This window comes from Carnobacterium sp. (assembly GCF_040274945.1).
Taxonomy (GTDB): domain Bacteria; phylum Bacillota; class Bacilli; order Lactobacillales; family Carnobacteriaceae; genus Carnobacterium_B.
The window spans coordinates 288,358-346,028 of the sequence record NZ_JBEMAR010000001.1; the positions used below are offsets into that span (position 1 = coordinate 288,358).

Here is a 57,671-nt window from a genome sequence, read left to right on the forward strand (position 1 = left end):
CGTTTCCCAATTTTATCGTTATGAATAATGTAATAAATCATATGGATATGATGTTCTGCTTTAGAAATATCTTCAATCAATGAATCAAATTTCTTTGCCCCATCGGTAAAGAACTCAACCTTGTTTCCTTTTGTTAAAATGGATTCATCACTTTCTAAAAACAAACTAGCCATTTCCTTGGCATTTTCAGAGGCTTGTTTTTCCGATAATAAATCTTCATCCTCAGCCAGCATTTCTTTCTGGGCTTGCACAAGCTCTGGCATCCCTATATTTTCCTGCGAATTAATATCAAATATTTTATCGCGGGTCAATTTTTTTCCAACAAACAAATAAAAAATAAAACCTATACCTGGTAAAAGAATGAGCACAAGCAACCAAGCCCAAGTAGCTGCAATATCACGTTTTTCGCGAAATACTGTAATAATGGAAAAGAAAGTATTCAAAAAGTAGAGCCCTAAAACTATATAAATAAAAATGTTCATTCAATTATTCCTCTCCACCTTGTTATTGTCTAATCTTACTACTTCCGTTTTCTTTTAGCTACTAGAAACTAGCTGTATAAAAAAATAATTATCAAAGAAAAAAAGAGATTGGAGTAATTATCCAATCTCACAATCTATAGACTTATTTAAGTAAATCAAACCTTAGTTTTTTGGTAAAAATAAAGTTGGCGTCGTTTTGGCCATGATGCACAACACTACACTAGTGGCTATTCCCGTTGCTAATGCACTTCCACCATTCGCAATAAATGAGTACCAAATGGGATTCATACCTTCTGGAGCATAGCTTCCCCAGAAATAATAACCTGCAATAAAGTGCCAAAAGAAACGGGCAATTGTACCAATAAACGTTCCAATTAGAATAAATTGATATTGCTTGAATTGATTCTTTTCTTTAAAAGCAATTTGTAAAGGCTTCCTAACTACACCTGCAAAACCAACAAATGCAAATGCAACAAAATACTCTATAAATCCTTGTAATGGATGCAAAATACTAGCATTTCCTATCAAAAAGTGCAAAATCCCCCAAATAAAACCCGCTGCAGTTGCTGCTACAAATCCACGTCTAAAAGCAAACAAGGTCAATGGTATCATCCCTAAAGAGATGGTAAATCCTGTTCCAATATTTGTTGGAATCAAAGACAATACAATAGCTAAAGCAGCAAATATTGTTCCTTCTATCCAAACTCGTAATCGATCATTTCTCAAAAAAAAACTCCTCCTTATGTGTTGAACAGTGCCACACATCAAAGGAGGAGCTCGAATTATCATTATACATAAATAACATTTCGTCCCCGTCACAATCCCTACGCTCGTACTAACGAACAGGTTCCAAGGGTTAGAATCAATTGATTCAATCTCAGCTTTTTACAGCACCCCTTTGTGATGGTTGTTCATTTAATTTTTATTACATCCATTATTTTACGATGATTGTTAGGAGTTGTCAATGGGCCATCTGACTTTTCTTTTATTTTAAACCTAACTGTTTTCATTTGTCAGTTTTTTTGAATAAATAAATTTATAACCATTTAACTCTTTCACTTTATTTTTAGTATCCTTAAATCCAGATTTTATATACATCATTTGTCCACTAATGTTATCGTGATCAATCAATAAGATAATTTCAGTAATAGAAGGAAAATGTTCATTAACAAAGCTAGGTAATTTTTCTATTGAAGCTTTGCCATATCCTTGTTTTAAATACCGCTTATCAACTGAATGAGCTTTTAACAAAATCGCATGAGGATTTGAAACGTAATTTAGAATAGCATCTCCAGTTTGAAGGATAAAAAATCCCACCATTTTATCCCCGTCTAATACTAAAATCGGATGTTTTTCACTTTCATGTAAACTTTCAGTCATACCATCCATAGGTTTCACTGTATAGGGTGTTTCTTCTATTGTATAGTCTTCTATTATAAGGATATCGCCTACCATTGCTTCTCTTAATTTTAGACCCACCATCTCATCCATAACAAACCTCCCATACTTTTCATTTCAAATCCCCTCAATTTTTAAGGTATGACCTATTTTTCTCCATCCCATTCAGCGTAAAACTCTTCTAAGTATGTTTCCATGTAAGCATGCCTTTTTTCAGCCATTTCTTTTCCAATACTCGTATTCATCTTATTTTTTAATTTTAATAATTTTTCATAAAAATGCATAATTGCTGTATCTTCTCCCGAACGATAATCTTCTATTGTAAGTTGATTTCGTGGCTTTTTCGCTGGATCATGGATTAACCGATTTTTTGAACCCGAGTAGGCCATCGTTCGTGCAATTCCAATTGCCCCTAATGCATCCAATCGATCTGCATCTTGAACAATTTGTCCTTCTATAGAAGATAGTATTACTTTATTTGTTCCACCCTTATAAGACATATGAAGAATAATGTCCATTATCTGTTCGATTTCTTGTTCGCTTAGAGAAAATCTAGAGAGCCATACTCTAACCTTTTTCTCTCCTTCAGCTTCTGTTTTATTTAACTTGCCGTCTGCTACGTCATGTAAGAGAGCTGCCATTTCACAAACAAAAAGATCAATGTTTCCTTTTTCCTTTTTCGCTATACTTTTAGTTAAATTTCGTACACGGTGAATGTGCCACCAATCATGACCGCTAGCATCGTCTTTTAAAAGTTGGTAGACGTACTCTTCTGTCTCATTTATTATCTTTTTTTGCAATTCCGTTAACATCCATCGTCCACCTCTTTTGTACCATTAAAGTACTTAAAATAAGTTTATCAATCCCACTTAGAAACCACAAGTTATATGTCCATCGTAATGTTATTTTTTATTGGATTTTTTTTAAATAAACGATCAAAAAATGACCTAAAAAAAAGTTTTTTCATTTTTTTTATTCATGCTCTAAGGTCTGTTATATAGGCAAAACAAAGGCACTAAAGCTTATTTTTGAAAATGCTTTGGTTTTTCATTTGTTTTCATTCATGTTACACTAATCATTGTGTTCCATTTGAAACTATTTTTTTATGAATAGTTGTCGTTGTTTTTTGTAAAAGGGGTTTTAGATAAAACTACTATGGACAGTGGTTAGCTAGTCAATTTATGTTTGGATCCTCTTTTACATCAATTTTGATTTATTAGTTTGAGATTCATACCTAAAAAGGGAAAGGAGATGTTATTTTGTCAAAAATAACTGTTGAAAATGTATCGAAAGTTTTTGGTAAAAAAACAACACAAGCCTTAGAGATGTTGAAAGAACAAAAATCTAAGCAAGAAATTTTAAAAGAAACGGGGGCCACTGTTGGGGTTAATAATGTTAGTTTCACTGTTGAAGAAGGTGAAATTTTTGTTATTATGGGATTATCTGGTAGTGGAAAATCAACTCTTGTTCGAATGTTTAATCGTTTAATCGATCCTACAAAAGGAGATATCTATATAGATGATGAGAATCTCTCTAAAATGGATAAAAAAGCTTTACGTCAAGTCAGAAGAGAAAAATTAAGTATGGTTTTCCAAAACTTTGGTCTCTTTCCTCACCGGACAATTCTAGAAAATACAGAGTATGGCCTAGAAATCCAAGGTGTTGACAAAGCTGAAAGACAGCAAAAAGCTCAAAAAGCTCTAGATAATGCAGGTTTAGGTGAATACAAAGATCAATACCCTAATCAACTATCTGGCGGAATGCAACAACGTGTAGGATTAGCACGTGCTTTAGCGAATGACCCTGAAATCTTATTAATGGATGAAGCTTTCTCAGCATTAGACCCATTGATTCGTCGTGAAATGCAAGATGAATTAATTGAACTTCAATCTAAAGTGAAAAAGACGATTATTTTTATCACTCATGATCTAAACGAAGCTTTACGAATCGGTGATAAAATTGCCTTGATGAAAGATGGATCAATTGTACAGATTGGTTCTCCTGAAGAAATACTAACTAACCCAGCTAATGATTACGTTGAAAAATTTGTTGAAGACGTTGATCGTTCTAAAGTATTAACAGCTGAAAATATTATGCAACGTCCTGAAACATTGAATATAAAAAATCATGGTCCGCGTTTTGCACTTGAGCAAATGCGTAGTGAAGGAATATCCAGCATCCTAGTAGTAGATAGCCAACGTAACCTTTTAGGTTACATCACGGCAGAAGATGCTTCAGATGCACGTAAGAATAATATTACAACAATTGAAAACATCCTGAAAAAAGACATCCCAACTGTTACTAGAACAACTTCCATGAACGATATCTTTTCAGTTATTCATGATGCAACTACTCCCGTAGCAGTTGTAGATGATGGTAAGTTAGTTGGTATAATTGTCAGAGGCGCTGTAATAGCTGCCCTTGCAGGAGAAAGTGAGGTGCTTGAAAATGTCTAGTATATTAGATATCATTCCAGAATTGCCAGTAGCTGATGCTGTAGAAAACTTTACAAGTTGGGTAACTCAAACTTTTGCGTTTTTGTTTGACCCTATTCAAAAATATTCAGAAATCGTTATGGAATTTGTGACAAATACGTTATTGCTTGTTCCGCCAATTTTGTTTATTTTGATTATTGCTTTGATTGCTTTTATTGCTTCAAAGAAAAAAATCGGATTGGCTACATTTACAATCATTGGCCTTTGGTTTACCTATAATCAAGGTCTTTGGGAAGACTTAATGAACACTCTGACTTTGGTTCTGGTTGCAAGTTTATTATCTGTTATCATTGGGGTTCCATTCGGAATTTTAATGGCTAAAAGTAAAATTGCAAATGCCGTTATTACTCCTGTTCTTGATTTCATGCAAACAATGCCAGCCTTTGTTTACTTGATTCCCGCAGTTGCTTTCTTTGGTATTGGTATGGTCCCAGGGGTATTCGCCTCTTTAATTTTTGCCATTCCACCTACTGTTCGCTTTACTAATCTTGGAATTCGACAAGTTTCACATGAGTTAGTCGAAGCTTCTGAGTCGTTTGGTAGCACAGGTGCTCAAAAATTATTTAAAGTAGAGTTACCTTTAGCTAAATCAACAATTATGGCTGGTATCAACCAAACTGTCATGTTGGCTTTATCTATGGTAGTTATTGCTTCAATGATTGGAGCTCCAGGTCTTGGTAGAGAAGTTCTTTCTTCACTACAACGTGCACAAATCGGAACAGGTTTCGTATCTGGTTTAGGTTTAGTTGTCTTAGCGATTATTATTGATCGCTTGACGCAAAAATTAAATAAAAAATAAAATAACTAATCATTAAAAAATTAGTTTACAAAAAAGGGGAAATTAATTTAATATGAAAAAACTTAATTGGAAACATTTAGGACTTACAGCTGGTTTAGGATTATCATTAGTTGCAGCAGGTTGTTCAACTGAAAAGTCATCAACTGAGGATGAATCAGCAACTGTTGGTAAAGGACAAGAAATTGAATTATCTTATGTTGAATGGGATACTGAAGTTGCTTCTACTAATGTTATTGGTAAAGTATTGGAAGACTTAGGGTATGATGTAAAACTAACACCATTAGATAACGCTGTAATGTGGCAAGCCGTAGCTAGCGGAGACGCTGACGCTATGGTAGCTGCATGGTTACCAGCTACTCATGGTTCTCAATTTGAAGAATATGGCGACCAAATGGTTGATTTAGGACCAAACTTAGAAGGCGCATTAGTTGGTCTTGTCGTTCCTGAATATATGGATGTTGATTCAATTGCGGATCTTAAAGACGAAGCTGCAATGACTATCACTGGTATCGAACCTGGTGCAGGTGTTGTTGCTGCAACTGAAAAAGCTTTAGAAGATTACGGTAACTTGAGTGAGTGGGATCTTGAAACCTCTTCATCTGGTGCCATGACTGTTGCATTGGGTCAAGCAATTCAAAATGAAGAAGATATTGTTATCACTGGTTGGTCTCCTCACTGGATGTTCGCCTCTTATGACTTAAAATATTTAGAAGATCCTGAAAATTCATTTGGCGAATCAGAAACAATCAATACGATGGCTCGTGAAGGTCTTGAAGAAGACATGCCTGAAGCTTATCAAGTATTAGATCAATTTAATTGGACAACTGAAGAAATGGAAAGCATTATGCTAGATATTTCTGAAGGAGAAGATCCTGAAGATGCGGCTGAAACTTGGATTGAAGAAAATCCTGACCGTGTTGCTGAGTGGACTGAAGGCGTAGCAAAATAAGCTAGTCTGAAATCACTTTCGATCAAAGAGCATTCACTTAATGTGAATGCTCTTCTTTTATAACAAAAAAGCTCTTATTTCCTTTTCTAAAGGAAATAAGAGCTTTTTTTTGTTGTGTTTAATTTTTACGGTTGCGCGAACTTGTTTCCATGATGATTGGTAGAATAACCGGACGTCTACGTGTTTGTTCAAAAAGATGTTTATTCAAAGCATCTCTGATTTCTTGCTTCAAACGGCTCCATTCAAATTCTTTACGATTTAAATTTTCTTCTACTACTTCTCTAATAATCTCATTACTTTGATTAATTAGATCTGTATTTTCTTTAACGTATACGAAACCTCTAGTCATGACCTCAGGGCCTGAAATAATTTTACTTTTTCTACGGTTAATGGTAACTACCGCTACAAAAATACCATCTTCAGATAACAATTTACGGTCGCGTAAAACAATGTTTCCAATATCGCCAATTCCGATACCATCAACCATTGTATTCCCTGCTGACACTTGTCCAGCTACATGCATACGCTCATTTTTGTATTCCATGATGTCGCCTTTACCTGGTATAAATATGTTTTTATACGGCATTCCAACTTCATGTGCAAGTTTTGCATGAGCCGAAAGCATACGGTATTCTCCTTGAACTGGAATAAAGTAACTAGGTTTAATCAGATTAATCATTAATTTTAAATCATTTGGAGTGGCATGGCCAGAAGCTTTCAAATTAGCTGAAATTTGTTTTACTGTTCCACCCGCTCGATAAATTAAGTTTTCTGCTTGAGCAACCGTTACTTCCATTGCTGTTGATGGGCTTGTTACGATATAAACTAGATCGCCCTCTTTGATATTTACTTGAGAGTGCTTTCCTTTTGCCATACGTGTTAATGTTTTAATGGGCTCGCCAGTAACACCCGTTTCTAACACAACAATTTCTTGGTCACTGTATTTTTCAATATCTGTTATTGGAACAATCAAATCTTCATTAGGCAATTGAAGCTTATTCAGTTGCATAGCAATTTGAACGATCTCTTCAAGGTTGCTTCCAGTGATGAAAATTTTCTTATGCGATTTGTGAGCAGCATCAAATACTTGTTGGATACGTAAGATATTACTAGCCACGCAGGCAACAATAATACGACCATCAGCATTTTGGAATGTATCCAATACTTCTTCCGCTATTTTTAAATCGCTTATATTTTCAACAGAACTTTCAGCTTCACTTGAATCACTCAATAAAGCTAAAACTTTACTTTTACCAATATCCGCAATACGTGATAAATTGCTTTGATACATTGGTTTTGCACTTTGATCGAACTTGAAATCACCTGTGTAGACAATGCTTCCTTCACTTGTTTTAAGAGCTACTCCAACAGAATCTGGAATAGTATGGGTTGTTCTAAAGAAACTAGCCACAACATCTCCAAACTCAATCTCTGTATTTTCATCGACAATATGATAATCATCAAATGTACTAACTTGACTATCTTTTTCAACAAATAATTTTGCTAAAGCTATTGTTAATTCAGTTCCAAAGACTGGAACATCAAATTTTTGAAGAAAATAAGGTAGTGCTCCAATTGCATCTTCGTGCCCATGAGTTAAAAACACTGCTGTAACACGGTTTCTATTTTCTTCTAAATAACTAAAGTCAGGAATGACTACATCAATTCCTAATAATTCTGTTTCTGGAAACATTAATCCACAGTCTAAAACAAATATGTCTTCATCCACCTCAACAGCATACATGTTTTTTCCATTTTCACGCACACCCCCTAGTGGGATAATTTTTATTGTGCTCATTTCTTCACCTCTTTTACTTTCATTTCGTTTTTTATTTTTTCCAATTTAATTCAGTTAACACATAATCTTCTTCTGCTTTTGTACAAGGTACTAATGGCAATCTCAATCCACCGACGTTAATCCCTAAGTGGTTTAACGCAAATTTAACAGGTGCTGGAGAAGGAACAGAAAATAAACTGTTCATTTTAGGTACTAATTGACGATGAATCTGCGCAGCTTCAGCCATAGATCCTTCTTGCAACAAGTTATACATTTCAGACATCTCATTCCCTAAAACATGACTTGCTACAGAAATAACACCAGTTGCTCCAATACATTTAGCAGGAAAAGAGTTGCCATCTTCACCAGTGTAAACTAAAAAGTCATCTGGTGTTTGTTCAATTTCTTCGCTTAAAGCATCTAAGCCTAGGCATTCTTTCACACCAATAATATTTTCAATCGATGAAAGTTTGATTGTTGTCTTAGGATCAATGGAAACACTAGTCCGTCCGGGGACGTTATAGATGATGATCGGCAGTTTAGTACTTTTCGCTACTGCTTCAAAATGAGCATACAAACCAGCTTGGTTAGGCTTACTGTAGTATGGCGTCACTACAAGTGCTGCATCTATACCTGCAAGGGCTTCAACCTCTTTTGTAAAAGCAATCGTCTCAGCAGTGTTAAATGACCCCGTACCGGCAATGAGTGGTACACGTCCTGCAACTAACTCAACTGTCTTACGGTATAAGTCTAACTTTTCATCATGAGTTAATGTAGGAGATTCTCCAGTCGTGCCCCCCACTACTAATCCTTCTGTCCCATTTTCAAGTAAGAAGTTGATCAACTTTTCTAGTTGTCCATAATCAATTGATCCTTCTGCATCAAATGGAGTAGTCATAGCGGTTATAATACGCGCTTTTTTTAAATCCAATACCATCACCCTCTACTTTAAATTCAACTTATTCTTAATTATTTGTTTTAATTAATTTTAACTTGTGTAAGCTTTCAGCAATTTGAACAGAATTCCAAGCAGCACCTTTGATTAAATTATCCGAAACGATCCACATATGATAACCTTTGTCTAAGTCACGATCTTTCCGTATTCTTCCAACAAATGTTTCTTTCTTGCCTGCTGCTTCCAATGCTGTTGGATAAACTTGATTAGCAGGATCATCTTGAAGTTCAACACCTGGTGCATTTTTCATAAGCTCCTGAATAGAAGCTACACTAGCTCCCTCTTCTTTCACTTCAATATATACGGACTCCGAGTGTCCTGAAATGACTGGAATACGGACGCATGTTGCAGAAACTTTTATATGATCATCGCCCATAATTTTTTTAGTCTCATTAATCATTTTCAACTCTTCAAATGTATAACCGTCTTCAGTAAACAAATCGATTTGTGGCAATGCATTGAAAGCAATTGGAAAATGTTTTTTATCTCCACCTGACGGCAAAATAGCCGCTTCATAAGGCTCACCATTCAACATATGTTGCGCTTGTTCTTTCATTTCTTTAACAGCTGAAACTCCAGCTCCGCTTACCGCTTGATACGTTGAAACAATTACCCGATCTAATCCGTATTGTTTGCGAATCGGTTCTAAAGCAACCATCATTTGAATTGTTGAGCAGTTCGGGTTAGCAATAATTCCTTTATGAGAACGAATTGCTTCCTCATTTACTTCCGGAACGACTAAAGGTACTTCAGCATCCATGCGGTATGCGCTTGTATTATCAATGACAACTGCACCCCTCTTTACCGCTTCGGGAGCAAATTGTTTTGAAATCGATCCACCTGCACTAAATAATGCAATATCAACATTTTCAAAAGAATCTGCCGTTGTTTCTTGGATTTCGATTTCTTTTCCATTAAATAAAGCTTTTTTCCCAGCAGATCGTTTCGAGGCTAAGAGCTTAACTTCGTTGATTGGAAAAGTTGCTTGCTCTAACATTTGAATCATTTTTGTTCCTACAGCTCCCGTTGCTCCTACGACTGCAATAGTATATCCATTCATTTATTATCTCTCCTAATACATATTTCTATTTTTACTATTATCTTATGGCTCCATGTACTCCCATTATACATTTTAGCACAATTCTTGAGTAATTTATACAAATGTAGATTATTCACTCTGTTTTGTTTGATTTATCTAACGAATAAAGCGAAATATATGATACACTTTTTCTGTTCAACTTTATGAAATAAATTATTTTGGAGGGAGCATTTATGAAGCGCAGCTATAAAATTTTAATTGGTTGTTTTATTTTTTTCATTTTGGTTTTATTAGGCAGTTTATTTTTTGTACAGTCTAAAACATATCAACCATTAAGTGAAGCTCTGAATGAAACAGAGCCTACTGATCAATACATGGTTGAAGAATCCTCAGATGCGATTATTTTCAGGCCATTAAACGAGCAACAATCTACTTCTGTCCTCTTTTATCAAGGTGGCCTTGTAGAAGAAAAAAGTTACAGTTCCATTGCGGCAAAGCTCGCTGCAGAAGGATATCCCGTTTACCTTTTTAAGCATGCTTTGAACCTTGCCGTAACAGATGCAGATAAAGCAGAAACCATTATCACTGATGAGGAGATTCAAAACTTTGTTATAGGTGGTCATTCCTTAGGTGGTGTGATGGCTAGTCGATTTGCCAATGAAAGTTATTCAGAATCCTTAAAAGGTGTTTTTTTACTAGCGAGTTACCCAGATGAAAAGGGTCGGTTAGATAAACTGCCTATTTCAGTTCTTTCTCTTATTGGTTCTAATGATGGCGTAGTGGATGAAGAGGCTTATCGACTTGGAAAAAATTATTTACCCGTTACTACCTTATTTTATACTATTGAAGGAGGCAATCATGCCGGTTTTGGCGATTATGGAAACCAAGAGGGTGATCTTCCTGCCACCATTTCACCCGAACAGCAGCAAGAACAAACAGTTGACCAATTAGTAAAATGGTTAAGAGGAATTAATGAAAACGAATAGCAAAAAAGAGCTCAATTTTTTTCAAATTGAGCTCTTTTTACTATCTATTTTTTAGTCTTCTTCAGTTGTTAACAAAACTTTACGAGAAAGGTTAATTCTTCCTTGTTTATCGATTTCGATAACTTTAACGTCCATTACTTCACCTAAAGTCAAAACATCTTCAACTTTAGCAACACGTTCGTTAGCTAATTCAGAAATATGAACTAATCCATCTTTTCCTTTAGCAATTTCAACAAAAGCTCCAAATTTTTCAATTCGTTTTACTTTTCCTGAATAAATTTTACCGACTTCGATATCTTTTGTTAATTCTTCAATAATTTCTTTAGCGCGTCTAATCATAGCTGCGTCTTCAGATGCAATACTGATATTTCCTTCTTGATCGATATCAATTTTAACGCCGGTTTCATCAATAATAGCATTAATTTGGTCACCACCGCGACCAATAACAACTTTGATTTTTTCCGGTTTGATTTGCATCATCTCAATTTTAGGAGCATATGCACTTAATTCTTCATGTGGCTCAGCAATTGTAGAAATTAATTCATCAAGAATTTCCATTCTAGCTTTTTTAGCTTGAGTTAACGCTTCTTCTAAAATTTGTTGTGTGATACCTTCAATTTTAATATCCATTTGAAGAGCTGTGATTCCTTTGCTAGTACCTGCTACTTTAAAGTCCATATCGCCTAAATGATCTTCTAGTCCTTGGATATCTGTTAAGACAGTATAGTTTTCGCCTTCTTTAACAAGTCCCATTGCAATACCAGCTACTGGAGCTTTGATTGGAACACCTGCATCCATTAAAGCTAGAGTACCCGCACAAATACTTGCTTGTGATGAAGAACCATTTGACTCTAAAACTTCAGCAACTAAACGAATCATGTATGGGAAATCTTCTTCGCTAGGGATAACTTGTGCTAATGCACGTTCTCCTAACGCCCCATGTCCAATTTCACGACGGCCTGGTCCACGTGACGGTCCAGTACTTCCAACAGAGTATTGAGGGAAATTGTAGTGATGGATGAATCGTTTGCTGTTTTCAATTCCTAAACCATCAATAATTTGATGTTCGCCTAATGGTGCTAAAGTAGCTATAGACAATGCTTGAGTTTGTCCACGAGTGAATAAACCAGAACCATGTGCTCTTGGCAATAGTCCAATTTCTGAAGCTAAAGAACGAATTTCATCAATTTTACGACCATCTGGTCTAATTTTGTCAACTGTAATCAAACGACGGACTTCATTCTTTTCCATGTCCTCAACAATTTGTTTTACTTCTTTATTGATTCGTTTAGCTTCATCATTGTCTTGATATTTTTCTTCATAAAAAGCCATTGCTTCTTCTTTAACCGCTTCGATGTTTTCTTCACGAGCTAATTTTTCTTCGGTTTGAATTGCAGCAATCATCTTAGTTTGGAAAGTATCGTTAACTTCTTTTTCTAAATCTGCATCGATTTGCAACAATTGAATAGTCATTTTTTCTTTTCCAACAGCCGCTACGATTTCTTCTTGGAAAGCAACTAATTCTTGAATTGCTTTATGACCAAACATTAAAGCACCAAGCATATCTTCTTCTGAAACTTCAGCAGCTCCACTTTCAACCATGTTAATGGCATCTTTAGTTCCTGCAACTGTTAAATGAATGTCTGATAATGCTTCTTGCTCAAGAGTTGGATTAATGATGTATTCTCCGTCTACACGGCCTACATCAACACTTGCAATCGGTCCGTTAAACGGAATATCTGAAATAGCAAGTGATAAAGAAGAACCAAACATTGCTGAAAAAGCTGGCGAACAGTTTTGGTCTACAGACATCACAGTATTTGTAATTTGAACTTCATTACGAAATCCCTCTGCAAACATTGGACGAATCGGACGGTCAATTAATCGAGCTGTTAAAGTAGCCGCTTCACTTGGGCGTGCTTCTCTTTTAATAAAACCACCTGGGATTTTACCGACTGAATACATTTTTTCATCGTAATTTACTGTTAAAGGAAAGAAATCTACGTCTTTCGCTTTTTTGCTAGCTACTGCTGCAGATAGCACTACAGTGTCGTTATAGCGAATCAAAGCTGCACCATTAGCTTGTTTTGCTAATTGCCCTACTTCAATTTCTAATGTACGACCTGCCCATTCTTTAGTAAAAACTTGTTTCTCTGTCATTGTGTGCATTTCTCCTTTTATTAAAGCTTTTATTCGTTTTTTCCAAACAGACTACTAAACAAATGTCAGCATTTAAGCTGCTTAAACACTCACATTTGTATAGTAGGATGGACAACAAAATAAACAGCTTTTTTCTTTTACAAACAAAATGAAGCGAGATTCGTTAGAACCTCGCTTCTAAATAGACTACGAAAAATTAACGACGTAGACCTAATCTTTGAATCAATTCACGGTAACGAGTAAGATCTTTGTTGCGTAGGTACGCAAGCAAGTTACGACGGTGACCAATTTTTTTCATAAGTCCACGGTAAGAATGGTGGTCTTTTTTGTGAACACGTGCGTGTTCGTTTAAATGATTGATTTCAGCTGTTAATACAGCAACTTGTACTTCGGGAGAACCTGTATCTCCTTCGTGGATTGCGTATTCTTTGATGATCTCATTTTTGCGTTCTTTAGAAATTGACATTTCTAAGCACCTCTTTCCTCAATTTTTCCTCTTACTGAGTAGACGTTGGTGATTCGTTTTACCAAGTAAAAGGTATGTGTTTAGTACACAATTAAATTCTACTAGAATCTATAAGAAATTGCAAGTTTTTAATCGGTTTTTCCATTTTTAATAGATTTGTTTCATTCTTCTGTACCATTATTTTAATTTGTACTGTGCCGTTATTTCTAAGATCATGTCTCTTATATTAGCCGCTTTTTCGAAGTTTAATTCTTTTGCTGCCACCTTCATTTCAACTTCCATACCATCAATCAGCTCAAGACGCTGCTCTCTCGTCATCTTAGCAATATTTTCTAAGCCAGATGCTCCCTCATCGTCACCTTCTACTACTGAAGTAATCGAAATCAGATCACGAATATCTTTGATAATTGTTTTAGGCGTAATGCCATGTTTTTCATTGTATTCTTCTTGGGTTTCACGACGTCTCTCAGTCTCTGATATAGCGGCTCTCATAGAGTCTGTGATACGGTCCGCATACATAATAACTTTCCCATTCTCATTACGTGCAGCCCTACCAATCGTCTGTACAAGTGAACGTTCACTTCTTAAGAAGCCTTCTTTATCTGCATCTAAAATAATAACTAATGATACTTCTGGGACATCGATACCTTCACGCAGCAAGTTGATCCCAATCAATACGTCGTATACGCCTAAACGCAGATTTCGAATGATCTCGGTTCGTTCTAATGTTTTTATCTCACTATGCAAGTAGGCAACTTTGATTCCAACCTCTTTCAAGTAATCCGTTAAGTCTTCTGACATCTTTTTAGTTAATGTAGTAATAAATACTCGCTCATTTTTTTCAGTTCGTTCATTTATTTCACCAATCAAATCATCAATTTGACCTTTGATTGGACGCACTTCTATAATTGGATCTAATAATCCTGTAGGACGAATAATTTGTTCAATAACTTCTGGAGCGCGTTCCAGTTCGTAAGGTCCTGGCGTTGCCGAAATATACATAATTTGATTTACATGGTTTTCAAATTCTTCCAGGCGAAGCGGACGGTTATCCAAAGCACTCGGTAATCTGAAACCATACTCAATCAATTGTTCTTTTCTAGCTCTATCGCCATTATACATCCCTCTAATTTGGGACATCGTGATATGAGACTCATCTATAACAATCAGAAAATCATCTGGGAAGAAATCAATTAATGTATACGGTGCTTCACCAGGTTTACGTCCATCCATGTGTCTAGAGTAATTTTCAATTCCTGAACAATACCCCATTTCCAATAACATTTCCAAATCATAGTTTGTTCGCTGTTCTAGTCGTTGAGCTTCAATTAATTTATCTTCAGCTCGTAAAACTTTTAATCGTTCTTCTAATTCCTCTTGGATATTTTTTATAGCTGATCTTGTTTGTTCATCGTTTGCTACAAAGTGAGTGGCCGGAAAAATAGGGACATGTTGGACATCGGCCTTAATTTCACCTGTTAAAACATCTACTTCTCTAATACGATCAATTTCATCTCCAAAGAACTCTACACGTATTGCTTCACTGTCACGTGATGCTAAGAAAATTTCCACGACATCTCCTCTAACACGAAAGCGTCCGCGTTGAAAGTCAATATCGTTACGTTCAAACTGCATGTCGACTAGACGACGTAACATCTCATCACGATTCATTTCAGCACCTACGCGTAAAGACAGAACGTGATCTCGATAGTCCTCAGGGTTAACTAGTCCATAGATACATGAAACTGAAGCTACTACAATGACATCTCTTCGTTCTAACAACGCACTCGTTGCGGAATGACGCAGTTTATCTATCTCATCGTTAACGCTTGATTCTTTTTCAATAAAGGTATCACTTGAAGGAACATATGCTTCTGGTTGATAGTAGTCATAATAGCTGACAAAATACTCTACAGCGTTATCAGGAAAAAATTCTTTAAACTCTCCATATAATTGACCTGCTAAAGTTTTATTGTGTGCAATAACTAAAGTTGGCTTATTTACTTCCTTAATGACATTTGAGACCGTAAATGTTTTTCCGGTTCCTGTGGCACCTAATAAGGTTTGTTCTTTCTCTCCAGCTTCGATACCTTTAATTAATTTTTTTATGGCATCCGGCTGATCACCACTAGGCTGGTATTTAGAAACCAGTTCAAATTGGTCTTTTGGCATTTCAAGTACCTCCTCGCACTTCTATTCAGTATAAAAAGAAGCCTGTCTAATTCAAGACACACAGTTTCAATTCTATTTTATTATTCTAGCACTGAACGTGTGTTCTTACAACTAATTTGATAAAACTTCACTAGTATTCAAAAAATAAAAAAGCCTCAAGTCTTGAATACTCAAGACTTGAGGCTTTTTTACTTACACTTTATAACAATGACCTCTTATTTAGCTAATTTAGCAGTTAAACGAGATTTGTCACGGTTAGCTTTATTTTTATGAATCAATCCTTTAGATGCAGCCATGTCAATTGCTTTGATTGCTTCTTTAAGTAATTGTTCAGAATTTTCGTTACCTGCTTCAATAGATTGAACATATTTTTTAATAGCAGTACGCATTGAACTTTTTTGAACGTTGTTTTGTACAGCTGATTTTTCAGAAGTACGGACACGTTTGATTGCAGCTTCGATGTTTGGCATTTGATTCACCCCACTTTCAATTATTTACAACTTAAAATAGTCTATTCTAGTTGTTTCAACAAATTCAATTATACATAAAGACAAGCTTCAATGCAATAAAAATGTGTAAAGTTTTTTTACTTGATAGCTGGATTATCTTAAACGCTTGTAATGATCTCTATTCGCTATCTTTTTTTGTGCATACTGCAGAACGAATAATTCAAATTGCATTTCTTTATCGCCTTTTCCTGTCTTCAGTCGATACTCAGCATCAATCAATCCATTATACGCTTCGATCAATGAATGCTCCTCAATTTTTCTCATTTGTTGAATAGCTAATTTCACTCGATAGGGGTGCGTTTTTAATTGCTTAGCAATGTCTCCTTGCTGATACCCTTTTTTTTCTAAAATTTTGACTTGGATAAGCAATCTAAATTGAGATGTCATAATCGCATTTATTTTAATAGGGTCCTCTTTTTGCAGTAATAAATCTTGGTATAAATTAAGCGCTTGTCCTACGTCTTTTTTCAAAACGTATTCATTTAACGCAAAAATATTTTGTTCTAACGACTTAGCTACTAATTCTTGAACTGCATCTAGTGTAATAAATTTAGTATCTTGAGCATAAATAAAGAGTTTCGGCAATTCTCCCATCGCTACTGATAATTTCGCATCTGTTAATTGGATAAATAATTCAAACGCTTCTGGTGAATAACGGTAATCTTCATTTGCAATAGTATCCTTGATGTATTTTCGCATATCTTTTTCTGATAATGCATTTACTTCTATTATGGTAGCTGTTTTTTTAAGTAACTTAGTTATTTTTTTCCGTTCATCTAATTTTTCATAAGGGGCAAAGAATACAAGTGTCGTTGATTCAGAAGGATGAGTTAAATAACTTTCTAACCATTTCACATCATGTTCTACCTTTAACTTTGTTTTATCTCCCGTTAAAAAGACCGGTCTGTCTACAAAAACGAGACGGCGATCGCCAAAAAATGGAATTGATTCTGCATCCTCTAAGGCTGTTCCGATCGAAACTTCTTCCATATCGTAAGCACCGTAGTTTAATTCCAGTTCTTCTGCACTAAGCAATGAATCCAACAGTGTTTTTCTAGCTACGCTTGCTAAATAGGACTCTGTTCCTAATACAATATAAACATGGGCAATCGTGCCGTTTTTTATTTTTGCTAATTCTGATACAAAATTCACTCTGTTCCACCACTTTCTTGTATTGCCTTAATGGTACAAAGCATTAAATTATTTTGCAAGCCTATTTTAAATTTATTTTAAGATCGTTTGAAAGTCTTTTTTTACCCCTATGTGTAAATAATCGGCATACGTATACCTAAAACTTCCTTGTAAATCTGTTCGGTAAACCGTTGCATTTACTGAATCCAAGCGTTCTAGCACATCCTCATTTGGGTGATTGTAGCGATTGTTTAACCCACAAGATATCAAAGCTTTTTTCGGTTTTATTTTTTGAATAAAACGTTCACTAGTTGACGTTTGGCTTCCATGATGTGCTACCTTTAGAATATCCACTTTTAGATTAGGGTAAAGAGCTGTTACCTCTGCTTCCCCCGTCTCTTCGATGTCACCTGTGAAAAGCCAATTAAACTGACCAATTTTCCCATACAATACAAGAGAATCATTGTTTTCACCTTCACCATTGTCTAAGGGCCACAAAACAGCTAAAGAGGGTCCAAAAAGTTGCTCTCGTGATTGTTTAGCGCTGACTACACGTAAAGCTACACCACTTTTTTCTAATGCTTGAGCTGCATCAAAGAATGATTGTTTTTCAGTTGTCCCTATTGGGAAAACAAGTTCTTTAATTTCAATACCTTGAGCTAGTTCGATTAATTCACCCATGTGGTCTTCATCGCCATGAGTAATCAACACTTGGTCTAATTTGGTTACTCCTAAAGATTTAATCACCGGAATCAACACACGGTTTGACACTGTTGACTGATTTTTTCTTATTTGCCATTCTTCTTTTTCAAATGCTAATGCTCCGCCTGTATCTATTAGATAGACACCTTTTCCAAAAGGCTCTTTAATTAAAGTCGCATCTCCCTGGCCTACATCTAGCATCAACACTTCTCCAAATGGACTGTACTTTTGATACTGAATAAAGACTATAAAAACAGTTACCAACAAAATAAGAACTCGTTTCCGTTTCTTTCGCTGTTCTAATGCGATCAAAAAGATAACAATGACAATGATCGTTACAACAAATAACATCAAAGGAACTTTTCCAGTAACAATCGTACCATATGGAAAAAGTCTGATTTTTAATACCAGCCATTCTATCATACCCAACAATTGTTCCGCTAAGTGTATAAGAAACTGGAAAAACAGTGTTCCTGAAAAAAAATAGGAACTAAAAAACAATAAAATCATCAAGGGCATAATAAACCACGTAAATAATGGAACAAAGAGCAAATTAGCAAACATTCCAATCCACGAAAACTCAAAAAAATGGAAACTGAGAATCGGTATAGAAATAAGGGTTAAAATAAAAGAAATGGCTAAACTATTGATAATGCTATACTTTGATTGATTGAACAACGAGGTTGAAAATAAAATCAAGGCTAAACTAAGCAGATAGCTCAATTGAAAACCGATAGAAAATAATTGATAAGGATCTATCCAAAGCCCGATAATCAGTGTCCATGACCACGAGTCTAATCCAGAAATGGGTCTACGAATCTGTGAACCCGTCTGACTGATCAGACTCATCACGACAGCTCTAAAAATACTGGTTCCCCAACCGGTCAAACTTCCGTAAATAGGAAGAAAAATAACTAAAAGGATATACGTGTGCTCACGTGTCACCCCCATTCGCCATAGGATATAAGTCAGCCCAGCTATCAAAAATTGGATGTGTAAGCCTGAAATACTCAATAAATGGATAATTCCAATTTCTTTGTATCCATTCATTACTTGATCGTCAATAGAACTATTATGTGCGAACAATAGAGTTTTAATGTAACTTGACACAGTAACGGATGTTTTACTTTCAATGTGAATCAAGATAGTTTGTCTGATATTTTTCAAGTTAAATAGATTCAAAAAATTTTGTTTCTCAGTTCCAGAGTGTGCTTTAATTGATTTTGCATCTAGTATCCAATGAATTTTGTTATGAGACAAATAACGTTGATAATCAAATTGATTTAAATTTCTATTTTTTTCAGGTTTGGTCAGAGATCCTATCACTACAAAATTTGCTATTTTTTGTTGCTTTTCCCAATACTCTTTTTCTTCTTTAGTAGATAATCGATAAAAAACAACAATTTTCTCAGAACGCTTTAGCGTTTCTCCAGCTTGATTAACTGTACCGTAAAATTGCACTTGATCGCCATCAATTTTTAGTTGATTGGGATCCATTTCAATCAAAAAATTCTGAGCGTCCATTGAAAGACGCGTTTGATTGTTGTACTTTTCTACTCCTACAAAAAAAGCTGTTACACTCATGAACAAACAAGAATAAATGAGCCATTTCTTTCTGCGTGCAAACAGCAATCGGATCAACCACATCAAGAATATAAAAATACTCAACCGGTTAGGGTTTAAAATAACAATAGCGCACAATAAACAAGAAATAGCTGAAAAAAGAACATATCCCTTCACTTATTGGAGTGGCATGTGTCCATTAAGTTGGCTTAAACTAGTTTGAGCATTCGTATTGAAATCTAGTTGTTGGAAAAAATCTTTTGGAAGGACAACTTTTTGACATTGAACGTGGGCTTGTTCAATCAATTTTAAAGCGTACTCATTGTTATGGTAATCTTCTAAGTAATTTATTTTTATGATACCAGCTTGAATAATCATTTTCGTACATTGTAAGCATGGGAAATGAGTAACATAAATTTCTGCACCTTCAGTTTGCGCTCCAAATTTTGCACACTGAAGAATCGCATTCATCTCAGCATGAATCGTACGTAAACAATGACCGTCAACAATATAGCAACCGTCATCTATACAATGCGCATCCCCACTTACCGATCCGTTGTAACCTCCTGCGATAATCCTCTTTTCCCTTACAATTGTAGCTCCAACAGTTAATCGAGCACAGGTACTTCTTAAAGACAGCAACAAACTCTGAGACATAAAATATTGATCCCATGGTATACGTTCAGTCATATTAATCCTCCTACTCATTTGTTTGTTTAAGTTGTTGATGAACTTAAGCATTTTCTCAAGTATACAAAAGCCCACAAAGACTTTCAATACTTCATTTTTACTCACCATCGCCCACAGTAATGTTCGCTCGTAACGCCTCAAAAGTTTTTTCACCAATGCCGGACACATTTTTCAGGTCTTCAATTTTTTGAAATGAACCATTCTCTTGTCTATAGCTCATGATTTGCTCTGCTTTTTTCTCCCCTATTCCAGATAATTGTTGGAGTTCAATTGAGTCTGCGAGATTGATATTTATCTTTTCAGACGTTGCTGTTTCACTATTTTCTTTTGGAACTGTGATAACAGCTTCTTCTATTGGAACGGCTGAAGTTTCTAGTTCTGCAGTTTTTTCTTCAACCGCTCCAATTTCTGGAATAAAAATCACCATTTGGTCTGTTAACTTTAAGGATAAGTTTACAGGATTCTGATTTGCCTTATCACTAAAACCACCAGCTAGTTCAATAGCATCAATTAACCTCATTTCACTTGTCACTTCATACACACCAGGCAGGTACACAGCACCCTTAACATCTACATAAATTATTTCTGATTGACTTTCTGATTGTTGTTCAGCCTGATTTGATGTTACAGAATACTGGCTCTCACTTTCCAAGTAACTCATCGTATCTGAGGTTTCTTCCACATCATCTGTGCTGCTCAAAAACATCAGAATAATTCCAACTACACTGAGTACTAGGCAACTGAGCATACCTATCTCAATAAATAAACGATTTTTTATTAGCCAGTCTTTGCTAGTTTTCAACATCCCCTAACACTCCTTTTGAGTCCTTCTAAGAAGTAATATGCGTAAAAAAACACCTATTTCTTTTAACCAGTCGCTTTAATTTATTTTATTTAAAATTTGTAGTATGGTTAAGTTAACGTAATTTTTAAAATTACTAAATTAAGGAGTGATGAAAATGACTATAGGAAAACAGATTGTTTTATATTTAGCTTATGGAATAATGATTGCCGTAAACGCTTTAGCTAATATCCTTCCCATTAATGGTTATCAAACAGGAGAAATTTCTGATATGTATGATGTGTTTTTTACTCCTGCTGGTTTTATTTTTAGTATTTGGGGAGTCATCTATTTTGCATTGTTATTATGGCTGTTAAGTTTTAGTTTAAAAAAACAAACGTTAAGTTCCGCCCAATTCTGGGGATTTTTACTAACTTGTTTGTTTAATACATTATGGATTTTAGTTTGGCATTTTCTCTTGGACGGAATTGCTTTTATTGTTATTTTTTTACTGCTTCTATCCCTTATTTTTTTATATCGAACTCAAGAAAAAGCTACTCATTCTAAACTTTACCTCATTCCTATATCACTTTACTTAGGATGGATCATTGTTGCTACCATTACAAATTTCAGTTATTGGTTAGTTGCTAGTATCGGTATCGAGGCAAATCTCCAAACAATAGTCACTTATGTACTCTTATCGCTAGCGACTCTTTTAGGACTAGGGATTGCTTATTTCTTAAAAGATTGGGCTATTATCTTAGTTTTTATATGGGCAATGTATGGGATATTTACTAAGAACTTACCAGACCATCGCTCAATTGCTATTGTTACCGTCGGATTAATGATTGTCCTTATAATTGGAAGTATCGCTTCATTCTTCATTAATCGAAAAACAGCCCAAAAAAATCCTTATCACTTTTAAAGTTAGTCCAAAAAAGCCGAAGACATAATTGTCTTCGGCTTTTTTTATGGATTTTTTGATTAAATCAAATGGTTTATAGTTTTTTTAAATAATCAATGGCATCTTGAAATGTTTTTACTGGTACAATTTTCATATCGGTATCAATTTCTTTTGCTGCCTCGAGTGCTTCTTGATAATTAGACTTCATTTCAGGATAATTTTTTTGTATGACTGGATCGATCGTATCATCTGGAGCAAAAAAGATTGTCGCTCCTTCTTCACTGGCTGCAACAACTTTTTTATCAATTCCGCCAATACGACCAATTGTGCCATCTGGTTGCATCGTTCCAGTACCAGCAATTTCATTTCCTTTTCGCAAATCCTCATCCATCAACTGCGTATAAATCTGTAAAGCAAACATAAAACCAGCAGATGGCCCTCCAATTTCTCCGGCATCAATAGATACTGGGATATCTGTTTCAATTGACGTATTATCGACTAAAGATATTCCTAGACCAGCTTTTTTAGTTTCTTCCATTTCCATTAACTTTCCAGAAATCGTTTGTTGTTCGCCATTCCGTTCATATGTTACTTCAATGACTTGACCAACTTTTTGTTTTTGAACGTATTCAATAAATTCAGCTGAACTATCAAAAGACTGTCCATCAAGTGAAAGTATGGTATCTCCAATCTCTAACTTGCCTTCAAAATCGGACCCTTCCAAAATGGACATGATATAAACGCCATTATACGTCAACTGATACTCTTCTCCAGCAGCCTCATAAGCTTGTTCGATTGCTGAATTGATTGAACTAGTCATATAATAATTCTGTAGGTTAGTGTATTCTGCATCAGAAGTATTTGTACCAAACAGTTCTTCGGTGGTGAGACCTTCATGAAAAGGCAAATATTTCATGAAATACGTAAAAGGAGTCGCTCTTCTAATCGCAACGGTCGTTAACATAAAATGACCATCTTCTGGGTCTTTTTTGTTGTCAACTTCTACCAATTCGTTCAATTGCACTGCCGAACCCGGTCCTTCTATATAATAAGGAATAGGGACAAAGACTCCTGCAAGAATAATTACGATCAGTGCAACAAGCAAACCCTTGCGACTCTTTTTTTCTTTAGCATTCATTCCAATCATCCTCTGCATACCTAAATTTACTAACGAATTGAATTGATTTATTCTATTTTAGCATACTTTTTTTTGATAGCTTTATTAACTCCATCTGGAACGAGACTGGAAACATCGCCACCAAACATCGCCACTTCTTTAATTAAGCTTGAGCTTAAAAATCGGTACTTTTCATTTGACATTAAAAATACAGTTTCAATATCTTTATGCTGAATTTTATTCATTGTTGCAATCGTAGATTCATACTCAAAATCGGCATTATTCCGTAATCCTCTTACCAATGTGACTGCTCCAATTTTTTTTGCAAGTTCTACCGTCAATCCGCCACTATGTTCCGTGACCCTTACATTTTCAATATGTTCGACAGACTTTTTAATAAAGGTCATTTTTTCTTCTAGAGAAAATAAAGCATTTTTTGACGTATTAGTCGCTACAGCGATGACAACTTGATCAAATAATTTTGAGGTTCTTTCAACTGTATCGAGATGGCCATTAGTAAATGGATCGAAACTTCCAGGAAATAAAGCAATTTTAGTCATTTCCCTGCCCCATTTCCTTAGTGTATTCATACATTACAATTTGGCTTGCCCCATAAAATTCTTTTCTAAAGACTTTAGCTGCACCAATATTTTCATTTAATTGAGTCCGCTTGTCCAACTCACAGATAATAATGGCTTCATCATTCAATAAATCAGAATCGACTATTTTTTCAATTTGTTTTTCAATCTCTTGTTTAGCATAAGGAGGATCTAAAAATAAGAGGTCAAATTTTTTCTTCCCTCTTAATAAGTCGATTGCTCGATTGGCGTCATTCCGATAAATTTCAAATTTATCTAATTCCTTTGTTACGCTAATATTTTCTTTTATCGTTTTGATGGCTAAAGGATCTCGATCAATTAGTACGGCACTATCCATACCGCGAGAAACTGCTTCAATAGCTAGTCCCCCACTTCCAGCAAATAAATCTAAACAATTTCCACCGTCAAAATAAGGTCCTATGATATTGAAGATGGATTCTTTTACTTTATCTGTTGTGGGTCTTGTATTGTTACCTGGGACAGCTTTTAATTTTCTGCCTCCATATTCTCCTGTAATGATACGCATACATACAACTTCCTTTCAGTTTATCTTCCCGATTAAGAAACCTTTTCACACTATAAAATGCTAAATAAGCCGATGAACTTATGGTATCGACTTATCTAGCATTTTAATTAGATTACAGTCTCGTTAGACTCGTTTTCTTTTATTTGTTCTTCAGCAACATCTTTTTTTTCTTTTCCGAAAAAATCTTTAAAATCTAAATTAATAAACGGTCTATAGGATAACTCTACTTTTCGAACGAAATGTAAATCAGCTAACTTTTTTTGCGTCATTTCTACATCAGATTGATTGATATACATCACAACGTATTTCATTCTTCTAGAAGCATAGTGAATCAACCCAAAACGTTTAAGTGTTTTAAAATGTCTTAAACTATAAACCCAAACAATGATTCCTTGTCTCTCATTTGTAGTTAATTCCATATCGCCCCTCCTTAATTTAGTAATTTCAATCGTATAGCTTCTTTTTTTTAAAAATGTCTTATTTAATGAAGGATCAGTAACATATCATTTGCACGATAAGCTAGTCCTATTTCTGTCATACCAGCATCCATCAAAAAAATTCGTTCAATTTCAAGACTAAACCAGTTGGTTGCAAGCCATGCCACGTCCGTTTCTTGAATCGAATACAACACACGTACTTCATTTAACTCTAACTCTGTTTCTTGCAAAGTAAGTTCTATTTGCTCACTTGTTAGTGTTTGATAGGTTTGATTTGTCTGCTCATCAATAGAGTTAGAGTTGTCATCTATAATAAACGTTTCAATTGAAGAATTCTGATTCTTTATTGCTTTGTCTGAGTTTTCTGTTTCTGAAAAATTACTTTCTTTATTAGCTTGACGATCCGCAATAATTTGTTCTTCTTGATTGATAAAAATAGTTTCAGCTACTTCAGTTAAAGCATCACTCGGAGTTAGCGCAGACTGTTCATATCGTTGACGTAAAATATTTAATATCTCATACACTTGTTTTTGATTGGCTTCGTTAATGGTATCCTGTTTTATTTCATCTAGCTCAAAAGAGGGTATTAAGTGTTTTTTCGAACCATCATCATAGACTCCCAAACGAATCAGTGATGGTGAGTCTAGATAACGAACAGCAATAATTTGATTTGTCGAACGATCCATCATTAATACAGCAAATGTTTGGTTGTCAAAAGCAATTAAAGGGCGATAGTTTAAATCACTTTCTGTTAATTCTAAAGTAACTTGTTCCCCTTGATTCTCTACAGAATAAGTTGGATAAAAACCCGCTAATTGAAATACTTCAGTAATGGACATACCAATTTTAAATGGAGCTACATCTAATTCTGATCCAAATACAAATAAATCTGTGATTACACCATCTTTCACAGTTAACTGTGCATAATCTGTTTCATCCTCTCCAAATATCCAACGTTCTTCTTCATAAACAGTCGGATCGATTCGCTTTGGATCGCCAAATTTTTCGGTAAAGTTTGCAACGTTTTGACCGACATAACTGCCTAAACCAGTAATTGGAAGCTGTTCAGGTTCTAAATCTGTTGTTTGATAATCAAAAGATCCAGATTGAATAGTTTCACTTTCTTCTTTTGGCGTGATGATGTCTGCTGGATTTCTTGAAATGACTTCTGGCAACCAATAAGTAGCTAGAAGCATAATAAAAATCAGCGGCAAAGATCTTAAAAATGTCTTCACTCATTTAGCCTCCTCAATTTGGTAGCTAAATCATTTTAACTGAACCTTAGTGCTAGTTATCATCATTAAAATGAGCATTACTTTGTTCGTCAATCTATTCGGTTCTAGTTAGCTTTCACTTCAATCAGTAAATCTCCTGTTTCAATGATATCCTCATCTGCAACATAGATTTGATCAATTACCCCTTCGACATTGGCTTTGATCGTCGTTTCCATTTTCATTGCTTCTGTGATAATAATAGGCTGACCTTGAACTACACGTTCGCCCTTTTGTACCAATACTTCCAGTACGGATCCCGGCATTGTAGCCCCAATATGTTCTTTATTTGTAGGTTCTGCTTTTTTTCGTATAGCTTTTGTACTTGTGATACTGTAATCTTTTACAACTACTTCTCTTCCTTGACCGTTTAGATCAAAGTATAAAATGCGCATTCCTTCAGAATTGGGTTCACCTATTTGATTTAATTTTATAATCAACGTTTTCCCTTTTTCAATCTGAACTTCAATAGATTCTCCAGTTCGCATACCATGGAAGAATGTCATCGTATCTAAAAGAGTTACCTCTCCAAAAGTTTCTAGATTATTACGGTAATCTAAAAATACTTGAGGGTACATAATGTAACTAAGGACATCTTCTTGAGTAGGCTCTGCTTGAATTTTTTCAGCTAGCTCTTTTTTGACTTCGTTAAAATCAACTGGTGCTGCTAAGCTACCTGGGCGAACGGTAATCGGTTCTTTGCCTTTTAATACAATACGTTGAAGTTTTTCAGGGAAACCACCAGTCGGTTGTCCTAAATCACCCATAAAGAAACTGATAACAGACTCAGGAAAATCGATAGCCATTCCTTTTTCATATACGTCCTCTTCAGATAGTTTATTTTGTACCATAAATAAAGCCATATCTCCAACTACTTTTGATGAAGGGGTAACTTTAACAATGTCTCCAAACATTCGGTTGACTGTTGCATACATTCCTTTGACTTCATCCCATTGCTCAGCTAATCCAATTGCTTTAGCTTGTTGTTGCAAATTGGTGTATTGTCCACCTGGCATCTCATGTTGATACACTTCGGTAGAAGGTGCACTGATCCCTACTTCAAAGTCACTATATTGTGCACGGATATCTTCCCAATAATGATTGATTTGTTGCACGTTCTCAATATTAATTTCAGGTGCTCTATCTTCATTTAACAAGGCATAATACAAACTATTCATGCTTGGTTGACTGGTTGCTCCACTCATTGCGCTCATAGCCACATCCACAATGTCCACACCAGCTTTTACAGCTGCAGCATAGGTAAAGATACCATTACCGCTCGTATCGTGTGTATGCAAGTGAATTGGGACATCTACTGTTTCCTTCAATTCACTAATTAAACGATAAGCAGCTTGCGGCATCAATATTCCTGACATGTCTTTAACAGCAATAATGTGCGCACCTTGGTTTTCTAATTCTTTAGCCATATCTTTATAGTAGTCGACTGTATATTTATCTCTCTTAGGATCATTAATATCTCCAGTATAACAAATCGTTGCTTCTGCAATTTTACCAGCATCACGTACACTTTGAATACTCTTTTCCATTTGTTGGATCCAGTTCAGACTATCAAAAATACGGAACACATCGATACCATTTTTAGCTGCTTGCTGGATAAACGCTTCAATAACATTATCCGGATAATTTTGATACCCTACAGCATTGGATCCTCTAAATAGCATTTGGAATAGAGTATCTGGCATTTTTTTACGTAATTTCTCTAATCGTTCCCAAGGGTCTTCATTTAAAAAGCGATAAGCTACGTCAAATGTAGCTCCTCCCCACATTTCAGAAGAAAATAACTGTGGAATACCTTTTTGAGTTTCCTCAGCAATATTTAAGAAGTCTTGCGTTCTCACGCGAGTAGCTAATAAACTTTGGTGTGCATCTCTAAAGGTGGTATCTGTCAGCAACACTTCGTTTTTATTTTTGATCCATTCTACTACGGCATCGGCACCACTATTGTCTAGAACATTTTTAGCACTTACATAGTCATTATCTAATGTTATCAACTTTGCAGGCTTTCTTGCAGGTTCAAAGAATTTTTTCTCTCTTTGTTCAATACCAGGAAATCCATTGACTGTAATGTTTCCGATGTAATGCATCGTTTTATTTCCACGGTCTCTAACTTTTGAAAATTTAAACAATTCAGGTGTCGTATCAATGAACGTTGTTTTAGCTTCACCAGATAGAAAAACTGGATGCGAAATAACGTTTTGCATAAAGGGAATATTCGTTTTTACTCCACGTATACGGAACTCTTTTAACGAGCGAGCCATTTTTTGTACCGCCAACTCAAACGTTGTGGCATGGACACAAGCTTTAACCAACAATGAATCAAAGAAAGGTGTAACTACACTCCCTTGAAATCCATTTCCTGCATCTAGACGAATACCAAATCCACCTGGAGAACGGTAAGTATTGATTTTACCTGTATCAGGTAAGAAATTATTCATTGGATCTTCAGTAGTGATACGGCATTGAATGGCAGCACCAATCAATGGAATATCTTTTTGTTTTGGAATCTGAATATCTTTGTGCAGATCTTTCCCTTGAGCAATTAGAATTTGAGATTGAACGATATCTATACCCGTAATCATTTCAGTTATGGTGTGTTCAACTTGTACACGAGGATTTACTTCGATAAAGTAATAATTCTCGCCTTCTAATAAGAATTCAACTGTTCCAGCATTTACATAACCAACATGTTCCATTAGTTGAACAGCTGATTGACACATTTCCATTCTTAATTTTTCTGAGATGGATACACAAGGAGCGACCTCAACTACTTTTTGATGGCGCCGTTGAACAGAACAATCTCTTTCATATAAATGAACGATATTTCCATGAGTATCCCCTAAGATTTGTACTTCGATATGTTTTGGATCTTGAATATAACGCTCAACATAGATCTCGTCACTACCAAATGCTGCTCTAGCTTCACTTTGTGCCCGTTCAAAACTATCTTTTACATCTGCTTCACTGTTGGCTACACGCATTCCACGTCCGCCTCCACCAAGAGCAGCTTTAATAATTATTGGATAGCCATATAGGTTTCCGAATTCTTTTACGCCTTCTAGATCTGCAACTGGACCATCTGATCCTGGAATAGACTGAATACCCGCAGCAATTGCAGCTTCTTTTGCTTTTATTTTATCTCCAAAAATATCTAAATGGTGTAGTTTAGGACCAATAAAAATGATTCCTTCTTCTTCACAACGTCTAGCAAAATCAATATTTTCAGATAAAAAACCGTATCCTGGATGAATAGCATCTGCTTCAGAATCTTTAGCGATACGAATCAAGTCTTCAATATCTAAATAAGCATCAATAGGTTTTTTTCCTTTTCCTACTAAATAAGCTTCATCAGCTTTAAAACGATGAACAGACCCCTCATCTTCTTGTGCGTAAACAGCTACCGTTTCAATAGCTAACTCTGTTAAAGCTCTAAAAATACGAATGGCTATTTCACCGCGATTTGCTACTAATACTTTTTTCATCATGTCACTCCTAATCTTTGTAATTTTTCTTTCTAATAGTCAGGATGCAACTTATCTTAAAAAAAGACAGTACTGTAAACAAGTTGTTTACTACATCCAGTAAACACATTTAACTTTTACTATTTTTCTCTAATACTTGCTGATTGCGCTTTTTATCTGTTGCACTAACATTTAATACCAAACCAATAGAAATCGTTAAAACAATCGTGCTGGAACCTCCATAACTGATAAATGGAAAGGTTACTCCTGTGATAGGCATTAATCCAATAACCCCACCTAGATTAACAAGCCCTTGGACTAATAACATTGTTGCGATACCGATGCAAATAAGTGATCCAAATGAATCTTTTGCTCGAATACCGACTAAATAAATACGTAAAATCAACAAACTAAATAGTGCAACAATAACCAATATGCCAATCAATCCCATTTCTTCACCAATAATAGACATGATGAAGTCTGTATAAGGTTCCGGCAAATAACCAGTTTTTTGAATACTTTCCCCAATACCTACTCCAAAAATGCCGCCACGTCGTAGAGCATAATAGGAATTCACTAATTGAAGCCCGGCACTTTCAGAAACGGCAAAGGGATCCCAAAAAGCTAAGAATCGGTCGTATTGATATTTCTCTAAAAAAGGTAGGCTCATACCAAATACACGTACAAGTGCAAGGATACCTCCTATTAAAGCAACTCCTACTGCTCCAACAGCCGCTGATAATTTTGTTGAAACCCCACTTGCTAAGATCATAATAGTTCCTGTAACAAGTAAAATGGCCGCACCACCGACATCGGGTTGCAAAAGAATCAACACTAAATAAAAACCAAAGAGTGTTAGTGGTGGAGTGACCGTTTCCTTAAAATTATGCACGAGTTGATTTTGTTTTTTTGAAAAAATATAAGCGAAATACCAAATGACTACTATTTTTGCAAACTCTGCAGGTTGAAACCCGAAACCTAAAATGAATATCCAACCTTTTGCTCCATTGGTAATTTTACCAAAAAAGAATAAGTAAACAAGCAAGATTGCAACAAACCCACTTGCACCTACCAAAAAGCGTTTATTTTTTAATAGTTTATATTTGAATAAAAAAACTATCATACTCGTAATTAAGCCCAAAATGACAAAGGCGGCTTGTCTGGTAAAATAAAATTGAGAATTATTATACTGACTAATAGCAACATAGCTACTAGCACTATAAACCATTAAGATCCCTATTATGGATAAAACTAAATAAGGGATAAAGATATAGTAATCAAGATATTTAAATTTTCTCATGTTTACGGCTAAAAGAAGCCTTTAGCCTCCCTATTCTATAATTTTAATACTGTACTGATTAGATTTCAATCCAGTCTTAATCCATCGTTCATTAGTTGCAATTTACGCAACACTATTATTATAGCAACAAACTATCCATCCAACAATAACAAAGGGCACTAATTTGGCTTAATTCCTCTATTAATAAATAGTAACTATAAAAAAAGACAGTTCCCGAAAATGATAAACCATTTTCGGAAACTGTCTTTTAATTTTTAGTTTTGTGATGCTTTATTTTTCTTAGCTGATTTTTCACGTTCGTTTTTATTCAAGACTTGTTTACGTAAACGAACACTTTCCGGAGTAATTTCACAGTACTCATCATCACCCAAGAACTCTAATGATTCTTCAAGTGTTAAATGACGAGGTGCTTTGATTACGTTAGTTTGGTCTTTATTCGCAGAACGTACGTTAGTTTTTTGTTTAGCTTTCGTGATATTTACAGTAATGTCATTTTCACGAGAGTTTTCCCCAACGATCATTCCTTCATAAATTTCGGTAGTTGGTTCAATAAAGATCGTTCCACGATCTTCTACACCCATGATACCGTAAGTTGTTGCTTTACCCGTTTCAGTTGAAACTAAAGCACCATTACGACGTCCACCAATTTTAGTTTTTAGACGAGGCAAGTATTGATCAAATGTGTGGTTCATAATTCCGTATCCACGAGTCATTGAAAGGAATTCAGTAGAATATCCGATTAATCCACGAGCTGGAGCTAAGAAAGTCAATTTAACTTGACCATTTCCATTATTGACCATATCTGTCATTTCACCTTTACGAGCACTTAAAGATTCAATGATTGAACCCATGTACTCTTCTGGTGTGTCAATTTGAACTAATTCAAACGGTTCACATTGAACACCATTAAAATCTTTCAAAATAACTTCTGGACGAGAAACTTGTAATTCATAACCTTCACGACGCATGTTTTCAATAAGAATTGACAAATGCAGTTCTCCACGACCTGAAACAATCCATGCATCTGGAGAATCAGTAGGATCAATTCGTAATGAAACGTCTGTATGCAATTCAGACATTAAACGTTCTTCAATTTTACGTGAAGTAACCCATTTACCTTCGCGACCTGCGAAAGGAGAGTTGTTAACTAAGAATGTCATTTGTAATGTTGGTTCGTCAATATGAAGAATTGGCAATGGATCAACATGATTAACTGGTGTTACTGTTTCTCCAACGAAAATGTCTTCCATACCTGAAACAGCAATTAAATCTCCAGCTTTAGCTTCTTGGATTTCTAAACGTTCTAGACCAAAGAATCCAAAAAGTTTTGTTACACGGAAATTTTTAGTTGAACCATCTAATTTACTTAGGGTTACAGAATCTCCAACTTTAATTGTTCCACGGAATACACGTCCGATACCAATACGACCAACATAATCGTTGTAATCCAATAATGATACTTGGAATTGTAATGGTTCTTCAGAGTTGTCAATTGGAGCAGGGATTTTTTCAAGAATTGTATCGAAAATATGAGCCATTGTTGGTTCTTGATCATTTTTGTCATCTGATAAACTAGACGTACCGTTCATAGCAGAAGCATAAATAACTGGGAAGTCCAATTGATCGTCATCAGCACCTAATTCAATAAACAATTCAAGTACTTCGTCAACTACTTCTGCAGGACGAGCTGAGTCTTTATCAATTTTATTTACTACAACAATAGGAACAACTTTTTGTTCCAAAGCTTTTTTCAATACAAAACGAGTTTGTGGCATTGTTCCTTCGTAAGAATCGACAACTAAAACTACACCATCAACCATTTTCATAATACGTTCAACTTCACCACCGAAGTCAGCATGGCCTGGTGTGTCCATGATGTTGATGTGAGTATCTTTGTATTTTACGGCTGTATTTTTTGCTAAGATTGTAATTCCACGTTCTTGTTCTAATGCATTTGAATCCATTGCACGTTCCGCCAATTGGCTACGCGCGCCTAATGTGTCTGATTGCTTTAATAATTCATCAACTAAGGTTGTTTTACCGTGGTCGACATGGGCAATTATGGCAACATTTCTAAGATTTTCTCTATTTTTCATTAATGTATTCCTCCAAGATTCTTCTTGTTATTTCAATGCTACTGAATCGCTATCTACGAATAAAAAAATTGTTCAATACATTTTTCGCACTTGAACTATTCATAAGTTTTTTGCAATTCTTTAATGAAAACGCATTGAAAACTTATGAAGACAACTATCAACTTATCCATTCTAACACTTATATAAGGAATTGAAAAGAAAAAAGATAGGTTATTTTTAACTTTTTCGTTGTAAGCGATTTATTTATTAGACGATTCACAGATATCTTTTTAATTGAACAGTCAATGATTACTTATTAAAGGAAAGTGAACATTTTTTTGATCCTCAAACTTTGTTTTCGGCACTCAACAAACTAATAATTTCTTCGTGAGCTAGAGGTGTGGCCACAAGAGAAGCATTTTTTTTCAACAAATCAATACTATCTCCATTTAACTTAGTATAGATTAGCCCCACTTCTTCAGCAATCACTTTCCCAGCTGCTATGTCCCATGGTGCAAGCGATGCGGCAAGGTACCCTATCAGCCTTCCAGAAACAACATGAGCAGTCTCAATACCTGCTGATCCAATTAAACGAACGCCAGAACTTGCTCTACCAACTATTCTTGCCAAACCTTCTTCGTTAGACATTAAGGCACTACTTATAGCCACTAGACCTTCTTTTAATGGTTTATTATCAACTACAGGGATAAGGGTTTGATTGCAATAGGCGCCACTACCCTTTTGAGCAGAATACAGTTTATCTTGCATGACATCATAGATATAACCCATTTGACCCTTTCCATCTTCATAAATAGCTACCATAATCGCAAAGTCAGACTGTTGTTTAATAAAATTTAACGTTCCATCGATTGGATCTATAATCCATACCACACCATCTAAATTCTGAATGTCATCTCCAAAACCTTCTTCTCCCAAAATACGCTCTCCAGGAAAAAACTGCTGAATTTTTTCGATAAACAGTTTCTCTATAGCTTTATCCATATTGGTTACTAAATCATTACGATTCGTTTTTTGCTGGATATCTAATTCATCATTAAATGAAGTTTTTATTGTCTTAGCAGCATCATAAATCCATTCTTTGATTAACTGGTCTCTTTTCACAAGCTGATCCAAAAAAATTCACTTCCTTTCAAGAAATAATTTAAACTAATTTATCAAAAAAGACAACTAAAATACAACGAGTTTATTTCTCTGTTAAGTGAATGTTTTTTTTAGTAGATGACTGTGCTTCTTTTACTACACGATAAAGAGAATAATTTGAAATATCTTCAAATTTTTTACCCCATCTTTTTTCCTCACCAATAGCAGGAATAACCTTTTTAAATTTTTTGTATTTCAGTAAAAACTCTTCACGGTCGATTCCTTTTTCATAGGCCAACTCTACCATACGCCATACATTCACTACATCTTCCATTTGTTCTTTAGTCCAATCGTAATCAATTGGGTAACTGTAACTCTTTTCCATTAGTTTGACCTCCATAATTATCCTTGCTCAACCCAATCCAGTTGGATTCTTATTTCATTAGCACTGATTAATAAACTTTTTTGTTCTGTTTCAGAAAAATTCAATCCAGCAATTTGTCTTATACCATTTTCTCCTAATATTACAGGTATAGATAACGGTATATCTTTCAATTCACCAATGTCCATAAGGTGAACAAGTGGCACAATGGCTTTTTTATTTGTTAAAATATATTGGACCAGTTCAATTAAAGCTGTTGCAGTTGTTAATGTCAATTCTTTATTTTCGTTCATTCGATTCCGTTTAGCTATCTTTTCTTCTATTATACTCATATCATCTTGGTTAAAATTAGTATTTGGATCCATTGTTAAGCCTAACAGTGAATTTCCTCCCATACTTGAACGACTCCATGCAACTGTTTTTTGCAAAGGGCTGCTTCCTCCGATAATATACCCTTTAACTTCATTAAAAGAAACATCTAGCGCTTCACTTAATAATTTTTGGAAATAAACGGTATCAACGTATGTTCCTAATCCTACAATTTTATTTTTTGGTAAGCCAGAAAATTTCCAAACTAAGTATGTAAACAAATCATCTAATTTATTCGCAACAACAATTAATCCACTAAAACCTGAAGCCATTGCTTGATTAATCATTTTACGTACCAATAAAATATTTCTTCTAAGGTATTCTGAATCTGGTTCGTTCTCTAGTCGGTTCTCTTTTGCGGTTAAAATTAAAACATCAGCATCTGCATAATCTTTTTCATTGCCCATTTTTATTTTACTCATAGGAAATAACTCGGAAGCATACTGCAAATCATTCGTTTTATCTTCTTGAGGAATTGGATGTGGATACAGATAAACTTCTTTTAAATTTAATGTTGTCATGCTTAAAAAACAAAAATGATAGGCGATATCGTCTGATCCAACAACTATAATCTTTTTATCACTTTTCATTTGAACTCCCCCAACTTTATAAGTGTGATTCCCTTTATTTATTATTATAATAAACCCATTCCTAACAAGCTTAGTATACCAAACTAACCAGTTAAAGTGGGTATAATGAACTTTTAACTAATTAAAAAGTTAAAAAGAGCTTCTCATTCTTTTGGAATGAGAAGCCCTTTTTCAGTATGAACACGTCTTAATTGGTTCAATTAGGACGACTACAAAAATAGTAGATTTTTTAATAATTACGCGTGAATCGGTAAACCTAAAGCTAATTCAGCAGCATCCATAGATACTTCAGCTAAAGATGGGTGAGCATGAATAGTTGAAGCAATATCTTCTGCAACCATTCCTGATTCAACTGCTAAAGCAAGCTCCGCAATTACATCACTAGCACTAACACCAGCAATTTGAGCTCCTACAATAACACCTTCATCTTTAGTTGTAACTAGGCGAACAAAACCTTCAGTAGCATTTAAAGACAATGCACGTCCGTTACCAGCTAATGGGAATTTAGAAGTTTTCACATCTAATCCTTTTTCTTTAGCTTCTGCAGCTGTATAACCAACCACCGCTAGTTCAGGATCTGTAAAGGCAACAGCAGGCATAGCTCTGTAATCAATAGCTACTTTTTTACCAGAAATTGCTTCTGCAGCAATTTTTGCTTCATAACTAGCTTTGTGAGCTAAAGCTGCTCCTGGAGTGATATCTCCGATTGCATAAATGTTTTTCACGTTTGTGCGACCTTGAGCGTCAACTTTAACAAGTCCACGTTCATTCATTTCAACACCAGTTGATTCTAAACCTAGTTCATCTGTGTTTGGACGACGACCAACTGTTACCATTACATAATCAGCTTCAATTGTTTTTTCTTCGCCTTTCACTTCATAAGTGACAGATACGCCATTTTCAGTTTCAACTGCTTCTTTAGCCATAGCATTGTTTTCAATTGTAACATTTTTCTTTTTAAAGTTATCCGTTACTAATTTAACCATGTCTTTTTCGAATGTTGGTAAAATAGAGGGTGCAAATTCAAGAATGGTTACTTCAGCTCCTAAGTTTGCGTAAGCTCCAGCTAATTCACTACCAATATATCCGCCACCAACTACAACAAGTTTTTTAGGAACTTCTGGTAAAGCCAATCCACCAGTTGAGTCGATTACACGTTTGCCGAATTTGAAACCTTTGATTTCAATTGGACGGCTACCAGTTGCAACGATTGCATTCTTAAATGAATACGTTTGTGCAGCTACTTCAGTCATTACACGTAAAGTATGTTCATCATTGAAGTAAGCTTCGCCACGAAGAATCTCTACTTTATTTTTTTTCAATAAACCTTCAACACCTTTAGTTAAAGATGCTACAACTTTATTGTTTTTCCACTCTTGAGTTTTAGCAAAATCTAGAACCACGTTTTCAGCAGAAACTCCAAAAACAGATGAATCTAAGGCATCTTGATAGTGATGTCCAGCACTGATTAGTGCTTTAGAAGGAATACACCCAACGTTAAGACAAACCCCACCAATGTACTCTTTTTCTACGATGGCAACTTTTTGTCCCATTTGAGCAGCACGAATGGCTGCTACATATCCTCCTGGACCAGAACCGATGACAACTGTATCTAACTCTATTGCGAAATCTCCTACTACCATTTAACCTTCACCTTACCCTTCCATTAACAATAATTCTGGATCAGCAAGCAACGTTTTTAATTCGTTCATTGCTTTTTGTGCAGTTGCTCCATCAATGATACGGTGGTCAAAACTTAATGACAATTGCATAACTGGTGCTACAACAATTTCATCATCTGCATTAACAATTGCTTTTTTAGCGATACGGCCTACACCTAAAATAGCAACTTCAGGGTAGTTGATTACTGGAGTGAACCAGCCTCCACCGATTGAACCGATGTTACTGATTGAAATTGAACCATTACTCATTTCGTTAGCTGCTAATTTACCTTCTGTAGCTTTACCAGAAAGTTCAGTAATTTCGCTTGCGATAGAGAAAATACTCTTAGCATCAGCATCTTTAACAACTGGTACAAACAATCCGCGGTCAGTATCTGTAGCAATACCGATATTGAAGTAATGTTTGTAAACAATTTCGTTTGTTGAATCATCAATTGATGCATTCAATGCTGGATATTTACGTAATACTGAAACGATAGCTTTAACTACGTAAGGTAAGAATGTTAATTTAACACCTTTACTTGCTGCGATATCTTTAAAGTGTTTACGATGAGCCATCAACTTAGTTGAATCCACTTCATCAAACAATGTAACATGTGGAGCAGTCGCTTTGCTGTTTACCATTGCTTTAGCGATAGCTTTACGCATTGGAGTCATTGCTTCACGAGTTTCAAGTTCAGCTTGGTTAGATTTGAATGCTTTAGCTGGAGCAGATTCTTTCTTAGCCGCTGGAGCTTTAGCTTCAGTTGCTTTTTCAGCAGGTGCTGCAGCAACAGGTGCTTCTCCACCATTTTTCTTGAAGTTTTCAATATCTTCTTTAGTTGTACGACCATTTTTACCAGTAGCAGCAACTAAAGTGATGTCAACATCGTTTTCACGAGCAAATTGACGTACAGATGGCATAGCTAGAACATTTTTATTTGAAGCTGATGCTTCTGTGGAAGTTGAAGTTACAGTTGGTGCAGCTTGAGCTTCTTTAGCAGCTGGTGCTGCTGAACCTTCAGGGTTATGCTCTGGAGAGTCAATTTCGATCAATACTTGACCTACCATTGCTACAGTTCCTTCTTCAACTAAAATCTTTTTGATTGTTCCAGAAACTGGAGTTGCAATCTCTTCTACAGATTTATCGTTTTGGATTTCTGCAACAGAATCTTCTTCATTAACTGTATCGCCTTCAGCTACTAACCATTTTACGATTTCACCTTCAGCCATTCCTTCTCCAACGTCTGGCATTTTGAATTGGAAGAATGAAGTTCCTGATGAAGCTGGTGCTGCTGCAGGTTCTGGAGCAGATGCGGCTGGTGCTTCTGGTGAAGTAGCTGGAACAGATCCCTCTTCTTCGTCATCTTCATGTCCTGGAGCATCGATTTCAATAATAACTTGTCCAACTGTTGCTACTGTTCCTTCTTCAACCATAATTTTTTTAACGGTTCCAGAAACAGGAGTTGCAATTTCTTCTACAGATTTGTCGTTTTGGATTTCTACGATTGAATCTTCTTCTTCAATTGTATCGCCTTCAGCTACTAACCATTTTACGATTTCGCCTTCAGCCATTCCTTCTCCAACATCTGGTAATTTAAATTTAAATGACATTTTATTTTTCTTCCCTTCTATATTTAGCTATTCTTTTAGAAATATCAGTTTAGTTTTTAATACTAGAACAAACAAATGCAATAGACTTGATAAGCTTTATCGCATTTGTTATTTCACATATGAATAGATTAGAAATTGTACGTTTCTTTAACCTTATCAGCAATATCAGTTGCATTTGGTAACCATGCATTTTCAGCTAAACCAAATGGGAAAACTGTATCTGGTGCTGCTACACGTCCGATTGGAGCTTGTAGTGAAAGGATAGCACGTTCAGAAATTTCAGACATAACCATTGCGCCAACGCCTGCTTGACGTTGTGCTTCTTGAACTACTACAACGCGTCCAGTTTTTTCAACTGAAGCTACGATTGTTTCGATATCTAATGGAGAAATAGTTCTTAAGTCAACGATTTCTACAGAGATCCCTTCTTTTTCTAGTTCATCAGCAGCTTTGATTGCTTCACGCACCATAGCTCCGTAAGTGATAACAGAAACATCTTTACCTTCACGAGTGATGGCAGCTTTTCCTAGAGGAACAGTGTAAATTTCTTCAGGAACTTCATCACGGAATGAACGGTATAATTTCATGTGTTCCATGAATACTACTGGGTCATTGTCACGTAACGCAGAGATCAATAAACCTTTTGCATCGTATGGGTTTGATGGAACAACTACTTTGATACCTGGAGATTGAGTAAGCAAACCTTCAAGGTTATCTGAGTGCATTTCTGGAGTATGAACTCCACCACCAAATGGTGTACGAATAGTAATAGGCATGTTACGAGTGCTACTCATACGGTAACGAGTACGTGCAGCTTGTCCTACGATTGAATCTAATACTTCAAATAAGAAACCAATAAATTGGATTTCTGGAACAGGACGGAAACCTTGAAAAGCAAGTCCAATAGCTAATCCACCAATACCTGATTCAGCAAGTGGTGTATCTGAAACACGTTCTTCGCCGTATTTTTCTTGAAGACCAGCAGTTGCACGGAAAACTCCGCCGTTTTTACCTACATCTTCACCGAAAATCAAAATATCTTGATCGCGTTCCATTTCTTGGTCAAGCGCTTCAGTGATCGCTTGAATCATTGTTTTTTGTGCCATGTTTATTTACTCTCCTTTGCTTCGAAAGTTGCAATTTGTTCAGCGATAACTTGAGTTGGTGTTTCATACATATTTTTCAAGAAATCAGAAACTTTTTGTTTTGGTGCTTGGTCAGCTTCTTTAACAGATGCTTTAATTTCCTCTTTAGTTTTTTCAATTAATTCATTTTCTTTTTCTTCAGACCATAAACCTTTTTCAGTTAAGAAATTACGGAAACGAATCAATGGATCACGCTGTTCCCAGTAATCAAAACTGTCTTTGTCACGGTAACGAGTTGGGTCATCTCCTGATGTTGAGTGAGGACCAAAACGTGAAGTGATTGTTTCAATTAAAACTGGACCATTTCCAGCTACAGCCCATTCTCTTGCTTGTTTAGTAACAGCGTAAACTGCTAATGGATCCATACCATCTACTTGAACTCCTGGGATTCCAGCTGCTACAGCTTTTTGAGCTAAAGTAGTTGCTGCAGTTTGTTTATGACGAGGAGTTGAGATTGCGTATCCGTTGTTTTGAACAAAGAATACTACAGGAGCTTTATATGCACCAGCAAAGTTCAATCCTTCATAAAAATCTCCTTGAGATGAACCGCCATCACCTGTATAAGTGAATGCAACATTTTGTTTGCCACGTTTTTTAAGACCGATACCAGCACCCATAGCTTGGATGATTTGAGCACCAATAATAATTTGTGGTGGTACAGCATGTAAATCTTCAGGATATTCGTTTCCTACTGAATGTCCACGAGACCATAAGAATGCTTTTGATATTGGCAATCCATGTTGGATCAGTTGAGGAATATCACGGTATCCTGGGTATAATTCATCTTCTTTTTCAAATGCAAAATGACTTGCTAATTGAGAAGCCTCTTGTCCAGCTGTAGGAGCGTAGAAACCTAGGCGTCCTTGACGAGCTAAAGCCATTGAACGTTCGTGTAAGATTCTAGACCAAACCATTTTTTCCATTAATTCAACAAGTTGGTCGTCAGACAAATCAGGCATAATATCTTTATTTACGACTTTACCGTCCTTATCTAAGATTTGTACCATTGGGAAAGCAGCATCAATTGTGCTTAACAATGCTTCAAAATCTACTGGTTGTTTCTTGTTAACCATGTATAACCCATTCCTCTCTCGTTTACAATATTGTTTTTCAAAATTCTGTTTTATACTGTTAAAGAAACTGTATTACTCAGAACTTTTTACAATTTAAATTTAACACGCTTTCAACTTAGATGCAAGTAAACTAACTATTAAACCATATGAATTCTATCTATTCACCTTACTTTAATCTAGTTTTCCAGCCATACTGGAATCCTTATTGTGAAATTTTTCACTATAAAAAATGTTTATTCGTTGTTATATAGCACAATAGCTTTAAATTAAACTCTGAAAAAAGCGGATACTTACCTCTTTAAAACTGTTATATAATTTTTATAGAACTGTATTACTTTTTACAAAAACATCTTCATTTTTTTGGATACATCTTTTTTCACAAAAAGATTTTCTTTTGATTAGGATTCAGTAATTGTTCACTTTTTCGCCTTTTTTTTATTTTTCAACTGTTATTTTTCGTAAATTTTAACTATAAACACAAATAAAAACACTATTGTTTTTATTTGCGCTAAAAAAAACCCGTTTTTTAACGGATTTTCTTTTAGTTCTATTTAAATAATTCCTTGACTTAACATTGCTTTTGCAACTTTTGTAAAACCAGCAATATTCGCTCCAGCTACAAAATCTCCATCTAAATTATAAGACTTAGCTGTATCTTTTATTTCTTTATAGATGTTTTTCATGATTTTTTTCAATTCATCATCTACTTCTTCAAAACTCCAATTTAGTCTTTGACTATTTTGGCTCATTTCTAATGCTGAAACTGCTACCCCACCAGCATTAGCTGCTTTAGCTGGACCATACACGATTCCAGCTTTTTGAAACTCTTTAACAGCCTCTAAATTACATGGCATGTTGGCTCCTTCAGCAACAGCACCAACTCCTTGGCTAATCATTTTTTGGGCTGTTGGTCCATCAATCTCATTTTGTGTTGCACATGGAAGTGCGACCGTATATCTTTCATCTAGGTCCCAAATATTGCCGTTTTCATAGGTTGCGTTAGGACGTTCCGTTAGATATTCAGAAATTCTTTCTCTTTTTTCTTCTTTGATTTTTTTAACAAGTGCTAAATCAATTCCTTCTGGATCAAAAATATAACCATCTGAATCCGAACAAGCAATAACCGTTCCGCCAAATTCTTGAACTTTTTCAATTGCATAGATGGCTACATTTCCACTTCCAGAAACAACGACCTTTTGATTTTTGAAAGATTTTCCGATATCGTCTAACATTTCTTTAGTAAAGTAAACTAACCCGTAGCCTGTAGCTTCTGTTCGTGCTAAACTACCACCTAAGAAAATCGGTTTTCCAGTTAAAATTCCTGCTTGGAAACCATTCAACTTTTTATATTGTCCAAATAAAAATCCAATTTCACGTGCACCCACACCGATATCACCAGCTGGTACATCGATATCCGGTCCTATATGACGTTGCAGTTCTGACATAAAACTTTGACAAAAACGCATAACTTCATTGTCAGATTTCCCTTTTGGATCAAAGTCACTACCGCCTTTACCTCCACCAATAGGCAATCCAGTTAGACTATTTTTGAAAATTTGCTCAAATCCTAAAAACTTCACAATACTTTGTGTAACAGATGGATGGAAACGTAGTCCTCCTTTATAAGGTCCTATAGCAGAATTGTATTGCACTCTGTATCCACGGTTTACATTTACTGCCCCTTGATCATCAACCCAAGGAACTCTAAATTGTAGAATTCTTTCTGGTTCCACTAAGCGTTCTAATATATTTTTTTCAATTAATTCTGGATGAGCTGCGAAGACTGGTTCGATAGTACCAAAAAATTCTTTGACTGCTTGCAAATATTCCGGTTGATCCGGATCCCGTTCCGAAACTTTAGTATAAACTTCGTTAACATAACTTTTTGCATCTATCATATTCTAATCTCCTCTAACTTTTGATTTGAAAACATTTTTTCTTTTCATGTTCACCATTATCCCATAATCTATTTATGAAAAAAAGTTTTTTTTCAATTTTTTATACATCGTGCAAAATGTTGAGTTTACTGATAAAATAAATAAGATGAAATTGATAAGGATTTTCCCTATGTGGAAAATGACTATTATGAAACATATATTAGGAGTGAACGTTTATGATTACAATGGAAGACATTATTAGAGAAGGCCATCCTACCTTAAGAATGGTTGCTAAAGAATTAACATTGCCCATTAGTGAAGAAGAAAAGCAACTAGGCAAAGATATGCTCCAATTTCTAAAAAACAGCCAAGACCCTGAAATTGCTGAAAAATACAACTTGCGTGCTGGAGTAGGACTTGCAGCACCTCAATTAGACATTTCAAAACGTTTGGTTGCTGTGCACATCCCTGGAATTGAAGAAGGAATTGACGAGCCAATCATTAGTGCTGTTATGGTCAATCCAAAGATCATCAGTCATTCAGTTCAAAGCGCTTGTTTAACTGAAGGTGAAGGTTGCTTATCTGTGGATCGTGAAGTACCAGGTTACGTACCTCGTCACAGCCGTATTACATTAACGTACTTTGACTTAGAAGGAGAACTTCACAAAACGCGTTTAAAAAATTATCCAGCGATTGTTATTCAACATGAAATTGATCATATCAATGGCATCATGTTTTATGATCACATCAATAAAGAACACCCTTTTAAAATCGATGACGATGTAAAGGTTATTTCTTAATACTAAAAAAACAGACGCCAGAACCTGTCCCCCTCCTACAGTAATTTACTTTAGGGGGGATTTTTGTGCGTTCGAATAGTAAACAGACAGTTACAGAACTAGAACAATCTATTCAACTGTATCTCAATGAAAGGATTAGAAAAAGACATTGAGAGAGAGATTAAGTTTTATAATACCAAGAGAGTAACGTTAAGAATGGGTATATCCATTCCAACATAAAAAGCCATGTATGATAAAAATCATACATGGCTTTTTATTTACCTGTCTACTTGACAGGGGCAGTTCAATTTAGGTCTCAAGCTTCCTTTTTAACTACCTTATAGGTCTTTTCCATTGGATTCAATGACTTTTTTGTACCAGTCAAAGGAATCTTTCTTACTGCGTTCCATCGTCCCATTACCTTCGTTATCACGGTCGACATAGATCATACCATAACGTTTTTTCATTTCTCCAGTAGTGAACGAAACGATATCAATGATGCCCCAAGGTGTATACCCCATCAATTCAACACCATCGTGATCTATCGCGATGCCCATTTGTTTAATGTGTTCACGCAAATAAGAGATACGAGCTTCATCATGGATGCTGCCGTCTTCTTCAACAGTATCAATCGCACCAAACCCATTTTCCACAATGAACAGTGGTATTTGATAACGATCCCAGAAACGATTCAACGTGTAACGCAAACCTACAGGATCAATCGTCCAACCCCAGTCACTAGCTTTTAGATAAGGATTGTCTACTTGATAAGGAATCTTTCCATGCACGTTAGCAGCTTCATCATCGATGTTTTTATCTTTATGATCAACCACATTAGACATATAGTAACTAAACCCTAGATAGTCCACTTTACCTTGTGCTAATATTTCAGCGTCACCTTCTTGAATGGGAATATTCAAGCCATCGCGTTCAAATTCTTTCAGCGTATAGTTTGGATAATACCCACGTACTTGTACATCTGGGAAGAAATAACGCAAATGCATCGATTCTTCAGCCAACATAGCATCTTCTGGATGAGCCGTTAATGGATAGATTGGTACATGAGATACCATCGCCCCAATTTGGAAATCAGAATTGATTTTGCGACCGATTTTCACTGATAGAGCACTTGCTAACAACACATGGTGCGCTGCAGTATACATCACTTCTTTAGCGTTTTCGCCTTCTTCAACTTGTACACCCACGTTTGTCCATAAGAAAATCGGGTTAGTATAGTCCATCATATTGTTAATTTCGTTAAACGTCATCCAGTATTTCACTTTATTTTTGTAACGCTCGAAAACTACTTCGGCAAATTTAACAAAGAAATCGACTACTTTACGGTTTCTAAATCCACCATAAGTTTGTGCTAAGTGAAGCGGCATTTCAAAGTGAGTTAGCGTAATGACCGGCTCAATACCATTTTTCAATAATTCATCAAATAAATCATCGTAAAATTGAAGTCCAGCTTCATTTGGTTCAGCTTCGTCACCTTTCGGGAAAATACGTGTCCAGTTGATAGATGTACGTAAACTGTTCAATCCCATTTCAGCGAACAATGCCACATCTTCTTTATAACGATTGTAAAAATCAATGGCTTCGTGATTCGGATAGAATTTACCCTCTTCAACCGTTTTGGTGATTTCGCGTGGCTTACCAGCTGCACCAGCTGTCATTACATCAGCGACGCTCGGTCCTTTACCACCTTGGTCCCAGCCACCTTCGAATTGGTGGGCGGCTAAAGCTCCGCCCCATAAGAAATCTTTTGGAAATTTAGACATTTGAACATCCTCCTATTTTTAATGGTTACTATTGTGCCTGTTGCTTCTTTTGATCGAGAGACCAATACATCTGCGTAGTCATCATTATTCGTTACAATGACTATTGTAATAGTCGGCAGATTAGTTGTTGCCTACAACATCCGTTTCTGTTGTACTCGATGGTACATCAGCTGCTTCTTCTACAGCGTCATCCCCATAACCAAAGATTTGAACTAATACAATTGGCAATACAAGAGCGATAACCGTTCCAGTTAACACTCCCCAGAAAGAAGATGGATGATCAGCACTGTACGTGTTGATGATGGTTAGAGGCCCCGGTAATCCTGTATACACAAACGAGAAAGAATTAAAGAAACTAGTTACCAACGAAGCAACTGCTCCCGTAACAATTCCAATAATAAATGGTTTCTTGAAACGCAAGTTAACCCCATAAATTGCTGGCTCAGTAATTCCGAATAAACCTGTAATGGCTGCAGATAAACTGACACTGCGGACTTCTTTTTTCTTTGTTTTTAAGAAAACGGCTAAAGCTGCTCCTACTTGAGAGATAACCGCAATCGTTTGATACACTTGGAAAGTGTCCATTCCATATTGTTCATGGTTAGCTAGAATGACTGGTGTAATTCCCCAGTGGACTCCCAGCAATACAAACAACTGCCATGCTCCCCCTATAATGATACCAGCTAAGGCTGGGAAAGAAACCGCTAAGGCTGTATAACCTGCTGCAACTACATTTGCTCCGGCTGCAGACAACGGTCCAATGACAATAATGGTTAACGGAACCGCAATCAAAATACTAAATAATGGTGTAAACAAGCGCGTTACGGCCTCTGGTAAAATGCGTTCTAAGATACGTTCCAAATACGATAATAACCATACCAGCAAAATAGCTGGGATAACCGTTGAAGTATAAACGGTTTCACTTAATGGCATACCGAAGAAAGAAATGGCTTCTCCTGCACCTGCGCGTTGCGCCAATTCCGAAAATCCTGGCGCTACCAAGGCAGCGTTTGCAAAAATTGCCGTATACGTATTTGTTTTAAAATGTTTAGACGCTGTTACCGCAATAAAAATTGGTAAGAATGTAAATGGTGACCAAGATACCACATCAAATACTTGATAAGTACCTGTTTCTACAATGCTTGGCCAAATCTGAGACAAAATGATCAAAGCCCCTTGAATCGTTCCGGCAGCTGCCAATACATAAACAAATGGCGCAAATACAGCTGACATCGTCGCGATGATTCGGCTAAAGATATTGCCTTTCTTCGTATCTTCTGTTGCTTCTTTCTTCTCTCCTCCAGTTAGTTCACTAAATTCATTGTAAACTTTATCTACTGTGTTTCCAATAACAATTTGGAATTGTCCACCTTTACGAACTACGTCAATAACCCCTGGCAGTTTTTTCACAGACTGGACCATCTCGTCGTCTTCTTCTTTCAGTACCAACCTTAAGCGTGTGGCACAGTGAGTCGAATTGGATATGTTTTTTTCTCCACCAATCTCTTCCAATATCCGCTTAGCTAAATCGCGGTTTTTATTTTCTTTCATGTTCATCCTCCTTTTCACTTAAAAAGTGTATGGGTATAATTTTATTTCTATAACCATATCATAAATTATACCCATACACTTTGTCAATACCCTTACAATTTAAAATATGCTATAATTCTAAATAAAGGAGCCAAAGTGATGAACAAATACCATGAAGTCGCCAACAAAATCAATACCTACATTCAAGAAAATAATTTAACACGTGGCCATAAATTGCCTACTCTCACTGAGTTAGAAGGTACATATGAAGTCAGTAAAAACACGATTATTAAAGCGCTGGAAGTTTTAGAAACAAATGGTGTGATTTACCAAGTAAGAGGCAGCGGTACATATGTACGTGGTCGTCACCGCAAAGGATTTGTGAATTTAACGGATGTTCAAGGATTCCATAGCATTTTTAGAGAATTCAATTTGTCTTCTGAAGTAATTGAATTAAAAGAAATCGAAGCACCTTCAAATGTCGCAGAAATACTTGAACTCACAGACCAAGAAACGATCTATTACATTAAACGCGTCCGCTACATCGAATCACGTCCCTTTTGTGTGGAAGAATCCTATTACCTCAAGACGGTCGTGCCTTATTTGAATGAAGAAATTGCCAGTCAATCTATTTTCAACTATTTAACTGAGGACCTAAAAATAAACATTCGTTTTTCAGATTTATTTATGCGTATCGGAAAATTAAATCAAGAAGAAGCAGCATATTTACAGTTGGAAACACACGATCCTTCTTTAACGATCGAAAGCATCTATTATTTAAACAGTGGTCGTCCATTCAATTATTCCAATATCAAATACCATTACGAAGAAGCTCAATTCTTTGTGCAAGGGAATAATTTTTAAATTAGATTTGAACTATCAATATAAACAAATACTTTTCTAAAGGAGACAGACTAAATGTCAGAAGAACTCACTCAAGAAATGCTCGATGAACTATATGGCCACATCATCGTTTTGCATAAACCTGTCTTTTCTTTTACGAAATGCCTAACGACTTATTCAAAAGAAGATATGATCGCAATAGCTACTGACCTTCGTTATAAAGTGCGCCGCAGTAAAACAAAAACCGTTATTGCCGAAGATTTCTTCAAAGAACTATCTCTTAAAAGCCAGCATCAATTATCTTTTCAACCTAAAGAAGCCATTCAACTCCTACAAGAACTGATGAATGGTCCGAAAGAAATTAATCTCATACCTTTCTCCCGCAAAAATCCGGACTTATTTGATTTACTTTATTTTCGTTGGGTATTCTTATTTTATTACGAAGATACTTATACCCTAGTACTGCCACACGAGACCAAAGAGATGTTGCAAAACTTTATTGACGATCCTGATTTCAAAGAAGAACATAAAAGGAAAAATCTACTCCATGGATACGTAGAGGCGTTTATGAACCTGTACGGCACTTTTGAAACGGACTTTTTCTTAAAAGTATGGAATCAACACAACCAACAATACCCATTAGAACTTAATGGATTATTGTTTGAATTAATTGGGTTAGCTTGGTTTAATGAACAACTAAGGTTTACAGATAATCTAGAATACATTTTTGATAATTCTGCTATGGATGAAAATGAAGTACCCTTTTTCATGTCGAGTTCTTCACACCACGATTATTACCAACCAACTAAAGCTGATATTGACTATTTTGCTCACCATGAATTTGACGAGCGAACTGCTCAATACAAAAAAATGAGTCGATTTTTCGCTAAGAAGTTGAATTCAGAAAAACTTGTAGCTGTCATGGATATGATTATGATTTATATTAAACTGGATTTAGCCACGCAGGGTCTAGTTGAAGAACTAGACAGTCAATTTGGCATTGTTTTTGATGGTGTGAAAGACGTAGAAGAATTCAGCTATCTATATTCAAACTTAAACAACCATTCGCGCAAATGGTCCAATCGAGGCCATACGCCAAAAGAACTAACTAAAAATCATAGTACATTGTCCTCTGTTCCTAATAATGTTATTCCTTTTACGAATAAGAACACTGGAAAGCAAGAACCTATCCAAGTAAAAAAAATTGGCCGAAATGAGCCTTGTCCTTGTGGTAGCGGAAAGAAATACAAACATTGTCATGGGAAGTAACTATTAAGAAAAAAGCCAACAAGCAATTTTCTGCTTGTTGGCTTTTTACATACTAATGCTATTCAAAGTCAGTGTATTTATTATTATTCCCCTTACTTTTACTTACCGGGTATTTATCATTGTTTTTTTTTAATTTTTCATCAATGATCGAATCAATATTTAAATTGAGGTTATCTGCCAACATATGAGAATAAATTAATACATCTGCTAACTCTTCCTTGATCCGTTCTAAGTTAAATTCTTTTACTTCTTCGGCTGATTTCCATTGAAATAATTCAAGTAATTCTGAAGCTTCTAGTGAAATAGAGATAGCTAAATCTTTTTCATTATGAAATTGACGCCAATCTCTATCATCTCTGAACTTATTCACCTTTTCCATACTACTTTTCTCATTATCCATCGCTTTTTTACCCCTTTGCTGCATTTATTAGCGCTTTTTGAAGTTCCTCATCTACCGCGTAAATATATAAACCATTTACTCCTCTTGTTAAAAGCACATTTAATTCGTTTTTTAACAACATATCAGAGAACTGTTCTTTTTTTCCGTTCTTTAATGTTCTTTGGCGAGTAGCTTTTTTGTTTTGACTGAAACTTCTATCGAATACGATTTCTCCATTTCTATATTTTACAGAAGGACCTATAATCACACCTGCATAATTTAGGTCAAATCCTTGAATAGTAAATGTAGAACCCACTTCATAAATAGTTTGTTCTTGTTCTGCCCAAGAAAGGTTTCTATTCTTTCTCTTTTGCTCCTTCATTTGAGGCAGTTGTAGATTCCAAGGTAGAGACCAATCCCCTATCTTAACTCTCCAATAATCATCTTTTTCTGGTTTTCTCTTATCAACGTACTCCCAATCAAATGTTGCAGTAATTCGGGAAATACCTGAATTTTCATCTTTTGCTTTTTCTCTAATAGCTTCATATAACTCTTTAGGATGATTAAAGATTTTCAAATCATATCCTTTAATATCCTTGAGAATAGGATTGATTTTTCTATCATCAATCATCGACCTTATCCAATTAATAGTGCTCTGACTCGCGTTAATCCTCATTTGATTTTCTAAATGAATAAAATTTCCTTTTAAATTCGCCTCATGTTCTAAAGTAAGCAGTTCCTCTTCTTCCCAATATTGTTCAGTAGTGAGAACTTGATTGATATCAAATACCGCTACCACTACTTTTGCTCTCTCCATTAAATCATACAGCTGGTTCTTTCCTCTATAAGATTGCTTACCTTGTGTCCATAACAAATGAGCCTCATCTACAATAACAACATCTGCTTTTTCCTTTGGAGTATGATTATTGATAAACGTAGTTGGTTTACTGACTAAATTAGGCACTTTCTTAGACGTAATACCTAATTTATTTGCAATTTGTTGATAAACTTTCAACTGTTGCTCATGATTTACCAACAAATAACTATTTGCTTCTTGTAAAACAATATTCTCTGACTCTTCTTGAGCTAGCTGTTTTAATTCGTAAAAAAGACTGCTCATTAAAACTGTTTTGCCTGAACCAGCTTCTCCTGTTACTAAAATCAATTCTCCTGACTGGTTTCTCGTTAAAGCCTCCATAATTTTTAAGATAACTTTATCCTTAGCTTGGATTTGTTCATCACTTAGTTTATGAAATGGCGAAGCTTTAAATAGAGCAGAGTCTTTGATTATTTTTTCAACAGGGAAAAGAGTTTTATTCTTTTTTCTTAATTTTCTCCAAATCTTAGAAAAAATCTCATCTAATTTATCTACCGTATAATACTCTTTTTGTTGATTGGTTCTTCGATTATACACGGATTGAACCGAATCGATACTAGACATATACATCATTAATTTATTTTCAATATCTAATGTCAATGATTTATTAAAATAATTATGGCCTATTATGTACATTTTTGAATCATCCGACTTTGCGAGGCTTTCCCAATCTTCCCGTTTTTTGGGATCTTCAATAAGATGTTGTTTGGTTCTTTGTCTTATATCAGAAGTTTCTCCGATATAAACTGAAAATTCGCGACTCTTTTTCTCATCATGAACGATGTAAACCGTGGGATAATCCAATAGGTATTTTGCATTAGGTCCTTCTTCTTGAAGAATTCCACCTTCTAAACTTTTCACTGCTTCGTAGCTATAATCTGTTTCATAGATGACTGGATTAGAGATTTTACTCATTTCTTCACATTCCTCTCAAAGCACAAACTTATTACTACAATAACTTTTCTCAGTTTATTCTAATTCTATGCTCGCATTTAAATTAATATCACTTTAAAATAAATGGTACCTAAACGTTAGTTGTCATACTACTCCTCTTCAAGTGTAATTTAACAAACAAAATTAATTATCAAACATTAGTTTTGGGTTATATTATTACCATTAAAAGATGAGGGTACTTTTATGTCAATACTAGAATTAAAAATAACCATTAATTTTTTCAGCTAATTCAAAAAGAGCTTCAAAAAGACTTTCTTTACTAGGTAATTAAACTCAATTTCTTGGTCTGAATAAAAAAACTTACTTTATTGCCTTATATACTAGGTTTAAACCCCAATAATCCATCAACAAAAGATGCCATCTCTTGCCGTTCAGTTTTATCTAATTCTTTCCTAGCGGCACACTGAACAGTACCCAATTTTCACTAGACATAAAATCATCATCATAGAGATCTTCACCAAAACTATTAGGAACTTTTTTAGAATTACCAGTTAATAACACATGTGCAAGGTCGTTGTAGTTCTTCGAAAATCTATAGAATTAATTCTTTGAAGTTAGAATTAATCTTTTAAAAATCCATTTTCGCAATTTCCTTTCAAGTATGTTGTTACTATTTTACTACAATAATACTAAGAATATATGATTATTTATTTTTTTCTATAAATACTGTATTAATCACACCCTATCTCTACATTGAATCCAATTCTCAAAGATCTCATCTGAATAGTGTTTGATAATAAAGAAATCACTATCTACTCCTGCAATTTTAAAACTACACTTTTGATACAAGACTAATTGACCTAAACTAAAATTCCCTGTCCCTACTTCGATTGTTTTACAACCTCTTTGCACAGCTTGCTTAACAGCACCCTGTACTAACTTCTTTATAAAATCGGGCCTTTATTTTTAGTGTTGATAGATTATTCAAAATACTCACCAAATATTTCTGGAGGAATAGGGTTGCTTGTAGTCCTGTATAGGATTCAATGAGAATTATAAACGGTTAACGCTTCAGCGATTACGGTTTATTTGAAGCTTGAAAGTCTGTAAGACTACAGGCTTACAGGCGGTCCCACGGCTCCACAAGCAAACCCGTCCATTCCAGAAGAAATTTTATTTTGAAGCATCCACACCATTTGTCATACAACCATAAAATCTGCCTAAAAAAAAGGTAAGTCACTATAACATAGCGACTTACCTTTTTATTAAACTATAAGTTATCTATCAGAAAATTATTTAGATACTTTAGATTCAAGACCTTCAGCTTTTAAGAATTCACTAAATGGTACTAATTCTTCAGCTTCATATTTTTCTCTGTAAGCTTTAATTTCTTCAGCACTATACAATGTAGGGTCTAATTTCAATGTTTCCACCGGAATTGGACGTTCTTTTGTAATTTTAGCATCGATTACTACTGTTTTACCTTCTTTAGAAGCTTTAACAGCATCAGCCATTACTTGATCCATATCTTCAATACGGCTTACTGTGAAACCAACTGCACCTTGTGCGTCTGCAATTTTTGCGTAGTCTACATCAGTAAATTCAGTACCAAAAGTATTTTTGTTTGTATCTTCATATTTGTTCTTGATGAATCCATATTCAGTGTTTGTGAATACTACGTTGATAACAGGCATGTTGTAACGTACATTAGTAACAACATCTGGGTAGTTCATTGAAAACGCACCATCACCCATTAAGTTAAATGCTTGACGATCAGGATATACGTTCTTAGCAGCAATACCACCAGGAAGCGCAATACCCATAGAAGCAAACAATGGAGAAGTTCTCCACATATTCTTAGGAGTCATGTGTAAGTGACGGATAGATGTTTGAGTTGAGTTCCCAACATCAATTGAATAAATTGCATCTTCGTCAGCGTGATTGTTGATAGCATTGTATACTTGATAAAGTTGTAATGGACCATTTTCTTTTGTTTCCAACTTAGTCATGTAGTCACGCCAGTTTTGAATGTTTTTCAAGTTAGCATTCCACCAAGCTGATTCTTCAACAGGTGCTACTTTTTCAAGCAATGAATGAACTGCTTCACCAGCATCTCCAAGAATAGCAACATCTGCATTATGGCGTTTACCAAGCATTGTTGGGTTGTTGTCGATTTGGATGAAGTTTTCAACATTTGCGAAAGTATTTTCTACTTCAGCAAATGGGAAGTTTGAACCAACGAAAAGAACTGTATCTGCTTCTTTAACAGCTTCGTTAGCTGGTTTCCAACCAACACGGTATGTTGAACCAGTTAATCCTTCAAAGTTGTAATCGAAAGTTTCAAAGTTTTTACCAGTTGTAATAACTGGAGCTTTAAGTTTACGAGATAATTCTTGAACCGCTGGACCATGTCCCATAGTTCCGATACCTGCATAAATAACAGCGCGTTTAGAATTGTTTAATACTTCAACAGCTGCGTCAATATCCGCTTCGTTGATTGCAGAAGAAACGTAATCACGGAAGCTGTGGCCTGAAGAGTAGAATGCATCGTTATCGATTTCATGGTAACCGAAATCACCAGGTACTTCTAATACAGCTACTCCACGTTTAGAGATAGCAGTACGAATTGCGTCGTCTATCAATTTTGGTAATTGTTCAGCGTAAGCAACACGACGGTTGTATACTGCGATATGATCAAACATTGGATTTTGGTTTAATTCTTGGAACGCATCCATGTTAAGTTCTCTTTGAGGACGAGATCCTAAGATAGCTAAAACTGGTGTATTATCCATCGCTGCATCATAAAGACCATTGATTAAGTGAGAAGCACCAGGGCCACCTGATCCAACACAAACACCCAATTTCCCACCGAATTTCCATTGCATTACAGCTGCCATTGCTCCAACTTCTTCATGTTTTACTTGAAGGAATTTGATGTCTGTTTCTTGTTGATCACCTAAAGCTTCCATTAAAGGGGCTAAAGTTCCTGAAGGGATTCCATAAATTGTATCTATTCCCCATCCTGCCATCACTTTTAGTGAAGCTGTACTAATGTTAGTTTTGCCTTCTGTCATTTTGATAATCCTCCTAGATAAATTTCACAATATTAAATGCAAATCCAATTCTATCACGTTTAAATTAAGAATCAAGGTTTATTTCCCATTAAATTCCATTTCTGTGAAAAAATGTACAGATTTTTTAACCTAATCTAACTAACAACTCAAAAAACCACCATTTATTCTACATATTTACAAATAAAAATAATAAATCGCTCAATTTTCGTAGATAGAAATTAGTACCTGATCTGTAGAACGAAAAAAATATAGATATGAAAATATCCAAGGTGGGGACGGGGTATTAAGATAATAAGCTAGTAATCTATTTATTGGGGGTGGCTTTTTTATTTTGATTTATTTTTAGATTTTTTACTATCCATACCTGCACCAACTGCAACACCAAGAGCAATACCTATAGCGATTCCTACCGCCAAATTATCAAATACTAGTCCTAAAGCAGCGCCAAACGCAAGACCCAAAGACATGCCTAAAGCAAGATAAGTCATTTCATCCGTCTTTTTTTCATCATTTTTCTGTTTACTGTCTTTGTTATTTAAGTCTGCCATAAGAAAATCCCTCCTTATATTTTTATTTTAGCATATAAGGTAGGAGAGTCTATTAATCTAGGTTTAAAATATAACTTTTTATGTGGGATAGAAAAGAGATAGGCATAACAAAACCCTATCTCCTAATTGAGGTAGGGTTTATTTTTTATCCAATGTTAGGATTTACCGGTCCCGTCGATTCTTCAAACCGATTTAAAGTTAATTTAATTTGCTCTAATTCACCTTCAGAAGATGCTGAAGATTCCTCAATTACATCTAATTTTTCTGCAATATAATCAAGCTTATCGTAAATCTTCTCTAATATTTCTACAGTTTTATCATCCATGCTCAACACTCCTTCATAATTTTACCTACATTGTAATCCTTATCTTCAGATAAATATATAAAGTTGTTTTAAAACATACACTTTTTGTGTAGCAGTTTTCTGCCTTTATAAATCCACAACTGCCAATATTTAGTAGGTTGTCTATTAAATTTGGATGACTAGATGACCATGAAAAGGACTTTAATTCAAGAAATCCTTAAGAACTAAGAGAACCAATAACAAACGTGGAATGAGTCGTGAAATGAAAAAAAAAGCCGTTAAAACGTCTTTTTAAAAATTATGTAATGGAGTCTACGGGAATTGAACCCGTATTAACTGGCTGCCAGCCAGTCGTAATCCCATTATACCAAGACCCCAGAGTAGAATGCTTCAGCCAATAATCTACTGATTCATCCCCTCAATGTAAATAAACCGGAATTTATTTATTGATTATATCAAACCCAGTTCTTTCAATGCAATAGAAATTCCATCTTCATTACAACTTTTTGTTACTTTATCGGCTCTCAACTTTACACTTTCTAAAGCATTTCCCATAGCTACTCCAGTTCCAACTTTTTCAATCATTTCTAAATCATTTAAGCCGTCACCAAATGCAATGATGTCTTCTACACCATATCCATTTTCTAAAGCTACTCTCAAAACTGTATTCGCTTTTGATCCGTCATGCGGTAATACATCTACTCCAGAATCATGCCATCTGACAAAGCGGAATTTTGAAAACTGACCACTTTCATAAAATTGTTTTTCGTCCTCGCGGTAAAAGAGCAAACATTGAACTAAAGAGTTGTTTAAGTAAAAATCTCGATCGTATTTAGGAACGCCATAACCTACAGATTTCATAGCTGTTGTAATTTTAACATCAGCTTCCTCATTCCTTCTTCTCAGCTTAGCTGGTGTTTCATAAATGATTTGATGGTTATTCGAATCTGCTACTTGAATAAGTTTTTCTAGTTGAGCCTGATCCAACGGGTTTTCGTAAACTTGTTCGTTATGTAAGTATCCTGCTGCTCCATTACAAACAACATAATGGCTAATTTCTAATTCATCGATGATATTTTGAGCCATAAATAAATTTCGTCCAGTAGCAATAGCTACTTCATGACCGTTATTTTTTAGTTCTTTAATCGCTAATTTGGTGCTCTCTGGGATGTTTTTTTGATCATTGACTAATGTTCCATCGATATCAAAAAAAATCATTTTCTTTTGCATGTTTAAGTACTTCCTTTCTATTGCTGCCTATAAGACAATTGTACCCTTTTATCTTCCAGACTACTAGGCCGAAAAAAAAATCATGAAAGTCCATTCATACTGGACTTCCATGATTTTTCCACTTGGCTGTTACTCTTCTTCACTAAACTGGCTATTGTATAGATTTGCATAAAAAGCTCCTTTTTCAAGCAGTTCTTCATGCGTTCCTTGTTCAATGATTTCACCTTGATCCATGACTAAAATCAAATCAGAGTCTCGGATCGTAGATAAACGATGGGCAATGACAAAGCTTGTTCTGCCTTCCATAACTTTTTTCATCGCTTTTTGAATCAAACTTTCTAAACGTGTATCTACTGAGCTAGTCGCTTCATCTAGAATCAATATTTTCGGATTGGAAATCACTGCACGCGCAATGGTCAACAGCTGTTTTTGTCCTAATGAAACATTTGAGGTCTCTTTGTTCAATTTCATATTGTATCCATCAGGCAATGTCCGTATAAAATGATCAACGTTCGCTGTCTTGGCTGCTTCCACCACTTCTTCATCAGTTGCATCTAGTTTACCAAAGCGAATATTTTCAGCAATCGTTCCACTATAGACCCAAGCATCTTGTAAAACCATTCCAAATAACGAACGAACATCTTGTCTGGACATTGATTTTGTATCGATACCATCAATTTTGATGGCCCCTTTATCAACATCATAGAAACGCATCAATAAATTGATCAATGTCGTTTTTCCTGCTCCTGTAGGTCCAACAACGGCTACCGTTTGCCCTTTTTTCACCGACACATTTAAATCAGTGATCAATGGTTTTTCTTTGTCATAACCAAAAGCAACATGTTCAAAATCTACATTACCTTCTATGGTAGCCGGTAATACGTAATCTGGTTCATTCATGATTTCTTCTGGTTCATCTAAAATTTCAAACACACGATTAACCGCTGCTGCTGCACTCTGTATAACACCAGATAGTTGTGTGATTTGAGAAATAGGCTGGTTAACTTGCCAAATGTATTGAGTAAAGGCTTGTAAGTTTCCTAAAGACAAGTTCCCCATAATAACCAAGTACCCACCGCCGACTGCAATACCAAAATAAGCCAGATTGGATACAAATCCTACTAAAGGACTCATTATCCCAGAGATAAAAGCAGCTTTGAAACCATAGTTATTCAACGTTGCATTGATTCCTTTAAATTCTTCTAATTTGTCTTTTTCTTTTCCATAAAGTTTAATCTCAGTAAATCCACTAAAACTTTCTTGCACGTGTCCATTCATCGCTCCTAGTGATTCTTGCTGCCCTTTAAAATAAGGTTGCGATTTTTTGATAATGGCTTTTGAAATAATAAAAGAAAGTGGAATGGTTACCATAATCACTATCGCTAATGGAACAGAGATATACAACATCATTGTTATAGCAAACACAATTCCCATAAATGAATTAACCATTTGAATCAGACTTTGTTGCATCGCATTACTGATGGAATCAACATCGTTTGTGACACGACTCAATATATTCCCTTGTTGATTTCGGTCAAAGTAAGAGACAGGAAGTCGATTGATCTTTAGTTCAATTTCATTTCTTAAAT

45 protein-coding genes, 1 tRNA gene, 2 pseudogenes and 1 riboswitch (2 of these 49 only partly in view) are annotated in these 57,671 nt (G+C 35.4%); of the genes and pseudogenes, 7 read left to right on the plus strand and 41 right to left on the minus strand.

Features of this window, described 5'->3' with window-relative positions:
* From cls to ABS916_RS01395, 4 genes are all read right to left on the minus strand, one after another.
* Positions 1–482 carry the start of a cardiolipin synthase gene (gene cls / locus ABS916_RS01380; protein ID WP_350450203.1) on the minus strand. 970 nt of this gene lie to the left of the window's left edge, so 482 of the gene's 1,452 nt are visible here — the first part of the coding sequence; the start codon lies at positions 480–482; its stop codon lies beyond the left edge, outside the window.
* Positions 483–644: 162 nt separating this feature from the next.
* On the minus strand, positions 645–1,208 hold the full coding sequence (gene thiT, locus ABS916_RS01385) for an energy-coupled thiamine transporter ThiT (protein ID WP_350450204.1): 564 nt from the start codon (positions 1,206–1,208) through the stop codon (positions 645–647).
* 78 nt (positions 1,209–1,286) lie between these two features.
* A riboswitch (TPP riboswitch) is annotated at positions 1,287–1,390 on the minus strand.
* Between the two features lie 88 nt (positions 1,391–1,478).
* The gene (locus ABS916_RS01390; protein WP_350450205.1) at positions 1,479–1,973 is read right to left on the minus strand and encodes a GNAT family N-acetyltransferase; all 495 of its coding nucleotides are present in this window, start codon (positions 1,971–1,973) and stop codon (positions 1,479–1,481) included.
* A 53-nt stretch (positions 1,974–2,026) separates the two neighbouring features.
* Positions 2,027–2,692, minus strand: coding sequence for an HD domain-containing protein (locus ABS916_RS01395; RefSeq protein ID WP_350450206.1), 666 nt, complete (start codon positions 2,690–2,692; stop codon positions 2,027–2,029).
* A 447-nt stretch (positions 2,693–3,139) separates the two neighbouring features.
* On the opposite strand from ABS916_RS01395, the gene ABS916_RS01400 reads away from it, so the two are divergent.
* Positions 3,140–4,336, plus strand: a complete 1,197-nt coding sequence (locus ABS916_RS01400) for a quaternary amine ABC transporter ATP-binding protein (RefSeq protein WP_013710584.1) — start codon at positions 3,140–3,142, stop codon at positions 4,334–4,336.
* A pseudogene (locus ABS916_RS01405) lies at positions 4,329–6,123 on the plus strand (ABC transporter permease/substrate binding protein). Before ABS916_RS01400 ends, ABS916_RS01405 begins: the two are co-directional and overlap by 8 nt.
* Before the next feature lie 118 nt (positions 6,124–6,241).
* Here the strand turns inward: ABS916_RS01405 and ABS916_RS01410 are convergent.
* Genes ABS916_RS01410 through ABS916_RS01420 form a run of 3 tightly spaced genes read right to left on the minus strand, consistent with a single transcriptional unit; the run spans position 6,242 to position 9,915 of the window.
* Positions 6,242–7,921: a ribonuclease J gene (locus ABS916_RS01410; RefSeq protein ID WP_350450207.1), complete on the minus strand. Its 1,680-nt coding sequence runs from the start codon at positions 7,919–7,921 to the stop codon at positions 6,242–6,244.
* 31 nt (positions 7,922–7,952) lie between these two features.
* Positions 7,953–8,831, minus strand: a complete 879-nt coding sequence (gene dapA, locus ABS916_RS01415) for a 4-hydroxy-tetrahydrodipicolinate synthase (RefSeq protein ID WP_350450208.1) — start codon at positions 8,829–8,831, stop codon at positions 7,953–7,955.
* A gap of 34 nt (positions 8,832–8,865) precedes the next feature.
* Positions 8,866–9,915: an aspartate-semialdehyde dehydrogenase gene (locus ABS916_RS01420; RefSeq protein ID WP_350450209.1), complete on the minus strand. Its 1,050-nt coding sequence runs from the start codon at positions 9,913–9,915 to the stop codon at positions 8,866–8,868.
* A 212-nt stretch (positions 9,916–10,127) separates the two neighbouring features.
* Here ABS916_RS01420 and ABS916_RS01425 point away from each other — a divergent pair, with 212 nt between their 5' ends.
* Positions 10,128–10,880: an alpha/beta hydrolase gene (locus ABS916_RS01425; protein ID WP_350450210.1), complete on the plus strand. Its 753-nt coding sequence runs from the start codon at positions 10,128–10,130 to the stop codon at positions 10,878–10,880.
* Positions 10,881–10,931: 51 nt separating this feature from the next.
* On the opposite strand, the gene pnp is transcribed toward ABS916_RS01425, so the two are convergent.
* The 8 genes from pnp to ABS916_RS01465 form a co-directional block, all read right to left on the minus strand.
* Positions 10,932–13,040, minus strand: a complete 2,109-nt coding sequence (pnp, locus tag ABS916_RS01430; protein ID WP_350450211.1) for a polyribonucleotide nucleotidyltransferase — start codon at positions 13,038–13,040, stop codon at positions 10,932–10,934.
* 196 nt (positions 13,041–13,236) lie between these two features.
* Positions 13,237–13,506 (minus strand): 30S ribosomal protein S15, encoded by a 270-nt coding sequence (gene rpsO / locus ABS916_RS01435; RefSeq protein ID WP_350450212.1) that lies wholly within the window; start codon positions 13,504–13,506, stop codon positions 13,237–13,239.
* A gap of 177 nt (positions 13,507–13,683) precedes the next feature.
* Complete coding sequence (gene uvrB / locus ABS916_RS01440) at positions 13,684–15,678, minus strand: excinuclease ABC subunit UvrB (RefSeq protein ID WP_350450213.1); 1,995 nt, start codon at positions 15,676–15,678, stop codon at positions 13,684–13,686.
* Positions 15,679–15,893: 215 nt separating this feature from the next.
* Complete coding sequence (gene rpsT, locus ABS916_RS01445) at positions 15,894–16,148, minus strand: 30S ribosomal protein S20 (protein WP_350450214.1); 255 nt, start codon at positions 16,146–16,148, stop codon at positions 15,894–15,896.
* Between the two features lie 132 nt (positions 16,149–16,280).
* Positions 16,281–17,339: a DNA polymerase III subunit delta gene (gene holA, locus ABS916_RS01450; protein WP_350450215.1), complete on the minus strand. Its 1,059-nt coding sequence runs from the start codon at positions 17,337–17,339 to the stop codon at positions 16,281–16,283.
* Between the two features lie 72 nt (positions 17,340–17,411).
* Positions 17,412–19,721, minus strand: coding sequence for a DNA internalization-related competence protein ComEC/Rec2 (locus ABS916_RS01455; RefSeq protein ID WP_350450216.1), 2,310 nt, complete (start codon positions 19,719–19,721; stop codon positions 17,412–17,414).
* A 39-nt stretch (positions 19,722–19,760) separates the two neighbouring features.
* Positions 19,761–20,291, minus strand: a complete 531-nt coding sequence (locus ABS916_RS01460) for a ComE operon protein 2 (RefSeq protein ID WP_502880568.1) — start codon at positions 20,289–20,291, stop codon at positions 19,761–19,763.
* A 79-nt stretch (positions 20,292–20,370) separates the two neighbouring features.
* The gene (locus ABS916_RS01465) at positions 20,371–21,078 is read right to left on the minus strand and encodes a helix-hairpin-helix domain-containing protein (RefSeq protein ID WP_350450218.1); all 708 of its coding nucleotides are present in this window, start codon (positions 21,076–21,078) and stop codon (positions 20,371–20,373) included.
* A 154-nt stretch (positions 21,079–21,232) separates the two neighbouring features.
* On the opposite strand from ABS916_RS01465, the gene ABS916_RS01470 reads away from it, so the two are divergent.
* Positions 21,233–21,979 (plus strand): TspO-related membrane protein, encoded by a 747-nt coding sequence (locus tag ABS916_RS01470; protein WP_350450219.1) that lies wholly within the window; start codon positions 21,233–21,235, stop codon positions 21,977–21,979.
* 73 nt (positions 21,980–22,052) lie between these two features.
* Here the strand turns inward: ABS916_RS01470 and ABS916_RS01475 are convergent, their stop codons facing one another.
* The 16 genes from ABS916_RS01475 to gdhA form a co-directional block, all read right to left on the minus strand.
* Positions 22,053–23,096, minus strand: a complete 1,044-nt coding sequence (locus tag ABS916_RS01475) for a SepM family pheromone-processing serine protease (RefSeq protein WP_502880569.1) — start codon at positions 23,094–23,096, stop codon at positions 22,053–22,055.
* 47 nt (positions 23,097–23,143) lie between these two features.
* Positions 23,144–23,635: a pantetheine-phosphate adenylyltransferase gene (gene coaD / locus ABS916_RS01480; RefSeq protein WP_350450220.1), complete on the minus strand. Its 492-nt coding sequence runs from the start codon at positions 23,633–23,635 to the stop codon at positions 23,144–23,146.
* Positions 23,628–24,200 (minus strand): 16S rRNA (guanine(966)-N(2))-methyltransferase RsmD, encoded by a 573-nt coding sequence (rsmD, locus tag ABS916_RS01485; RefSeq protein ID WP_350450221.1) that lies wholly within the window; start codon positions 24,198–24,200, stop codon positions 23,628–23,630. Before rsmD ends, coaD begins: the two co-directional genes overlap by 8 nt.
* Before the next feature lie 107 nt (positions 24,201–24,307).
* Positions 24,308–24,619 (minus strand): YlbG family protein, encoded by a 312-nt coding sequence (locus ABS916_RS01490; RefSeq protein ID WP_350450222.1) that lies wholly within the window; start codon positions 24,617–24,619, stop codon positions 24,308–24,310.
* Between the two features lie 62 nt (positions 24,620–24,681).
* Positions 24,682–25,872, minus strand: coding sequence for a CAP-associated domain-containing protein (locus ABS916_RS01495; RefSeq protein WP_350450223.1), 1,191 nt, complete (start codon positions 25,870–25,872; stop codon positions 24,682–24,684).
* 104 nt (positions 25,873–25,976) lie between these two features.
* Positions 25,977–29,408, minus strand: a complete 3,432-nt coding sequence (locus ABS916_RS01500; RefSeq protein ID WP_350450224.1) for a pyruvate carboxylase — start codon at positions 29,406–29,408, stop codon at positions 25,977–25,979.
* A 109-nt stretch (positions 29,409–29,517) separates the two neighbouring features.
* Positions 29,518–30,687 (minus strand): FtsW/RodA/SpoVE family cell cycle protein, encoded by a 1,170-nt coding sequence (locus ABS916_RS01505; RefSeq protein ID WP_350450225.1) that lies wholly within the window; start codon positions 30,685–30,687, stop codon positions 29,518–29,520.
* 254 nt (positions 30,688–30,941) lie between these two features.
* Complete coding sequence (gene typA / locus ABS916_RS01510; RefSeq protein WP_350450226.1) at positions 30,942–32,783, minus strand: translational GTPase TypA; 1,842 nt, start codon at positions 32,781–32,783, stop codon at positions 30,942–30,944.
* A 324-nt stretch (positions 32,784–33,107) separates the two neighbouring features.
* A complete protein-coding gene (locus ABS916_RS01515; RefSeq protein ID WP_350450227.1) occupies positions 33,108–33,896 on the minus strand; it encodes an inositol monophosphatase family protein in 789 nt (262 codons plus the stop codon).
* Positions 33,897–33,966: 70 nt separating this feature from the next.
* Complete coding sequence (locus ABS916_RS01520; RefSeq protein WP_350450228.1) at positions 33,967–34,248, minus strand: UPF0223 family protein; 282 nt, start codon at positions 34,246–34,248, stop codon at positions 33,967–33,969.
* A 17-nt stretch (positions 34,249–34,265) separates the two neighbouring features.
* Positions 34,266–35,204 carry a lactate/malate family dehydrogenase gene (locus tag ABS916_RS01525; RefSeq protein WP_350450229.1) on the minus strand — a complete coding sequence of 313 codons (939 nt, stop codon included), beginning with the start codon at positions 35,202–35,204 and terminating at the stop codon, positions 34,266–34,268.
* Positions 35,205–35,440: 236 nt separating this feature from the next.
* Complete coding sequence (lpdA, locus tag ABS916_RS01530) at positions 35,441–36,847, minus strand: dihydrolipoyl dehydrogenase (protein WP_350450230.1); 1,407 nt, start codon at positions 36,845–36,847, stop codon at positions 35,441–35,443.
* Positions 36,848–36,859: 12 nt separating this feature from the next.
* Positions 36,860–38,479, minus strand: a complete 1,620-nt coding sequence (locus tag ABS916_RS01535; RefSeq protein WP_350450231.1) for a 2-oxo acid dehydrogenase subunit E2 — start codon at positions 38,477–38,479, stop codon at positions 36,860–36,862.
* A 128-nt stretch (positions 38,480–38,607) separates the two neighbouring features.
* On the minus strand, positions 38,608–39,585 hold the full coding sequence (locus ABS916_RS01540) for an alpha-ketoacid dehydrogenase subunit beta (protein WP_350450232.1): 978 nt from the start codon (positions 39,583–39,585) through the stop codon (positions 38,608–38,610).
* A 2-nt stretch (positions 39,586–39,587) separates the two neighbouring features.
* Positions 39,588–40,697, minus strand: a complete 1,110-nt coding sequence (gene pdhA, locus ABS916_RS01545; protein WP_350450233.1) for a pyruvate dehydrogenase (acetyl-transferring) E1 component subunit alpha — start codon at positions 40,695–40,697, stop codon at positions 39,588–39,590.
* 551 nt (positions 40,698–41,248) lie between these two features.
* On the minus strand, positions 41,249–42,595 hold the full coding sequence (gdhA, locus tag ABS916_RS01550; RefSeq protein ID WP_350450234.1) for an NADP-specific glutamate dehydrogenase: 1,347 nt from the start codon (positions 42,593–42,595) through the stop codon (positions 41,249–41,251).
* A 215-nt stretch (positions 42,596–42,810) separates the two neighbouring features.
* Here gdhA and def point away from each other — a divergent pair, with 215 nt between their 5' ends.
* Positions 42,811–43,374: a peptide deformylase gene (gene def / locus ABS916_RS01555; protein WP_350450235.1), complete on the plus strand. Its 564-nt coding sequence runs from the start codon at positions 42,811–42,813 to the stop codon at positions 43,372–43,374.
* A 317-nt stretch (positions 43,375–43,691) separates the two neighbouring features.
* On the opposite strand, the gene ABS916_RS01560 is transcribed toward def, so the two are convergent.
* Both ABS916_RS01560 and ABS916_RS01565 read right to left on the minus strand, forming a co-directional pair.
* Entirely contained in the window at positions 43,692–45,134 is a 1,443-nt protein-coding gene (locus ABS916_RS01560) for a 6-phospho-beta-glucosidase (RefSeq protein WP_350450236.1), read from the minus strand.
* Between the two features lie 120 nt (positions 45,135–45,254).
* The gene (locus tag ABS916_RS01565) at positions 45,255–46,685 is read right to left on the minus strand and encodes a PTS transporter subunit EIIC (RefSeq protein WP_350450237.1); all 1,431 of its coding nucleotides are present in this window, start codon (positions 46,683–46,685) and stop codon (positions 45,255–45,257) included.
* A gap of 138 nt (positions 46,686–46,823) precedes the next feature.
* On the opposite strand from ABS916_RS01565, the gene ABS916_RS01570 reads away from it, so the two are divergent.
* Both ABS916_RS01570 and ABS916_RS12870 read left to right on the plus strand, forming a co-directional pair.
* Positions 46,824–47,528 carry a GntR family transcriptional regulator gene (locus ABS916_RS01570; RefSeq protein ID WP_350450238.1) on the plus strand — a complete coding sequence of 235 codons (705 nt, stop codon included), beginning with the start codon at positions 46,824–46,826 and terminating at the stop codon, positions 47,526–47,528.
* A gap of 1,140 nt (positions 47,529–48,668) precedes the next feature.
* Positions 48,669–48,776 (plus strand): annotated as a pseudogene (locus ABS916_RS12870) (SEC-C metal-binding domain-containing protein); the annotation flags it as partial.
* A gap of 58 nt (positions 48,777–48,834) precedes the next feature.
* On the opposite strand, the gene ABS916_RS01580 reads toward ABS916_RS12870, so the two are convergent.
* The 8 genes from ABS916_RS01580 to ABS916_RS01615 form a co-directional block, all read right to left on the minus strand.
* The gene (locus tag ABS916_RS01580) at positions 48,835–49,176 is read right to left on the minus strand and encodes a nucleotide pyrophosphohydrolase (protein ID WP_350450240.1); all 342 of its coding nucleotides are present in this window, start codon (positions 49,174–49,176) and stop codon (positions 48,835–48,837) included.
* Positions 49,177–49,183: 7 nt separating this feature from the next.
* Positions 49,184–50,947, minus strand: coding sequence for a DUF2075 domain-containing protein (locus ABS916_RS01585; RefSeq protein WP_350450241.1), 1,764 nt, complete (start codon positions 50,945–50,947; stop codon positions 49,184–49,186).
* Positions 50,948–52,218: 1,271 nt separating this feature from the next.
* Positions 52,219–54,000 (minus strand): pyruvate oxidase, encoded by a 1,782-nt coding sequence (gene spxB, locus ABS916_RS01590; protein ID WP_350450242.1) that lies wholly within the window; start codon positions 53,998–54,000, stop codon positions 52,219–52,221.
* 326 nt (positions 54,001–54,326) lie between these two features.
* The gene (locus ABS916_RS01595; protein ID WP_350450243.1) at positions 54,327–54,548 is read right to left on the minus strand and encodes a glycine zipper domain-containing protein; all 222 of its coding nucleotides are present in this window, start codon (positions 54,546–54,548) and stop codon (positions 54,327–54,329) included.
* A gap of 145 nt (positions 54,549–54,693) precedes the next feature.
* Positions 54,694–54,873, minus strand: coding sequence for a hypothetical protein (locus ABS916_RS01600; protein ID WP_350450244.1), 180 nt, complete (start codon positions 54,871–54,873; stop codon positions 54,694–54,696).
* A 285-nt stretch (positions 54,874–55,158) separates the two neighbouring features.
* Positions 55,159–55,229: transfer RNA gene (locus ABS916_RS01605), tRNA-Ala, on the minus strand.
* A 73-nt stretch (positions 55,230–55,302) separates the two neighbouring features.
* The gene (locus tag ABS916_RS01610) at positions 55,303–56,082 is read right to left on the minus strand and encodes a Cof-type HAD-IIB family hydrolase (RefSeq protein ID WP_350450245.1); all 780 of its coding nucleotides are present in this window, start codon (positions 56,080–56,082) and stop codon (positions 55,303–55,305) included.
* A 129-nt stretch (positions 56,083–56,211) separates the two neighbouring features.
* Positions 56,212–57,671: the 3' portion of an ABC transporter ATP-binding protein gene (locus tag ABS916_RS01615; RefSeq protein ID WP_350450246.1), read on the minus strand. It continues 316 nt past the right edge of the window; the window shows 1,460 of its 1,776 coding nt (coding positions 317–1,776); its start codon lies off the right edge, out of view; it ends in the stop codon at positions 56,212–56,214.

Coding starts and splice junctions, on each gene's coding strand:
- ABS916_RS01475 (WP_502880569.1), bottom strand. CDS start 23,096: ATGAATGCTAAAGAAAAAAAGAGTCGCAAGGGTTTGCTTGTTGCACTG.
- typA (WP_350450226.1), bottom strand. CDS start 32,783: ATGAAAAATAGAGAAAATCTTAGAAATGTTGCCATAATTGCCCATGTC.
- ABS916_RS01410 (WP_350450207.1), bottom strand. CDS start 7,921: ATGAGCACAATAAAAATTATCCCACTAGGGGGTGTGCGTGAAAATGGA.
- coaD (WP_350450220.1), bottom strand. CDS start 23,635: ATGACTAAAATTGCTTTATTTCCTGGAAGTTTCGATCCATTTACTAAT.
- pnp (WP_350450211.1), bottom strand. CDS start 13,040: ATGACAGAGAAACAAGTTTTTACTAAAGAATGGGCAGGTCGTACATTA.
- ABS916_RS01490 (WP_350450222.1), bottom strand. CDS start 24,619: ATGGAATTAACTACAAATGAGAGACAAGGAATCATTGTTTGGGTTTAT.
- ABS916_RS01535 (WP_350450231.1), bottom strand. CDS start 38,479: ATGTCATTTAAATTTAAATTACCAGATGTTGGAGAAGGAATGGCTGAA.
- lpdA (WP_350450230.1), bottom strand. CDS start 36,847: ATGGTAGTAGGAGATTTCGCAATAGAGTTAGATACAGTTGTCATCGGT.
- ABS916_RS01560 (WP_350450236.1), bottom strand. CDS start 45,134: ATGTCTAAATTTCCAAAAGATTTCTTATGGGGCGGAGCTTTAGCCGCC.
- ABS916_RS01460 (WP_502880568.1), bottom strand. CDS start 20,291: ATGAGTAGGAGGATTAATATGACTGAACGTATACCATGGGATCAATAT.
- ABS916_RS01420 (WP_350450209.1), bottom strand. CDS start 9,915: ATGAATGGATATACTATTGCAGTCGTAGGAGCAACGGGAGCTGTAGGA.
- ABS916_RS01425 (WP_350450210.1), top strand. CDS start 10,128: ATGAAGCGCAGCTATAAAATTTTAATTGGTTGTTTTATTTTTTTCATT.
- rpsO (WP_350450212.1), bottom strand. CDS start 13,506: ATGTCAATTTCTAAAGAACGCAAAAATGAGATCATCAAAGAATACGCA.
- ABS916_RS01390 (WP_350450205.1), bottom strand. CDS start 1,973: ATGGATGAGATGGTGGGTCTAAAATTAAGAGAAGCAATGGTAGGCGAT.
- ABS916_RS01470 (WP_350450219.1), top strand. CDS start 21,233: ATGACTATAGGAAAACAGATTGTTTTATATTTAGCTTATGGAATAATG.
- rpsT (WP_350450214.1), bottom strand. CDS start 16,148: ATGCCAAACATCGAAGCTGCAATCAAACGTGTCCGTACTTCTGAAAAA.
- ABS916_RS01505 (WP_350450225.1), bottom strand. CDS start 30,687: ATGAGAAAATTTAAATATCTTGATTACTATATCTTTATCCCTTATTTA.
- ABS916_RS01580 (WP_350450240.1), bottom strand. CDS start 49,176: ATGGATAATGAGAAAAGTAGTATGGAAAAGGTGAATAAGTTCAGAGAT.
- ABS916_RS01520 (WP_350450228.1), bottom strand. CDS start 34,248: ATGGAAAAGAGTTACAGTTACCCAATTGATTACGATTGGACTAAAGAA.
- ABS916_RS01525 (WP_350450229.1), bottom strand. CDS start 35,204: ATGAAAAGTGATAAAAAGATTATAGTTGTTGGATCAGACGATATCGCC.
- ABS916_RS01465 (WP_350450218.1), bottom strand. CDS start 21,078: ATGTTGAAAACTAGCAAAGACTGGCTAATAAAAAATCGTTTATTTATT.
- ABS916_RS01395 (WP_350450206.1), bottom strand. CDS start 2,692: ATGTTAACGGAATTGCAAAAAAAGATAATAAATGAGACAGAAGAGTAC.
- gdhA (WP_350450234.1), bottom strand. CDS start 42,595: ATGATAGATGCAAAAAGTTATGTTAACGAAGTTTATACTAAAGTTTCG.
- ABS916_RS01500 (WP_350450224.1), bottom strand. CDS start 29,408: ATGAAAAAAGTATTAGTAGCAAATCGCGGTGAAATAGCCATTCGTATT.
- ABS916_RS01565 (WP_350450237.1), bottom strand. CDS start 46,685: ATGAAAGAAAATAAAAACCGCGATTTAGCTAAGCGGATATTGGAAGAG.
- rsmD (WP_350450221.1), bottom strand. CDS start 24,200: ATGCGTATCATTACAGGAGAATATGGAGGCAGAAAATTAAAAGCTGTC.
- pdhA (WP_350450233.1), bottom strand. CDS start 40,697: ATGGTTAACAAGAAACAACCAGTAGATTTTGAAGCATTGTTAAGCACA.
- ABS916_RS01585 (WP_350450241.1), bottom strand. CDS start 50,947: ATGAGTAAAATCTCTAATCCAGTCATCTATGAAACAGATTATAGCTAC.
- ABS916_RS01595 (WP_350450243.1), bottom strand. CDS start 54,548: ATGGCAGACTTAAATAACAAAGACAGTAAACAGAAAAATGATGAAAAA.
- def (WP_350450235.1), top strand. CDS start 42,811: ATGATTACAATGGAAGACATTATTAGAGAAGGCCATCCTACCTTAAGA.
- spxB (WP_350450242.1), bottom strand. CDS start 54,000: ATGACAGAAGGCAAAACTAACATTAGTACAGCTTCACTAAAAGTGATG.
- ABS916_RS01610 (WP_350450245.1), bottom strand. CDS start 56,082: ATGCAAAAGAAAATGATTTTTTTTGATATCGATGGAACATTAGTCAAT.
- ABS916_RS01570 (WP_350450238.1), top strand. CDS start 46,824: ATGAACAAATACCATGAAGTCGCCAACAAAATCAATACCTACATTCAA.
- uvrB (WP_350450213.1), bottom strand. CDS start 15,678: ATGCCAAAAGACCAATTTGAACTGGTTTCTAAATACCAGCCTAGTGGT.
- ABS916_RS01600 (WP_350450244.1), bottom strand. CDS start 54,873: ATGGATGATAAAACTGTAGAAATATTAGAGAAGATTTACGATAAGCTT.
- ABS916_RS01540 (WP_350450232.1), bottom strand. CDS start 39,585: ATGGCACAAAAAACAATGATTCAAGCGATCACTGAAGCGCTTGACCAA.